Below are 56,649 nucleotides of genomic sequence, written 5' to 3' on the forward strand. Positions count from 1 at the left end.
CGGGAATGCCGAGCCGCTTGGCGTGGTAGGCAACGCCCTGCGCGTGGTTTCCGGCCGACATGGCGATGACGCCGCGCACGCGCTCTTCCGGCGTCAGCGCGGTGAGGCGGTTGAGCGCGCCGCGCTCCTTGAAGGACGAGGTGAACTGAAGGTTCTCGAATTTGAGCCAGATCTCGCAGCCGCAGATGCTGCTCAGCGTGCGGCTATAGCTGCAGGGCGTCTCGACGACCGCACCCCGGATGGTATCGGCGGCGGCGTGAATGTCGCCCGGCGCGACCGGAAAACCGCTTAGATCGGACGACGTGCTTTGGGACAACTCAGCCATGGGACAGCATAGAGCATCCGGCGGTTCGAGGCGATATGCCAGCCGCTATTTGGTAAATTCCCGGGAACGTGAAGCCCGCCACAGCGTCCAGAGCGTGCTCAGCCGCGACGTCGGCTGCGGCGCGAACGGATTGCGGCCGGGGTGCGACAGGCGCTTGAGGTCGGCCTTGACTTGGCTCAGCGGCAGAAACGCCGGACGCACCGCGACCGGCACTTGCGCCAGCAGCGACAAGGCCGTGGTCAAATGCTGCTGCGCCTCGCCCACGAGCTGCTCCAGCACGGCACGCAGGCTCGGCGTGTCCTTGCCGGCAAACACGTCCTCCATCTGGCAGCCATGGCTCGCCAGCACCTGCTGCGGCAGGAACAGTTGCCGGTGCGATGCATCGCGCGGCAGGTTCGTAATGACCTGCACGATGCCCTGCGCCAACCCCGCATGACGGGCGAGATGCTGGGCCGCCTCCGATGGCGGGCCCAGAACCTGCGCCACCAAACCAAACAACGCCGAACAGGTCGCGTCGAGATAGCCCTCCAGCGCCGTCAGCGTCGGCATCGGGTCGTTGTAGAGGTCGAACTGGTGCTCGTCGACGAGCAGTGACAGCGGCTCGACTGGCAGGTCGAAATCACGGATCGCACGCAGCAGCTCGGCTGCGACCGGATTACCTTCGGCGCTGCCGTGGACCAGGCCCGAAAACAGGTCGGTCCACCACTGAAAGCGGATCTCGCCGGGCAAGGGCTGGCTCACCTGGTCGCGGACGCGGACGATCTCGACGTTGAAGGCGTAGAGCGCCAGCAGCGCGCGGCGCTCGGCGGCGGGCGCGAACAGCGTCGCGGCGTAGCGCGGAAAGTCATGGCTGCGCACGAGATCGGCGCAGAAGGCGACGGAATCGGGCGGCCGAGCGGCGCTGCTCATGTGCTGTTCATGGCACCGCGATCAGCGCAGCGGCGACCCGCCGCCGCTCGCCGATCATGATGTTGTAGGTGCGCACGGCAGGACCGGTCTGCATCGTGTCCAGCACCACCCTCACCGCTTTGAGCGCCTGGCGCAGCTCCGGCGGCGGCAGCCAGACCCCGGTTCCAGTGCCGACCAGGAGTGTGTCGATGCTGTTGGCGGCCGTGAACACCCGGTCCAGCGAATAGCGGTCGATCTTCTGGGGGTCGGTCACGTCCCAGGCCCAGATCGCGTCCGGCAGGCACAGCAGCGACCCCCGATGCGACATGCCGGCGAAGGCGAAGCCGCCCTTGCCATAGGCCTCGATCGGCGCCGAGCGCGGGAAATGGGGAGCGTTGGGATCGCCGGCCATGAGCTGGGTCCGAATGAGCTTACTGCCCTCGCCAACTCGTGCGAGGGCATGCGGTTCGGATCATGCCTTGCTTTTCTTCGCGGGCGGTGCCGTATCGGGCGCATCTTCGCGATGCTCGCCGACGCCGAGATAGATCAGGATCGGCGCCGCGATGAAGATCGACGTATAGGTGCCGACCAGCACCACGCCGAACATCATCACCGCGGTGAAGCTGTGGATCGCGTGACCGCCGAACAACAGCAGCGCGAGCAGCGCCAGTGTCACGGTGAAGTGGGTGATGATCGAGCGCGACAGCGTCGAATTGATGGACTCGTTGAGAAGCTGCGGCATCGGCATCTTCTTGTAGCGGCGCAGCATTTCACGGATGCGGTCGTAGATGACGACGGTGTCGTTGAGCGAATAGCCGAGAATCGTCAGCAGCGCGGCGATGCTGGTCAGGTCGAAATCGACCTGGCTGATCGACATGAAGCCGATCGTCAGCACGATGTCGTGCACGTTGGCGATCATGGCGCCCAGCGCGAACTGCCATTCGAACCGGAACCAGAGATAGATCAGGATCGAGACGATCGCGAGCATCAGGCCGAGCATGCCGTAGGCGAGCAGCTCGCCGGAAACGCGCGGGCCGACCACTTCGACGCGGCGATACTCGACGGAATCACCGAGGGCGGAGCGAACCTTCTGCACCGCAGCCTGCTGCGCGGCGTCGCCGCCCGGCTGCTCGGCTACCCGGATCAGGACGTTCGCGGCGTCGCCGAATTGCTGCAACTGCACTTCGCCGAGACGCAAGGAATCCAGCGTCGTGCGCATCGCGGCGATGTCCGCAGCGCCCGACTTCGCCCTGACTTCCAGCAGCGTACCGCCGCGGAAGTCGATGCCGAAATTCAAGCCATGGGTGAAGAACAGCGTGATGGCGACGATCGACAGCGCCGCCGAGATCGGGAAGCTGATGCGGCGGAAGCGCGTGAAATCGAAGTGCGTATCGTCCGGGACGATACGCAGCGACGGCAGCAGGCCGAGGGCTGCGACCACGGTGAGGACGGCAATCAAGATGCCAAGCCCGATGAGAACGTAATGCGTCACGGTCTTAGCTCCTAGATCGGCACGCTCTGCGGCCGCTTCCACCGCACCCACCAGGCGACGATCAGCCGGGTCATGGTGAAGGCGGTGAACACCGTGGTGATGATGCCGATGCCGAGCGTCACGGCAAAGCCGCGCACCGGGCCGGTGCCGATGTAGAACAGCACCGCAGCGGCAATGAAGGTGGTGATGTTGGAATCGAGAATGGTCGCCAGCGCCCGCTTGAAGCCGGCGTCGATCGCCGAAATCGCGTTGCGGCCGCCACGCAGCTCCTCACGGATGCGCTCGTAGATCAGCACGTTGGAGTCGACCGCGATGCCGACAGTGAGCACGATGCCGGCGATGCCGGGCAGCGTCAGCGTGGCATTGAGCAGCGACAGCAGGCCGAAGATCATGGCGACGTTGATGGCCACCGCGATATTGGCGAACACCCCGAACAGCCGGTACGTCAGCAGCATGAAGACGATGACGAGGATCGAGCCGACGTAAGCCGCCAGCTCGCCCTTCTCGATCGAGTCCTGGCCGAGGCCCGGACCCACGGTGCGCTCCTCGACCACGGTCAGCGGCGCCGGCAGCGCGCCGGCGCGCAAGAGGATCGCCAGATCGTTGGCCGATTGCACGGTGAAGCTGCCGGAGATCTGGCCTTGGCCGCCGGTGATGGGCTCGCGGATGACCGGCGCCGAGATCACCTTGTTGTCCAGAACGATCGCGAAGGGCAGCCCGACGTTCTCCTGCGTCGCCTGCGAGAACTTGCGCGCGCCCGAGGTGTTGAACTTGAAGCTGACGACCGGTTCGCCCGTGCGCTGGTCGAAGCTCGCCTGGGCGTCGGTCAGGTCGCCGCCGGCGACCAGCACCTGCTTCTTAACCACATAGGGTGTGGGCGGCGGCGAGGCACTCATCAGCAGCTCGGATTCCGGCGGCAACCTGCCCGCTTGCGCCTGATCCGGCGGTACGGAGGTGTCGACCATGCGGAATTCCATCTTGGCGGTCTTGCCCAGCAATTCCTTCAGGCGGGTCGGGTCCTGAAGGCCGGGGACCTGCACCAGGATACGGTCATTGCCCTGGCGCTGGATCACGGGCTCGACGGTGCCGAGCTCGTTGACGCGGCGCTCGACGATCTGGATCGACTGCTCGATGGTCTTGCGCAGGCGATCGAGCATTGCAGCCTGCGGGACGCTCAGGCGGATCACGCCGCCGCCGGCATCGGCCACCTCGAGGTCACGCTGACCGCTGGATCCCATCAGGCCGCCCAACGGCTGGGACAAGTCGCGGAGCTTGGCGAGCGCCGCCTGAACGTCGGATTCCTTGGTGATGCGCACCTCGGCCGCGTCGTTGCGCACGGTGACACCGCCGGTGAAGCCGATCTTGGCATCACGCAGCGTGCGGCGAACGTCGTCGCGAATCTGGTCGAGCCGCTCCTTCTTCACGTAGTTGGAATCGACCTCGAGCAGCAGATAGGAGCCGCCCTGCAAGTCGAGACCCAACACCAGTCGGCGCTGCGCCCAGGCGGGCCAGGTCTTGACCTGGGCCTCGGGGAAGAAGTTCGGGACCGCGCAGAGGCACACGATCAGCGCCGTCAGGATAATCCCGAGCGCCTTCCACCGCGTGAAATACAACATCGACTGGACCTGTCAGATCAGGAGACTTGAGATGCTCGCGGACGCGCTCACTTCGACGCAGCGTCGTCCTTGGCGGCTTCCTTCGCGCTTTCCTTGGCCGGCTCGCCCTTGGCGCGCACGCCGGAGATCATCTGGCGCATCTGCCGCACCCGCACGCCGTCGGAAATCTCGAACTCGATCTGGTCGTCGTCGACGACCTTGGTGACCTTGCCGACGAGGCCGCCCGAGGTCACGACGGTGTCGCCGCGGCGGATGTTCTTCACGAGGTCGGCGTGGTCGCGGACCTTCTTCTGCTGCGGGCGCAGAATCAGGAAGTACATGATCACGAAGATCAGGGCGAACGGCAGCAGCGACATCAACATGCTGTTGGTGTCGCCGGCGCCCGCGGCCTGGGCATACGCAGGAGTAATCAGCATTCGGACGATCCTCGTGAGAACGGGGGAAAGCCGGTCAGGCCCTCAAGGGCGACCGGTTCGGTCAAATTCGCGCGGACTATAGCGGCCATTGCCCCAATTGCAACGCTGCCAGACCGCCCTTTTGGCCACCTTGCGGCGCGCCCTCAGGCCCGATAAAGGCTGCGTTCTCAGGAACTTCGGACATGCCCAAAAAACCAAACAAAAGCCCGGCCGGCCAAGGCCCCCGCACACCTGCCAGGAAGCCTGCCCGCGTCGCGGCAAAACGCCCCACGACGGCCTCCAGGGCCCCTTCTCAGCCGGTCCGGGACCTCGCCCAGGAGCGCATCGTCCGCGCGCTCGAAACCATTGCGGCGCACCTTTCCGCCCAGGGCAAGCCGGCCGTCTCCGCCGAGTCGTTCGAACGGGTGGATGCCTATGTCTGGCACCCCGACGGCCGCCTTTCGGCGGTGCCGCGGGTCAGCCGCGTCGAGCTGTTCCTGCTGAAGGGCGTCGACCGGATGCGCGACATCCTGATGGAGAACACCGAGCGGTTCGCGGGCGGCCTGCCCGCCAACAACGCCCTGCTCTGGGGCGCACGCGGCATGGGCAAATCATCGCTGGTAAAGGCCGCTCATGCCAGCATCAACGCGGAGCGCAAACCGGCCGAGAAGCTGAAGCTGATCGAGATCCATCGCGAGGACATCGAAACGCTGCCGATGCTGATGGAGAAGCTTCGCGACGCCAGCTTCCGCTTCATCGTGTTCATCGACGACCTCTCCTTCGACGGCAATGACGCATCCTACAAATCGCTCAAGGCGGTGCTCGAAGGCGGCATCGAGGGCCGGCCCGACAACGTCATCCTCTACGCGACCTCGAACCGCCGCCATCTGCTGGCGCGCGAGATGATCGAGAACGAGCGCTCGACCGCGATCAATCCCGGCGAAGCGGTCGAGGAGAAGGTCTCGCTGTCGGATCGTTTCGGGCTCTGGCTCGGCTTCCACCGCTGCAGCCAGGACGAATATCTCGCCATGGTGCGCGGCTATTGCGGCCATTTCGGCATTGAGGTCGACGATGAAGCGCTGGAGCGCGAGGCGCTGGAATGGTCGACCACCCGCGGCTCGCGCTCGGGCCGCGTCGCCTGGCAGTTCGTGCAGGAACTGGCGGGCCGGCTGGGCGTGAAGCTGACGGCGACGTAGCGGAAGCGGTCAGCCAAAAACCAGATCGCCCGCTCCAGTGCGCAATGGCGCAGGGCGGGCGATCAATGCGTTCTTGTGAGGGCGACAGCCTGACGGCGCCTCACGCCCCGTTCAAAAATTGAAGCGGATCAACCGGGCTTGATCCCTTGCGGATCTCGAAGTGGAGCTGCGGCGACGCCACCTCCCCGGATTGACCCGACTTGGCAATGACCTGGCCGCGCTTGATGGGATCGCCGCGCTTCACCAACAGCTCACTCGCATGGGCATATGCGGTGACGTAGCCGTTGGAGTGCCGAACCAGGACAAGATTGCCGTAACCCTTCAGCTCGTTGCCGGAATAGGCGACGACACCGTCTTCGGCCGCCTTGACCGGGGTCCCCTCGGGCACCGCGAGATTGATGCCGTCATTGGACTTGCCGTTGGTTTTGGCGCCGTAGCTCGTGACCACCTTGCCGCGCACCGGCCAGCGGAAGGTCGGCAGCGCGCTGGTGGTCTCCGCGGCCTTCGCCGGGGTCTCGGCGGGCTTCTCTTCGACATTGGTCGTCGCCTGGGCCAGGCGTGCGCTCTGCACGGGCGCCGTCGCGGCCATCTTGGTGGCGGGCGCCGGAGCAGCCGCAACGGGCTGCAGCGTCCCCGCAACCGGAGCGGCCCCGACCGGCGCCGCAGCAACCGGAGCTGCAACGGCGGCGGTCTTGGCGCCGGGCACGGTCAGCTTGGTGCCGAGCTTGAGTTTGGCAGAGGGATCGAGACCGTTGGCACGGGCCAGTTCGGCGGACGAGATATGGTTCTTGCGGGCAATGCTGGCGAGCGTGTCGCCATGATTGACGAAGTGAGTGCTCGACGGCGCAGCCATGGCCGCAACCGGCTTCGCAGCGGGAGCTGCCGCAACCGGAGCCAGTGCAGGCGCGGGTGCAGCGGCCGTGGCCGGATGCGGGATGATGATCTGCTGGCCGGGCGAGAGTGCGCGCGGGCCCTTGTAGCCATTGGCGGCAAGGATCGCCTGCGGCGTGACGCGATAACGCTTGGCGAGCACATCGAGCGTGTCGCTGGTGCCGACGATGATCTTGGTCCCGCCAGCCGGCTGAGCCGCGGCAACGGAGCGCGGCGGCACGGTGGCCGTGGTCTCCAGATGCGGCTGCGCCGGGGGCGCGTAGGAGCCGACGCCGCGCCCGCCTCCGGACACCCCGCCGCCTGCCGCAACGGATTGCGGCGCGGACACTGCCGGCGGCGGCAAGGGCTGCGACTGATAATAACCGGGCTGGGTCTGCGGCCGCGAATATTGCGGCAGCTCACGCTGCGGCGGCGGTGCCTGCTGCACCGAACCGGTCTGGTCTGAGGCAAAGGGATTGGAGAAGTTTGACTGGGACAGCCGCGACGACATGTCGGCGCTGCATCCTGCGAAACTGAAGGAGATCAGCGCCAGCACCGCGACCTGCGGTACGCGGCGCGAGTAAAGCAACTCGGCGACGACGGACATGGTTACTCACTCGTACGCAACAGAACTGGTGTTTTAAGTAAACACGCGCCGAGTAAATAACGGCTTAACCCTCCCAATAAGATGTTGGCGGCACAGCCGCTACGGAAATCTACAGCTCCCGCGCCACTCCGGGCAGTGCCGGCACGAAGCGGACCTCGACGAGTTCCTTGCGCTCGATCCCGGCTTCGCTGCGGGTCAGGCGGATCAATGTCTGCACGCCCTGATGCGGGCCGACCGGCGCGATCAGGATGCCGCCAACCTCGAGCCGCTCGAGCAAATTCTCCGGAATCTGCTCCATCGCGGCGGTGACGATGATGCGATCGAACGGGCCGATATTGGGCGGCAGGTTGAGGCCGTCGCCAAGCATCACCTCGACATTGTGACAGCCGAGCTTTTCGAGCCTGGCGCGTGCGGTGTCAGCGAGCTTGCGATAGCGTTCGACCGTCAGGACCTGGCCGGCGAGCCGCGACAGCACGGCCGCCTGATAGCCGGAACCTGCCCCGATCTCAAGCACGCGGTGCTGCTTCCGGAGCTGGAGCTGCTCGGTCATATAGGCCACGACGAAGGGCTGGCTGATGGTCTGCCCACAGGCGATCGGCAGCGCGCTGTCGCGGTAGGCGCCGTCGCGATCGGCCTCGTCGACGAAAAGCTCGCGCGGCACCTCCTCCATGGTTCGCAGCACCGCCTGATCGCTGATGCCCCGACGCCTCAGCGTGAGCTGAAACATCATCTTTTCCGTCGGGTGCTGATTGGAGGTCATTGCCTGATTACGCTGTCTTGCCGGGGCCAATGGGCGTTAAGCCCGAACGCGAGAACTGTGTTCCTGCCCAGGAACTCATGATACGCTTCGACTGAAGCATTGACCACAAATTGGCTTGCCACGGACGAGCCGCGATCACCATTTTCAGGCATCCACTGGGCGAAACGCGCATTGCGTCAAATCGTGTTATCTGCGAACGTTTTTGGCAATGGGCAAGGACTCAACCATGACCGCGACAGGGCTTTCGGGCCGCTCTGTATTCCTCGTCGAGGACGAGGTGATGATCAGGATGATGGTTGCGGACATGCTTGAAGAGCTCGGCTACAAGGTGGCCGCCGAGGCGGGCGACATCACCGAGGCCATGCGGCTCGCCCAGGCGACCGAGTTCGACATTGCCATCCTCGACGTCAACGTCAACGGCAAGGTCATCTCGCCGGTCGCCGACGTGATCAAGGCCAAGGGCTGCCCGTTCATCTTTGCCACCGGCTACGGCTCCTCCGGCCTGCCCGAGCAGTACCGCGACCGGCCGGCGCTTCAAAAGCCGTTTCAGCTCGACGCACTCGGCAAGACCATCGAAGCCGCGCTCCGCGGCGGTTAGCTGCTATTTCAGCGTCGCGCTGAGCTCTTCCGAAAACGCTTCGTTGGTGCGGTCGAGCCTGAGCGGCGTGACCGAGACATAGCGCTCGCGAAGCGCCGCGAGATCGGTGCCGTCGGCCGGCGTGTCCATCATCGCCGTGCGCTCGAAGCCGATCCAGAAATAGGGATTGCCCCGACCGTCCTTGCGCTCGTCGATCCGCAAGAAGCCGAGATTGCGCTTGCCCTGGCGCGTGACGCGGACGCCCAGCACATCCTCCGGAGCGCAGGACGGGAAGTTGACGTTGATGACGGTGTCCTTCGGGATGCCCGCGGCGATCACCTTGCGCAGGATGTCTGGCCCGAACTTGCGCGCGGTGTCCCACGGCGGACGCTCGCGGGTCTCGACGCTGAACTCCTGCGACAACGCGAACGACGGCAACCCCAGGATGGTGCCCTCGAGCGCGCCGGCGATGGTGCCGGAATAGACCACGTCCTCGGCAACGTTACGGCCCTTGTTGACCCCGGACAGCACGATGTCGGGCAGCTTGGGCCCAAGGATATGGCGCGCGCCCATGATGACGCAGTCGGTCGGTGTGCCGCGCACGGCAAAGTGCCGTGGCCCGACCTCGCGCAGGCGCAAGGGATCGTTCAGCGACAGCGAATGCGATACGCCGGATTGGTCGAGCTCGGGTGCGACCACCCAGACATCGTCGGACAGAGCGCGTGCGATCTCCTCCACGACCTTGAGGCCGGGGGCGTGAATGCCGTCGTCATTGGTGCAGAGAATGCGCATGCGAAGGGTCGATTCCAGTAAGGGGGGTCTGAGCCGTCTTATCCGGCTCCGGCCGATCAGGCAAACCGGACGCTCGGGTCCCAGGTTCCGGCTCAATCCTGTTACCGGCGGATGCGCCATTGCGGCAGGAAGCGCGCGAGCCGGCCCTCCGCACGGAGCTGCATCGCCGGCACGAGCGGGCTCACCACGGGAGCTTCGATCACGCCGAGCGCTTTCAATTGCACAACGAACGGGTTCATCTCCGGCGCCTGCGGAAAGCGTTCGCGCGCCACCGCCAGCGCCTTGTCGAAGTCTGCGGCATTCACACCGGGCTTGGCCCGCCGGCTCTGCACGAGATCGTCGTCCCAGAGCCGCGCGATCTCGATGTCGAGCACGCCGCGCAGGCGCTGGTCCACCGCCTGGATGCCGGCGGCCGTCACCGCCCATTGTCTGCCGACCCAGAAGATGTCGCGGTGCAAGGCCATGAACATTGGGGTTCGCGTTAACGGCGCCGGCAGGATAGCCGGCCGCCCGATCTTCGCAACCCTACTCGCGCGCAATCACCTTCAGCCCACCCATATAGGGCTGCAGCACGTCGGGGACCGCGATCGAGCCGTCTTCCTGCTGATAAGTCTCCATCACGGCGATCAGCGCGCGGCCAAGAGCCGTGCCCGAGCCATTCAGCGTATGCACGAAGCGCGGCTTGCCGTCGGGGCCGCGCGAACGCGCATCCATGCGGCGCGCCTGAAAGTCGCCGCAGACCGAGCAGCTCGAGATCTCGCGGAATGCACCGCCCTCGCCCTGCCCGGGCATCCAGACCTCGATGTCATAGGTTTTTTGCGACGAGAAACCCATATCTCCGGTGCAGAGCGTCATCACGCGGTAATGCAGGTCGAGCTGACGCAGCACTTCCTCGGCGCAGGCGAGCATGCGCTCGTGCTCGTCCTTGCTGGTCTCGGGCGTCGTGATCGAGACCAGCTCGACCTTGGTGAACTGGTGCTGGCGGATCATGCCGCGAGTATCCCGCCCTGCAGCTCCGGCTTCGGCGCGGAAGCACGGCGTCAGCGCGGTGAGGCGCATGGGCAGCTGCTTCTCGTCGAGGATGGATTCGCGCGCGAGATTGGTAAGCGACACTTCGGCGGTCGGGATGAGGCCGAGACGCTCGGTCTTCAGCAGCTCATGGTCGGGCGCGGCGAGCAGCTCGCCCTTGATCGCCCAGAACTGGTCGTCCTCGAATTTCGGCAATTGCCCGGTGCCGAACATAATCTCGTTGCGCACCAGCAGCGGTGGATTGATCTCGGTATAGCCGTGCTCATCGACGTGCAGATTCAGCATGAACTGGCCAAGCGCGCGTTCGAGCCGCGCCAGTCCTTTCTTGAGCACAACGAAACGCGCGCCGGAGAGTTTTGCCGCCGCCTCGAAGTCCATGTCACCGAGCGCGGTGCCGAGATCGTCATGCAGCTTCGGAGCAAAGCTGTAGTTGCGCTTGTTGCCGAACACGTGGTGCTGCACATTGCCGTGCTCGTCGACACCGTCGGGCACTTCGTCGAACGGAATGTTCGGGATCGCGGACAGCTCTTTCGTCAACTCCTCGTCGGCCGCTTTCGCGGCCGCCTCGAGCTCCGGCATCGTGGTCTTGAGCTCGGCAACCTCGGCCATCAGCTTGGCGGCGCGCGCTTCATCCTTCGCCTTCTTGGCGTCGCCGATTTCCTTGGAGGCCGCGTTGCGCCGCGCCTGCGCCTGCTCGGAAGCCAGGATCGCGGAGCGCCGCTTCTCGTCGATCGCGAGCAGCGCGGCCGACAACGGCTTCAGGCCCCGCCGTGCGAGGCCGGCGTCGAAGGCTTGCGGATTGTCGCGGATCGATTTGATGTCGTGCATGGCTGTCTTCCCGTCATGGCCGGGTTTATCCCGGCCATCCACGTGTCTGTCGCCTTAGATCAAGTCGTGGATGCCCGGGTCAAGCCCGGGCATGACGAATCATGGGCTGTAGCCGCTATGATAAAGCGAAAGCGCCCTACTCCGCCGGTTTGGCCGGCGTCGAGACGTCGGTGCCGGTGGCGGCCTGGGAAGCTGCCGCCTTCTTCTCCACCATCCCGACCGCGATGATCGAGCCCTCGTAGAGCGCCAGCAAGGGGATCGCGAGCGAGCACTGGCTGAGCACGTCGGGCGGCGTCAGCACGGCCGCGATCACGAAGGCGATGACGATGAAATAGCGGCGCTTCTCACGCAGCATCTTCGAGCTGACGATGCCGATCCGGCCGAGCAGCGTCAGGATCACCGGAAGCTGGAAGGCTATGCCGAAGGCGAAGATCAGCGACATCATCAGCGACAAATATTCGCCGACCTTGGGCAAGAGCTGGATCTGCGCGGTCTCGTCGCCGCCGGCCTGCTGCATGCCGAGCGAGAAGCGGACCAGCATCGGCAACACGACGAAATAGACCAGCGCGGCGCCCAGCACGAAGAAGAACGGGGTCGCGACCAGATACGGCAGGAAGGCCTGCTTCTCGTGCTTGTACAGCCCCGGCGCGACGAATTTGTAGATCTGCGTCGCCACGATCGGGAACGAGATGAAGCCGGCGCCGAACAGCGCGAGCTTGAGCTGGGTGATGAAATATTCCAGCAGCGCCGTGTAGATGAATTTCGAATTCTCGGGGCCAGCGATCCACACGAACGGCCAGACCAGCACGTTGTAGATCTGCTTGGCGAAGAAGAAGCAGAAGATGAAGGCAATGCCGAAGCCGAGCAGCGCCTTGATCAGCCGCGAACGCAGCTCGATCAGATGGTCCATCAGCGGGGCTTTGCTGGCCTCGATATCGGCGTCGGTCATGACGCTTTGGCGTCCTTGATCGCTTCGGAGGGCGCGGTGTCCTGCGCAACCTTTGCCTGCTCGACCTCACGGGTGATCGCAAGCGGCTCGTTCGCGGCCGCATGCGCCTCGGCTTCCATGAAGGTCGCGGGCGTCGGGGCTTCCGGCGTGGTGGGTGTCGTCGGGGGTTCAGTTGAAGTCGTCGGCGGTTCAACGGCAGTCGTCGTGGACGTCTCGGCCGGCTTGTCGAGCACATCGACGCGCAGCGCGTCGCTGACGTCCTTCTGCAGCGAGGTCAGCGGATTGAAGCCGGTGGCGGCCTCCTTGACCTCGTCAAAACTCTTCTTGAGGTCGGCCATTTCGGCCTCGCGCATCGCTTCCTGGAACTGGCCCTGGAATTCGGCGGCCATCTTGCGCGCTTTGCCCATCCACTGTCCGACCATGCGCAGCACGCCCGGCAGCTCTTTCGGGCCGATGGCGATCAGGGCCACGACCCCGATGAGGACCAGTTCACTCCACCCGATGTCGAACATGAGGTCTTCCGTTCACACGAAGCCGCAGCCGGCCCAACCCTCGCGCGCAGGATCGGGGCGCTGGCCGCATCTCGCGTGCTTCTTTCGGCTCAGACGGCCTTGCTGCCGACGTCGGACCGTGCCGCGGTCGGCGCGGCATTGTTGTGCTCGATGGACTTGGCCGGCTCGGGCTTGTCACCGGACTTGTCGTCGTCCTGCATGCCCTTCTTGAAGGCCTTGATGCCCTGCGCCACGTCGCCCATCAGATCCGAAATCTTGCCGCGGCCGAACAGCAGCAGGACCACTGCGATCACCAGGATCCAGTGCCAAATGCTGAGTGAACCCATCCTGCAACCCTCCAAACACGCATGGCCGGGGACCCGGCCGATCTTCACCGGAACGTAGGCTTGGCAGGGCTCAAAAACAAGGACCAAGGTAGTGCCAATTCGCTGTCGGCACTACGTAATCTTGCTAGTGTTAACTGGTCGCAGGAGCCCGCAAACAGCCGGGGTGTCACTCCTCGGTGCCACCCTCGCCGCCGCCCCCTTTGCCGCCGTCCGGCGTCTCTTCCGGCGTTTCGGGCTCGACCGCAGGCGCCAGCGCCAGATCGAGTTCGTCGCCCGGTTCCAGCGGATCCTCGTCCTCGCGGAGCTGCGGGTCGTCCGACGGTGTCGGCACGCTGAATCCGGTCGGCAGGCGCGAATCCAACAGGCCCGTGCCTTTCAGCTCTTCCAGACCCGGCAGATCGCCGAGCTGTTCGAGGGTGAACTGCGACAAGAAGTCCTCAGTGGTTCCGAACGTCAGCGGACGGCCCGGCGTCTTGCGCCGGCCACGCGGCTTGATCCAGCCGGTCTCCAGCAGCACGTCGAGCGTGCCCTTCGAGGTGACGACGCCGCGGATCTCCTCGATCTCGGCGCGCGTCACCGGCTGGTGATAGGCAATGATCGCCAGCACCTCGATCGCCGCGCGCGACAGGCGGCGGGTCTCGGTGCTCTCCCGCGTCATCAGCCAGGCGAGATCGCCGGCGGTGCGGAAGGTCCATTTGTTAGCGACGCGCACGAGATTGACCCCACGCAAGGAATAGTCGGCCTGGAGCTGCTCGAGCGCGGCCTTGACGTCGACGCCCTCAGGCATGCGCTTGGCCAGCGTCGCGGTATCCAGCGGTTCACTCGAAGCGAACAGCAGCGCTTCCAGCAGCCGCAGTTCCTCGGGACGTGCCTGGGTTTCGTTCTCCATCGGCTCGGCCTCTTCTACCCGCACTTCAGCCAGGCTTGCCATGGCAGCTTCTCCTTCTTGCACTTAACCGACCGGCGCATCGGGCGCAGGAACTGCGTCCGGCACCGGCTTCGGGCGCCCCTTCCGGAAATAGATCGGCGCAAACGCCTCTTTCTGGTTCAGTTCCAGCTGACCTTCGCGCACCAGTTCGAGCGCGGCGGCAAAGCTGGAGGCGAACACCGTCGCGCGCTGCGTCGGATCGGCGACGTGGCGGATCAGGAAGTCGTCGAGCACGCCCCAGTCATCCTGCTCGCTGATGCTGCCGACCAGCCGCTCCAGCGTGGCGCGCGCCTCGGCGAGCGACCACACCGTGCGCTTGGCCAGATGCACGCTCGCCAGCACGCGCGACTGGCGCTGCGAGGCATAGGCGGTGAGCAAATCGTACAGCGTCGCCGTGTACTTCGGATGCTTGATCTCCGCGATCCGCTCGGGCTCGCCGCGCGGGAAGATGTCGCGCTGCAATTGCGGCCTGTTCATCAGCCGGTTTGCGGCTTCGCGAATGGCCTCCAGCCGGCGCAGGCGGTTGGCGAGCGCCGTCGCCATCTGCTCGGCGCTCGGGCCTTCCGCGCTCGGCGGCTCCGGCAGCAACAGGCGCGACTTCAGGAAGGCGAGCCAGGCCGCCATGACGAGGTAGTCGGCCGCAAGCTCCAGCCGGATTTTTCGCGCGGCTTCGATGAAGTGGAGATATTGGTCGGCCAGCGCCAGGATCGAGATCTTGGCGAGATCGACCTTCTGTTGCCGCGCCAGCGCGAGCAGCAGGTCCAGCGGGCCCTCATAGCCCTCGACGTCCACCACCAACGCCGGCTCACCCTCGGCAAGCTCTGCGGGCCGCCCGGTTTCGAAGGATAGAATTTCTGCGGTCATGCGGATGCCGTATTTGCCCGTGCGATCAATGCGTCCAGTTCCGCTCGTGCAGCCGCCCGGTCGAATGGCTGCGGCGGCCTGCGTGCGGCGAGCGCGGCGTTCGCCCGCTCCAGTGCCCTGCCGGACAGTTCGGGTGTCTGTCCCGCGACCTCGCGCATCTCCTCGATGTTGCCGTTGCAATGCAGGGCCACGTCGCAGCCGGCCGCGAAGATGGCGCGGGTCCGCTCGGCGATATTCCCCGACAGCGCGTTCATCGACACGTCATCACTCATTAACAAACCCTGGAACCCGATTGCGCCGCGAATCACGTCAGCAATCATTGTCGCAGATGTCGTCGCCGGATGGGCGGGGTCGACCGCGCTAAACACAACATGTGCAGTCATGGCCATCGGCAGATCCGCCAGCGGCTTGAACGCGGCGAAGTCGGTCCGTTCCAGCTCATCCCTCGGCGTATCGACCGTCGGCAGCTTGAAATGGGTGTCCGCGGTGGCCCGGCCATGGCCGGGAATGTGTTTGAGCACCGGCAGCACGCCGCCCTGTTCCAGCCCCTCCGTGACCGCGCGCGCGATCGCCGCGACCTTGGCCGGCTCGGTGCCGTAGGCCCGGTTCCCAATGACGGCATCGGCGCCCTGCACCGGCACGTCGGCCAGCGGCAGGCAATCCACGGTAATGCCGAGATCGGCGAGATCGGCGGCGATCAGGCGGGCGGACAGGCGCGCCGCGGTGAGCCCGAGCGCCGAATCAGTGTCGTACAGGCCGGCGAAAACGGCGCCCGGCGGATAGACCGGCCAATGCGGCGGCCCCAGCCGCTGCACCCGTCCGCCTTCCTGGTCGATCAGGATGGGGGCATCAGGCGCGCTTGCAGCCGTCCGCAATTCTGCAACCAGTGCAGCGACTTGAGCCGGCGTTGCGACATTGCGCTTGAAGAGGATGAAGCCCCATGGGCGCTGGTCGCGGATAAACTCCCGCTCGACGGCGGTCAGTTCGGTTCCGGATACACCGGTAATGAAGGCCCGCGTGCTCATAACGGCCGATTAACCCTGACCCGCGAGAGGGTCAAGGAAACGGCCGTTAATTCCTCTGGACGAAGCAGGCGGACAAGCCGGCAGACTTCAGGTTGTTGCAGGCGTGCGTCGCCTCCTCCGCCGAACCATAGGGCCCAGCGAAGGCGCGGTAGACAACTCCCTTGCCCTTGTCGGTGAGGTCGACACGCTTGATCACCGGCGAACGCGAGCCAAGCACGCTGCCATATTTGCTCTGAAGCACGCGGTACGACGCGGCGGCGCTATCCTCGGTCTGCTGCGAGGAGACCTGCACGATGTAGCCGCCACCGCCGTTGCTGGCAGGTGCGATCTGCGTCGGGGTGGTCGCAGCCATCCGCTGCGGCGGCTCGGCCGCCGGTGCTGATTGCGGTGTCAGCGACATCGGCTGATTGTCGCTGGCATTGGCCGAGGTCGGCGGATTGCGCGGCGCGGCGGGTGCAACGGGCGCCGCAACGGGCTTCGGTGCGGCCGTCGTGGGCTTGGCGGCAGCGGCCGACTGCGGCGTGGCGCTATCGGTCTGATCGCCCTTCACGGCGACAGTCCGGATCGCGCGCGGCGAATTGTTCGGCAGCGTGCCGTTGCTCGCGGCCGCTCCCGCGCCCGGCGGCGGCACCGCGGACGGCGAGACGCTCGCGACCGACGGCGGGTTCGCATTCTGGTTCAGCGGCGGGAACACCACGCGGGGACCGCCCGCCTTGGCGTTGACGTCGACGGGAGCCTCTTCGCGCGGCACGATCTTCTCGGTGCCATCGCCGCTCACCATGCGATCCGGCACCTTGGCCGCGGAATCCGCCGGCGCGGGCACAATCTTGGTCGGGGTGTTGTCGGCCTTGATGATCGGCGGCTCACCGCTGCGGGGCGAGCCGACATAGGTCTTGTAGGCGAAGGCCGCGCCGGTGCCGACCACGGCGAGCGCCAGGATCGCCGCGACCGTCATCATGCCGCCGCGCTGTTTCTTCGGCTCCTCGACTTCGGCCTCGGGATAATCGCTCTGGTAGGCGTAGGGATCGTCCGGGTAGGCCGGCTCACGCTGGTAGTCCTGCTCGCCTGCCTCGAGCCGACCATAGAGCGCATCGTCGTAACGCGACGGATCGGGCCGCTGATGCGGCTCCTGATAGGCTTGCGGCTGGTAGGCGTGATCCTGCTGCTGGTAAGCCTGCCCCTGATAGGCGTGATCCTGATAGGCCTGCGGCTGATGATGATCAGGCTCGGGCGCGGCGGGCTGGGCTGAATAGCGATGCAGCGGATGGACCGGGTTCACGGAGACGGGATAGTCGGGCTCCTGAGCAGGCTGCGGCTGCACATTGGCGCGTCGCATCCACGAGGGCGGCCCGGGCGGTGTCGGCTCGGCATCGTCCTGCTGATAATCGTTCTGCCGGTCGTCGTCCTGATAGCTCTGTGCAGGCGGTGCTGCCGGCGAACGCGCGCCTTGCCGCGACTGCGCGGCGAAAGGATCGGTCTGTCCGATCAGGCGGGCGAGTTCAGCCAAGGGATCGCTTTCCGTCTTCCCATGCTGATCGCCACCGCGACCATAGTCATCGGAAGGAAACGGTCTGTCCTGATATCGTTCGGCCATCGTGATGATGCGTCCCTTCGGGAAAGCCGCGCGCCCCTCGACCAAGGCACGGCTTTCGACCCACAAGGCTTTCAACCAAGTCTAAGCGATCCGGCTTCTGCCGGTTACCCCCGAATTCCCCTTAAGTAGTTCGCCCCAAACTACCGCATCTCGTTCGGTGCATGGACGCCGAGGATGGCGAGGCCCGATGCCAGAACCGAGACGACGCCCTGGACCATTGCCAGCCGCGCCTTTGTTAGATCTGCATCATTATTGATAATGAAGCGTAAATAGGGCAAATCGCGCCCCTTCGTCCAAAGTGCATGAAATTCGCTGGCTAAATCATAGAGATAAAAGGCAATTCGGTGCGGCTCATGGGCCGCGGCGGCGGCTTCGAGCATACGCGGATATATTGCGAGGCGCTTGAGAAGTTCAAGCTCGACCGGGTCTGACAACCGTTCCACCGCCGACTCACTGAGCCAGGCGATCCGCTGGTCGGCGTCCTCCGGCAGTTCCGGGAACACCTCAGCCCTTGCGTTGCGGAAGATCGAGTGGCCGCGGGCGTGGCCGTACTGGACGTAAAACACCGGGTTGTCGCGCGACTGTTCCATGACCTTGGCGAGGTCGAAGTCTAGCACCGCGTCGTTCTTGCGGTAGAGCATCATGAAGCGGACGGCGTCCTGGCCGACCTCATCCACCACCTCACGCAAGGTGACGAAGTCCCCGCTCCGCTTGGACATTTTCACCGGCTCGCCATTGCGGAGCAACTTCACGAGCTGGACGATCTTGACGTCGAGCGCGCCCTTGCCCGATGTCGTGGCCTTCACCGCCGCCTGCATGCGCTTGATGTAGCCGCCATGGTCGGCGCCCCAGACGTCGATCATCTCGGCGAAACCGCGGTCGAACTTGTTCTTGTGGTAGGCGATGTCGGAGGCGAAGTAGGTGTAGGAATTGTCCGACTTGATCAGCGGACGATCGACGTCGTCGCCGTAGGCGGTCGCCCTGAACAGCAGTTGCTCGCGGTCTTCCCAATCCTCAACCGGCGCGCCTTTCGGCGGCGGCAGGCGGCCTTCATAGATGTCGCCCTTGGCCTTCAGGAAATCGATCGTCTCGGCAACCTTGTTGTTGCCGGTCTCGATCAGCGAGCGCTCCGAGAAGAACACATCGTGGCGGATGTTGAGGGCGGCGAGATCGTCCTTGATCTCGTCCATCATCATCGCGATCGCCTTGGCGCGCACCGTCGGCAGCCATCCGGCCTCGCTCATGGCGAGGAGCTTGTCGCCGTGCTCTTTCGCCAGCGCCGCGCCGACTGGCTTGAGGTAGTCGCCGGGATAGAGCCCTTCCGGGATGGCACCAATATCCTCGCCGAGGGCCTCGCGATACCTAAGGAAGGCGGAGCGGGCGAGCACGTCGACCTGGGCGCCGGCGTCATTGATGTAATATTCGCGGGTGACCTCGTGGCCGGCGAATTGGAGCAGGCTCGACAGCGCATCGCCGAACACGGCGCCGCGACAATGGCCGACATGCATCGGCCCGGTCGGATTGGCCGAGACGTACTCGACATTGACCCTGGAGCCGCCGCGGACGCGGCCGTAATCGGCGCCCTCGCGCAGCACGGTGCGCAGCGCCTCGGCCCAGGCGGCGGGCTTCAGCGTCAGATTGATGAAGCCGGGACCGGCGACATCGACCTTGGCGATCAGCGCGTCCGCGCGCAGCCGCTCGGCGATCTGCTCGGCGAGATCGCGCGGCTTTGCCTTTGCCTCTTTCGCCAGCACCATCGCGGCGTTGGTCGCCATGTCGCCATGGGTGGCGTCGCGCGGTGGCTCGACCACCACGCGGGAGAAATCGATGCCCTCGGGCCAGTTGGCTTCCGCCGCAAGCGTGCGGCAGGCGGCGTGCACGCGTGCGAGCACGTCGGCGAACAAATGCAGTGCTGAGGATGTGTCGGGCATGGCCGCCGCCTAACGCAAATCCGGGGTCGAGTCAAAAAGCCGTTGGTGCTCGGTCAGGGCGAAACGGTCGGTCATTCCGGCAATGAAATTGCCGATCCGGCGCGCCCGGTCGCCCTCATTGTCCGCCTCCGCCCCGAGCAGCCATTCCGGCGGCAGCTCGCCAGGGGATTGCAGGTATTTCGCGAACAGGTCGAACAGGATCTGCTCCGCCTCCCCCATCACCCGCATCACCCGCTTGTGGCGGTACATGTGCTGGTACAGGAAGCGCTTGATCGCGGCCTCTTCCTCCGCGACCTCGGCCGGGAACGCGATCAGCGCCCTGCTCTGCTGCCGGACGTCCCGGGCCGATTGCGGCTTGACGGCGGCGAGGTTCGTCTGCGCCTCCGCGAACACCGCGCCGATCAGATGCGAGATCAGCTCGCGCACCAGCTCGGCACCGCGCCTGAGCTCTTCGAGATCAGGATAATGCGCCGAGGTCTCGGCGATGATCTCGGCTGTGAGCGGCATCACCTTGAGATCGTCGAGATGGAACAGGCCGGCGCGCAGGCCATCGTCGATATCGTGGGCGTCATAGGCGATGTCGTCGGCGATGGCGGCGACCTGCGCCTCCAGTGAAGCGAAGCTCCACAATTCGAGGTCGTAGGTCTTGATGTAGTCGGCAATCCCGATGGGAATGCCGTGCTCACGATAGCGCCCGACCGGCGCGCCACTGCGGTCGGTCAGCGGACCGTTGTGCTTGACGATGCCCTCCAGCGACTCCCAGGTCAGGTTCAGCCCGTCGAATTCAGGGTAGCGGTGCTCGAGCGAAGCGACGACGCGCAGCGTCTGGGCATTGTGGTCGAAGCCGCCAAACGCCTTGAGGCAGGCGTCCAGCGCCCGCTCACCAGCATGACCGAACGGGGGATGACCAAGATCGTGGGCCAGTGCCAGCGTTTCGGTGAGGTCCTCGTCGAGGCCAAGCTGCCGGGCCAGCGCGCGGGCGATTTGGGCCACCTCCAGCGAATGGGTCAGCCTTGTGCGGTAGTGATCCCCCTCGTGGAACACGAATACCTGGGTCTTGTACTTCAGGCGGCGGAACGCGGTGGAATGGATCACCCGGTCGCAATCCCGGCGGAACGGGCTGCGGGTCCGGCTCGGCGGCTCGGCGACCAGCCGGCCGCGGCTGCGATCGGGGTCGCAGGCATAGGGCGCGCGGGGGGCTGCCATTCCGACGGACACGGCGAATTTAGTCCCTATCCATTTGATTCTGCGTATGGTGGCACTTAACTATGTCGGGCGCGGGATACCAAATGAAATGGGTATGACGCACTGGACGATCGGAGACCAACGATGACGACTGCCGTGACCATCAGTGACCGGGCCGCACGCCGGATTGGAGAGATCCTCAAGGGCGAAGGCTCTGGCGCGATGCTGCGCATCTCGGTCGAGGGCGGCGGCTGCTCGGGTTTCCAATACAAGTTCGACATCGACCGCGCGCGAACCGACGACGATCTCGTCATCGAGCAGGACAATGCGGTGGTGCTGGTCGATTCCGCCTCGCAGCCGTTTCTGGAGGGGTCCCAGGTCGATTTCGTCGACGATCTGATCGGCGCCTCGTTCCGCGTCAACAATCCCAATGCCACCGCGTCCTGCGGCTGCGGGACCAGCTTTTCGGTCTAACCGCTCAAGCCCCGGTCGCCTGCCTTTCCTCGTCCGTCCACTCCATCTCGACCGGCATCGGTTCCGGCTGGAGTGGCGCGTCCTCGGACATCACGTGGCCGTCAAGCGCACGCAGCAACGCCGCGACCAGCGCCGGCTTGCGCAGCGGCTTGGCGAGGAAGTCCGACATGCCGGCCTCGCGGCAGATCCTGACGTCTTCCTGGAAGGCATTGGCCGTCAGCGCGATGATCGGCAAGGCCTCGAAGCGCCCGCCTTGCGCGCGGATCGCGCGGGTGGCGGCAAGCCCGTCCATGTCAGGCATGCGCACATCCATCAGCACGACATCGTAATGGCCCTCGGAGGTTGCCGCGACGGCTTCAGTGCCATCGGTGACGATCTGCAGCTCGACGTCGAAGGCCCCCAGCATCTTGCTCACGACCATGCGGTTGACCGCATCGTCCTCCGCGGCCAGCACCTTCAGCGGCCGATCGAGGCCGGCGATGCGGGTCTTGAGCTCGTCAGCCTCGTCGCTGCCGGGCGCCTGGTCGGAGGCCTGCGCCTGGCTCCAGGGCAGCACCAGCGTGAAACGGAAGGTCGAGCCCTGCCCCGGCGTCGAGGTGACGCCGATGGTGCCGCCCATCTGCTCGATGATGCGCCTGCTGATCGCAAGGCCGAGGCCGGTGCCGCCGAAGCGGCGGCTGATCGAGGCATCGGCCTGGGCGAAGTCGCTGAAGAGTTGGCCGAGCTTTTCGGAAGCAATGCCGATGCCGCTGTCGGCCACCGTCCATTCGACGGTCGCCAGCAGGTCGCGCCGCGCCTGGCAGGTGGCTGAGATCGTCACTTCGCCTTGGTCGGTGAACTTCACCGCGTTGGACGCGAGGTTGAGCAGCACCTGACGGATGCGCGCGACGTCGCCGCGCAGCGTCGGCGGCAGGTTCGGATCGAGCTCGACCTTGACCGCCAGCCCCTTGCTCTTGGCGCTTGCGCGCGCGACATTTGCGACGGTCTCGACCAGCGTCTGCGGGGTGAAGTCGATCGCCTCGAACGCGAAGCGGCCGGCCTCGAGCTTGGACAGGTCGAGGATGTCGTTGAGGATGCGCTGGAGATTGTCGCCGGACTCGCGGATCGTGGTGACGGCCTCGCGCTGCTCCAGATCGAGCTTTGTCTCCAGCAGCATGCTGGCGAGCCCGAGCACGCCGTTCATCGGCGTGCGGATCTCGTGGCTCATCACCGCGAGGAAGTCCGACTTGGCGCGGCTCTCGGCCTCGGCCTTTTCCGCGCGCCAGCGCTCGGTGACGTCGCGCCCGAAGCCGCGATAGCCGAGGAAGTGGCCCTCGCCGTCATAGGCCGGCTTCGCCGTCAGCGACCACAGCCGCGCCTCGCCGCCTGCGACGACCTTGAGGTTCATCTCGTGCAGTGGCTCGTTCTGCTCCATCAAGCCGACGACGTTGTAGGCGGCGCTCTTATCCTCGGGGCACAACATGTCGAGCAAATCGGCGAAATGCGATCCCTTCAGCAGCGGCAGCGGCAGTTGCGCGACATCGGCAAAGCGCTGGGGCACGTCGACCAGATGCCCCTCGGCATCGGTCTGCCACAGCCAGTCGCTGGCGTTCTCCTGAAAATCCTTCAGCAGCAGCGAGATGATCTCGGTCTGGCGTTCGAGCTCGAGCTGGGCCTTGAGATTGCCGAGGAAGAGATTGCCCTGCGAGACGATGTTGCGCGCCATGAAAAATGCGAACAACAGCAGGAACACCGCCGTCATCAGATAAGGCCCGGCGCCGCACAGCAGCAGCGCGCCGGCGCAGGCGATTGTCATGGTGGCGAGATAGACGAGGCCGGCACGCGGGAACGTCGAGAGCGTAAAGGCGCCGCCCGACATCATGCCGACCATCAGGCACGCCAGCAGCAGCTGGCTGGTCGGCTCGATGCGGCTGAACAAAGCGAGCGGCAGCGCGCCCCAGATCGCGGCGACGAAGACTGCCTGCCGCAGCATCTGCCGCGCGGCGCGGGGCGAGGCCTCCTGCGGCGGGTTCTGACGTGAACGGCGCCATGCACGGACCGCGAGCGAGGCGGTGGTGGCCAGCGTCAGGCCCCAGATCGCGAGGAAGTCGTTCCAGCCCCGGCCCCAGAACAGGATCAGCACGATGGCGACGTTCAGCATCGTCACCGCCATCGTCACCGGGATCAGCTGCGTCACCGCGTCGATCTGCTTGGCGCGGATGCGGCGGATCTCGCGCTCGCTGAGACCGGCGGTGAGGCCATCCTCGATCTCGAAGCCGCCGAGCCAATACAGGAACGCGCCGATCAGGCCGTCACGCGGCTCAGTTCGCTTCATCGACTTGTCCGGCCATCCCATCCGAGGAACCTTTTAACGATCAATGGCCTGCCGCCTGCTTAAGCCGGGTTAATTTTGTGGGAGATTTTGCGGCGTCCTTGACGGGCGCGTTTGCAGTTTGTTCTAACCATGGCCCCTGCCCGGAGCCCGCCGACATGACCATCAGAGTTGCTACCTGGAACGTGAACTCGGTCCGGCAGCGGATCGACCTTCTGCTGACCTGGCTGAGGGAATGCCAGCCGGACATCGTCTGCCTCCAGGAGATCAAATGCGTCGACGACGCCTTCCCGCGGCTGGAGATCGAGGCGCTCGGCTACAACGTGGTCACGCACGGACAGAAAACCTTCAACGGCGTCGCCCTGCTCTCCAAGCTCCGGTTCGACGAGACCAAGTCGGGCCTCGCCGGCGACGACGAGGACGCCCATGCCCGCTTCATCGAAGGCGTGGTGACGCTCAAGCGCGGGGTGCTGCGCATCGCCTGCCTTTACCTGCCCAACGGCAACCCGGTCGGGACCGAGAAATATCCCTACAAGCTCAAATGGATGTCGCGGCTTCTTGACTATTCGAAGGAGCGTCTCAAGACCGAGGAGCCGCTGATCCTCGCTGGCGATTTCAACGTCATCCCCCACGCCCGCGACGTGCACAATCCCGCCGCCTGGACCGAGGACGCGCTGTTCAAGACCGAGACGCGGGAGAGCTTTCAATCCCTGCTCGGCCTTGGCCTCACCGACGCCTTGCGGGCCGTCACCGACGAGCCGGGCCTGTATACCTTCTGGGACTACCAGGCCGGGGCCTGGCAGAAGAACCAGGGCCTGCGGATCGACCATCTGCTGCTGTCGCCGCAGGCCAGCGACAAGCTCGCCAATGTCGGCATCGACAGCTATGTGCGCAGCTGGGAGAAGCCGTCGGACCACGTGCCGGTGTGGGCGGATCTGGATCTGGAGGCGGCGTAACCGTCGATCGGACTGTGGGCACGCTTCGCTTTGCCCGCCCTACGGGATCCCGCCTACTCCCGGCGGCCCTGCACCCACTGCTCCAGCATTTGCAGGGCCATGGCACGATCGTCGTCGGAGGCCTTGGCGAAGGCGCGGTTGTAGCTTTCCTTGATCCAGCTCTCTTCGGCACCGGCGCTGTCACGCGCCAGGGTCAGCCACATCAGGCCGCGCGCGGCCTGCCGCGGCAGGCGGTCGCCGTTAAACAGCATCTGGCCGAGCAGCGCCTGGGCCTCGTGCTGGCCCTTCTGGGCGGCGAGGCCGAGCCAGCGCGCGCCATAGCGGAAATCCTCGCGCGAGGCGTCCGGCGTCTTCAGGTAAAGCCGGGCCAGATCGTATTGCGCGTCGGCATTGCCGAAATAGGACGCCGCATAGGAGAACATCTCCCGCGCCCGCTCGGGGTCCGACTTGATCTTCGAGTTCGGGATGCCGCTGAGATAGTAGCGGCCGAGCGCGACGAAGGCATTGGCCACGATCTGCGCCTGCGGCGCCGACGGGCTGTCCTCGGCATGCGCGTTGGCGATCCGGCTGAAATATTCGAAGGCGCGCAGGTCGTCCTGGGCGACGCCGTCGCCATTGGCGTACATGCGGCCGAGCTTCCACTGCGCGATGGGGTGACCGCCCTCGGCCGCATATTGCAGCGCACTGAGCGAGGTCTCCTGGGGCACAGCCGCCGGCGCGACCTTGCCGCGCACGGCCGTGGCGGTCCCCGGCAAGGTGGTCACGACCGGGATGGTCGCGTCCTTCGGGTTGACCGGAGCGCCGTCGAAGGCGAGCGCCGGCGCGGCCAGCGCGATGGCCCCCAACACAAACGCAACTGTGGCACGCCTAGATGTCCGCATAGCACTGTTTCTCGTGCGCGCCGCCCGGATGGGTCACTGCCCCCCCGACCGCTGGTCCAACCTGCTGAGCATATTTCCAGAGCGCACCCGACGTGTGGTTAGTCGCGCGAGCGCTCCATTTGGTTTTGCGCTGGGCGAGCTCGGCGTCGCTCAATTTTACGTCAAGGGTACCGGCGACCGCGTCGATCTCGATGATGTCGCCGTCCTCGAGCAGCCCGATCGGCCCGCCGATGGCGGCCTCGGGGCCGACATGGCCGATGCAGAAGCCGCGGGTGGCGCCGGAGAAGCGGCCGTCGGTGATGAGCGCGATCTTGCCGCCCATGCCCTGGCCGGTCAGCGCCGCGGTGGTCTGGAGCATTTCCCGCATGCCGGGGCCGCCCTTCGGCCCCTCGTAGCGGATCACGATGACTTCGCCTTCGCGATAGGTGCGCTTCTGGACCGCCTCGAAAGCATCCTCCTCACGGTCGAAGCACCTGGCCGGACCGGTAAACCTGAGGTTGGACATTCCCGCGACTTTCACGATCGCACCTTCTGGCGCCAAATTGCCCTTCAGGCCGACCACACCGCCTGTCACGGTGATGGGCTTGTCTGCCGGGTGCACCACGTCCTGGTGCGGATTCCACTTCACGCTCTTGAGGTTTTCGGCGATCGTGCGGCCCGTGACGGTAAGGCAATCACCGTGCAGGAAGCCGTTGTCGAGCAGCGTCTTCATCAGAAGCGGTATGCCACCTACTTCAAACATGTCTTTGGCGACATAACGGCCGCCTGGCTTCAAATCCGCGACATATGGTGTCTTTTTGAAGATTTCGGCGACGTCGAACAAGTCGAACTTGATGCCGCATTCATGCGCGATCGCCGGCAGGTGCAGCGCAGCATTGGTTGAGCCGCCGGACGCCGCGACCACGGCCGCCGCGTTCTCCAGCGCCCTGCGAGTGACGATGTCGCGCGGCCGGATGTTGGACGCGATCAAGTCCATGACCTTCTCGCCCGCGGTCATGCAGAAGGCGTCGCGGATTTCATACGGTGCCGGCGCACCGGCCGAGTAAGGCAGTGCGAGGCCAATCGCCTCGGAGACGGTCGCCATGGTGTTGGCGGTGAACTGCGCGCCGCAGGCGCCCGCCGAGGGGCACGCCACGCGCTCGATCTCGTCGAGGTCCTCGTCCGACATGGCGCCGACCGAGTGCTTGCCGACCGCCTCGAACATGTCCTGCACGGTGACCTGCTGCCCGCGGAAATTGCCGGGCAGGATCGAGCCGCCATAGATGAAGATCGAGGGCACGTTGAGGCGGACCATCGCCATCATCATGCCCGGCAGCGACTTGTCGCAACCGGCGAGCCCGACGAGGGCGTCGTAGGCATGGCCGCGGACGGTCAGCTCGACCGAATCGGCGATGCATTCGCGCGACGGCAACGATGAGCGCATGCCGTCATGGCCCATGGCGATGCCGTCGGTCACGGTGATGGTGCAGAATTCGCGCGGGGTGCCGCCGGCCGACGCCACGCCCTTCTTCACCGCCTGGGCCTGGCGCATCAGCGCGATGTTGCAGGGAGCGGCTTCATTCCAGCACGAGGCCACGCCGACGAAGGGCTGGTGGATCTGATCGGTGGTCAGACCCATGGCGTAGAAATAGGACCGATGCGGCGCGCGCGCAGGGCCTTCCGTCACGTGACGGCTCGGCAGCCTCTGCTTGTCAATCTTCGCGCTCATCGCAAACCAGTTTCCCCGGTCAACCCTTTCAGACCCGAAAAATCAGAGCCAAGATTTGAATCGACCTTGGGATTTCTCGTCGCCCTTGAGGCTGCCCGCTGCCCTTAAAACATTAGAGCGATTTTATTCATGTTTGGGTGTGGCCAAAAAGCGGCGGTGATGCGAACCGCCGGTGATGAGGGTTAAATCCGGAATGAGTGTTGCGAGGATAGCACAATCGTTACCGGGAAGACACGGGTTTGCGTACAGTGATACCCTCGCGAAAAGGACCGCTCACAACCTCAGATTTTTGCGATGAAGGACGCACGCTCGCTGACGAGGTGCACACAAGTGAGTCGGCCATCCACGCACTCTCATGTCCCGGACAAGCCGCAACGCGAGAAGCGTTGCGGCGCAGAGCCGAGACCCAGAGGCGACACGGTAGCGCGCAGAGAGGTGGGCCCCGGCTCAGCAGCGCACCGTCGAAGGGACGCTGCGCTGCGTCCGGGGCACGAGACTGGAGTGGGACGCACCGCTCTCTCCACGCCGTCATTGCGAGCGCAGCGAAGCAATCCAGAGCGTTTCCGCGGAGGGACTCTGGATTGCTTCGTCGCAAGGGCTCCTCGCAATGACGGTGTATGAGGCGATAGCTAGTTCTCCAAGTAACGCTGTCATTCCCCGCCTTGTGCGCAATTGCGCACTGGAGCGGGGAATCCAGTACGCCGCGGCTTCTCGGTTCAATCGCTGGCGTCTCTGGAATACTGGATCGCCCGGTTGAACCGGGCGATGACACCGCGTGTGTAGTTGCAGGCATACCTTCCCGTTCTCGCGGCTTGATTCACCCGAGCTTTGCTTGATCGCTCCACCCTCAAATCCAAGAGGGCGCAGGGAAGGCCGGGTGCTGACCTCGCACCCGCGGTCCGCTGCGCGAAATGCACACGCAGAAAGAACCGCACAGCAGCATACAGGTGGTGCCGATCACTCGGCCTTCCCTGCGCAGTGGTTGGACGGCTTATGCCGTGATCTCCCGGGAGCCGAACTTTCCTTCTGGCCTCCCTCGCCGTTCGAATTGACGATGCCGTCCACCCGGTTGGGCTCGCGCGCATCTTCGAAAGGCTTGACCGTGGCAACGACGGCCAGGACCACACGGTTTTGCCGTACGCACGGCCGCCATTTCACCCGCAGTCTTTCCAGCCCTGTCGACGGAGCCGAAAACTTACAGGCGAGACGAACCTGACAGCGCCGCTCGTCTGCACGAAGCCTCGGGCTCACAGGGACTACCCGCCCTGCCCGCGCCTCTCGTGCCGACGCTGCCGCGTCCACCGCAAGCCCGGCTCGCGATCAAGACGACCTCGAGATCGCCCCTCTTGGTGAGCCGGGATGGGCGACACATACGACAAAACCGAATTTCGGTAAAGCGGAATATTTTTGACAGGATGGGTTGACTCCGACCGGCGCGGAAATGGTCAGGTGTTTCGCCCGTCGGGCAGAGAAGCCGACATCGCGCCCTTCCGACAGGCCGGACGACCGGTGGCTGTTGTCACCGCCGCTCAGGTCCGCCCTCGCAAACGCTGGGCCTGGGCCCAGGCAGCCGCGACATCGCGTGGCGGAACATCGACGCGCTTGATCGGGGTCAATTCGCCGGAGGCCGAGACGATCGCGGTTTCCTCGCGGCGGCAGCGCGTGCAGACAAAGCGGACCTCGTGCGGGGACGCCCACCAGCTCGACCGCTTCACATTGGCCGCCATCGGCCAGGCATCGCAATGCGAGCACGACACCAGAAATCGACCGGGATCGAGCATACCCATTCCATCGGACTCCGCGTCCTGCCGCCTCCTTCAATGATTAATCCAAGTGAATCGTTCCGGTGCCCTAGCACCGCTGGTTTTGCCCCGGCGATCCCGGGCTCATCGTTCCCGGCGTCCGCAGGGATGAGGATCTCAGTGCGCGCCCTTGAGGGTGCAGGATGTCGTGCAGGTCACCGTGTTGCCGCGGTCGCACGATTTGCAGGCGGCAACGCACTGGTTCATGTCACGGGGATTGTACGAGCTATAGTTCCGCATTGCGCAGACCGAGGTCGAGCCGGTGATGTCCTGCTCCTGGTTGCAGGCGGCCGTCATGAGCGCGAATAGGATCACGGCAACGAGGCGCATGTGATTGCCCTGTCAAGCAATGGCAAATGACACTCGCGAGATACGCTGCATTGCAGCGAACCCCGGCCTTCCCAAGCACGAGCACTCGCTCGCGTGTTTCAAGGATGCGCGCCAAACCTTAAGAACGGATTGCAGCCGCCTTCAGGCCGCGGCCTGGGTCGCGATCGCCTGCCGCATGTCGACCGCCAACTGACGATACTGCTCGGAAAGCTTCAGATAGAACTCGCGCTTGGTGCTGTCGGTGGCGAGCTTGGCAATCAGCTCGCATTCGGCAGTGAGCGTCTCGAACCGTTCCAGCCTGTCCTGAAGTTCTGTCATCGGCGTGTCCCCGTCAAACGCCTCAAGGACATCCAACCTAGGCCCGGGAAATAGGTCACGGCGAACATCGTTATCGAGTAGAATCAATTTTTCCGGTGCGGCAGCCTATTTGCTGTCGAGCCGCCAGGCGCCGTCCCAGCCGGCGTCCGGGGGGCTCGCCTCGAACTGCGCGATGCGGCCGAGCATCGTGCGCGAGGGACCGTCACCGGGGACGGCTTCGAGCGCCGCGTTGAAGGCCGCGCGCGCCTCATCGAACCGACTGGCGCGATAGGCGGCGAGCGCTTCGGCATAGTGCGTGCGCAAACTCGCTTGCGCGCCGGTGAGTGCGCCTGCCCTCGCCATCACCTCGAAGATCGCCTGCGGCGCGCTCTGGCCCGCGACGGCCAAACGATCGATCTCGCGCAGCTCTAACCGCGAGCCGATCGCGTCCGCCGTTGCCAGAGAGATCAGGATGCGGGTGCCGTAGGCCTTGTTGACGGCCTCCAGCCGCGAGGCGAGGTTCACGGCATCGCCCATCACCGTAAAGCTCATCATCAATTCGGAGCCGATGCTACCGGTCAGGACCTCGCCGGTGGCGATGCCGATCCGCAAATCGCACGGCGCCGGCATGGCACGGATGCCGAGCAGGTCGGGCAACTGCTTCTGGAGCGCCGGCACCTGGTCGGTCATCTCGATGGCGGCAAGTCCCGCGAGCAGCGCCTGCTCGTCCTCCTCGATGAAGGGCGGGCCCCAATAGGACATGATGGCATCGCCGATATATTTGTCGATGATGCCGCGATTGCCTCTGATGGGTGCGGACATCACCGTGAAATAGTGGTTCATCACCCTGACGAGGCCACGCGGGGTCATGCCCTCGCTCATCGCAGTGAAGCCGCTCATGTCGCAGAACATGATGGTCATGACCCGGCGCTCGCCGTCGATCGCGACCTCCGGCCGGTCGATCAGCCCCTGCACCACCTTGGGATCGATGTAGCGGCCGAAGGTCTCGCGGATGCGCTCGTTGTGCCTGAGCTGCTCGGTCATGCGGTTGAAGGCCGCGGCGAGCTCGCCGATCTCGTCCTGCGTGGAGACGGTGATGGTCTTGTCGAAGCGGCCCGCCTCGACCTCGCGGGTGCCGGCGAGCAGCAGCCGCACCGGTCGTGTGATGCCGCTGGACACAAGCAGCGCAAAGGCAAATCCGACGATCGCCGCCAGCAATGTCACGACGCCCGAAACGACGATCGCCTGATGCTGGCGGCTGATCACCTGCGACGTCGAGAAGAAGACCTGCGTCAGCATGTCGGCGCGGATCGCATCGATCTTGCGGTTGAACTGATCGCGCAGCACGTCGATGTGCTCCAGCGTGCCGCGGGCCTCCGCCATCTGCTTGCCATCGACCTGCTTGAGCAGCCTCGCATGGTCCTCGTTGAGGTCGCGCCGCAGCTCGCTGACCGCAGTCTCGATGCGGATCTCGATCCGCGCCAGCGCGGCATTGTCGGAATACGTCCTGGGGTCTTCGATGATCGCGTTGATGAGCGTACGCGCGGCCTCGGCCTCCTCCTCGATCTTGCGGTCCGATTGCTCGAAGTCGCGAAGGCGCGCCGCGTAGGCCGCCTCATCCGACGGCGCCTCCATCCTGGTCATGACCATCCGCCGCAGCGCCAGCCCCCGCTCCAGCGAGCGGATGTTGGCGCGGGCCAGATGGCTATAGGCCGGGATGTAGCGGTTGGTCAGCTCGTCGAGCAGGACGCCGACCTGGCTCGACATCACCATCGACAGGATCGAGGTGACCAGCATCAGGACGATCAATCCGAGGGCGATGCCGACGATCTTGCGCCGGATCGACTGGTTGAAAATCGGCATTGGTCCGGGGCAAAGGCTAAAAAGGACGAAGCGAGGGAACTCCATACACCGATCCGGCTGCGGGAACACGCGCAATCTGGTTCCTCCTGACGCCCTAGACCGGGCCGCGCCGTCGCGCAGGCCCGAGATCGTCAACAAAAGGTTAAGGACTTTCCCTTTGCTTCCCAGCGCGGAAAGTTCCCGCGTCACATCCGTATTTTGCCGCATTGTTGCGACAGCGTGAGGATGCGACACGATGCTGATGCATCGTGTCGGTGCTTTGATTCTCAAGCCGCATGTCGTCGCGGACCTTGGTTTGTAGTGGTTTCGCAGGGGGGACCATCGAATGAACCAGTGCCTACGCTCGCTCGCGTGTGTCGTTGCCGTGGCCGCAATGGCCCTCCTTCCCACCGAGCTCGCGGCCAAGAGCAATCACAAATCGTCCGCGCCGAAGAAGACGCATGAGGCGAAAGCCGGCAAGCAGCGTCATGCCGCGGCAAAATCGCGCCACGGCAAGCATGCCGAGGCCCGGCGCAAGTCGAAGAAGGGCGACGACGCCCCGTCTGACAAGCCCGCAACCCCGCCGCTGACCAGTGACCTCGCCGCGCTGAAGGACGCGATCGATCTCGCGCGCAAGGGCAAGACCGAGGACGCGAACGCGGCGCGCGACCGCATTGCCGATCCCGCCGGGCAGAAGCTTGCCGACTGGTTCATGCTGCGCCACTCCGATAGCACCGCGAATTTCAGGCGTTACGCCGCCTTCCTCGCCGCCAATCCGGATTGGCCGAGCAGCGCGCTGCTGCGCCGGCGCGCCGAGGCGCGGCTGTGGCAGGAGAAGAGCGAGCCGGCCATTGTGCACAAATTCACCATGGACCGGCCGACCAGCGCCAAGGGCAAGTTCGCGCTCGCCCGCGTACTGCTCGGCGAAGGCGACAATGACAGGGCCGCGCGGCTGGTCCGCGAGGCCTGGCGCACCGACGAATTGTCCGAGCGCAGCGAGGAGGATTCCTACGAGGCGTTCCGCGATCTCCTCACCGCGGACGATCATCGCGCCCGCATGGACAAGCGGCTCGGCGCCAAGGACTATGCGGGTGCGCGGCGCGCCGCAAAACGGCTCGGCGAGGATGCGCTCGCGATCGTCAAAGCCTGCGCCGCCGTCACCGGCAAGGCCAGCAAGGCCAAGGATTATCTCGAGGACGTGCCAAGCGACGCGCGCCGCGATCTTGGCTATGTGCTGTGCCGCGCGCAATGGCACCTGCAGAAGGACCGCATCGACGACGCGGCCGAGGTGATCCTGGCCGCCGCGCCCGACACCATGGCCGCCCAGGACACCGATGCCTGGTGGCGCGAGCGCCGCCTGCTCGCGCGCAAGCTGCTCGACCAGGGCAAGTCCAGAACGGCGTATGACGTGGTGCGCACCGCGGCGGTGCCCGAGAAGGAAGTCTACCGCGTCGACTACCATTTCATGTGCGGCTGGATCGCGCTGCGCTTCCTCGACGATCCCAAGGCGGCGATGGTGCATTTCGCCGCCATCGACGAAGGTTCAGCCAATCCGATCGCGCTGTCGCGCGCCCATTATTGGCGCGGCCGTGCCGCCGAGGCGATGGGTGCTGTGGCCGATGCCCGCATGAGCTATCGGGCGGCCTCGCGCTATCCCACCGCCTATTACGGCCAGCTGGCCCGTGCAAAGCTCGGCCTCGACCGCATCGAGCTGCGAGCGCCCTCGCTCGTGCTGGCCGCCGCCGACACACCGCCCGCGGACGAGCGCGTGCGTGCTGCCGAGATGCTCTACGGCATCGGCGAGCGCGACGTGGTGTTTTACTACGCCGAGGATTTCGCCAAGGAGAGCACCGATGTCGCCGCGCTCGAAGCGCTCGGCGAGCTCGCCGGGCGGCGCAACGATGCGCGCGTGATGCTGGAGGTGGGCAAGACGGCGCTGGCGCGCGGGCTCGCGCTCGACCATTACGCCTTCCCCACCATCGGCATCCCCGAGCACCAGCAGGTCGCGCCCGCGATCGAGACCAGCGTGATCTATTCGGTGGCACGCACCGAGAGCTCGTTCGACCAGCGCGACAAGTCGCCCGCCAATGCGGTCGGGCTGATGCAGGTGACACCTGAAGCCGGCCGCGATACCGCAAAGCGCTTCGGCCTGACTTACGACTGGGACAAGATGGTCTCCGATCCCGTCTACAACACGCAGATGGGCGCGGCCGAGCTCAGCGCGCTGCTGTCGGAATATCGCGGCAACCAGATCATGACCTTCGCCGGCTACAACGCCGGCCGCGGCCGCGTGCGCGAATGGGTGCAGGCGCGCGGCGACCCCAGGGACCCCAACGTTGATCCGGTCGACTGGGTCGAGCGCATCCCGCTGTCGGAGACGCGCAATTACGTCCAGCGCGTGATGGAGAACGTGCTGGTCTACCGCGCGCGGCTCGAGGACAGCAGCATGATCGCCGGCAAGAGCGACGCACGCGTGGTGACGAAGGACGCCAGCGCAACGGCGCCCGTGGCGGCCGCAGCACCCGCTCCCTAGTCGGCGCCGCTGGGGACTGGATCCGGCGCCTGCAAGATTACGTTGCTGCGGCTTCCACGCGAGTGCAGTCGCGCAGCTAGGTGTCACCTCCTTCCATCGTGATCAGATCGCGACCGTCCAAATATGCGCCGGTCAAGGCTCTTGCGAAGGTCCAGGCGTGTATCGTCCAGCTCCAGCACGCGACGGCACTGAAGACCGCCATCATCTCGATCATGTTGCCAGCGGCGAGCTCGACGTTCGGAATGGCCGGTCCTAGACGCCCAGGCGTCGACCATTGCATCAACAGCGTCACGAATTCGCCACGCCGGTAGCAATCGTGGTCACAGTAGCGGCGCTGTGTCCGCACATGCCGGACATAGCCGAAGCGGAGTGACCGCGAGCATGTGCTGCACGTGGCGGCGTGCGATGGGGGCTCGTGATTGACCACCACGAACTTCATGAAGCCGCCCTCACGCGATCTTCCGCGAGCGCCTCGCAGAACAGCGCGTAGCACTGATAGTCACAGTAAGGCAGACGGGTGGCGATCTCGCGGAGATAGCTGCCGCCGATCGGCTCGCAGCACTGCAGGCACCAGGTCTGCCGGAACGGGGTCCGGTCGTTCACCAGCACGAACGCGAATCTCATGTGGCACCTCCCAAAGCGAAGCAGTAAACGCTGTCCAACGGAGATAGTGCGGGTGGTGGAGCGCAAAGATGGTTTCGGCCGTCGGGATTATCCCTGTTTCGCTCCACTTTTTGCGGTGGGATCAGAATGTATCTCCCGTCCTCCCTGCGCCGTGCATAGATCTGGCCATCGATGTACTTGATGTCGGTCGGATAGCAGTCAGCGCTGTTGCAGCAGCTGAGGCTCGGATTGTCCGGCATGTGCCAGGTCGAATAGAATCTTTCGTGCAGCCCCTGGTCCTGGGGTGGGTGCTGGCGATGAACGGCACCATGTCCAGTCTCCTGCGCCTGGACGGTCGCAGCGGAGCCGAGGAGAACCATCGAGCAGAAGAGCTTGCATGAGCGGTTCAACACAATAGGCTCCGGGATCAGACCTACCGAACGATGTCAGCTCTCCAATTCAGCCTCATGCGGCCCGAGCCTGGAACAACCAGCTTCGGTCGCGTTCGCGGCGTGTGCGGAAGCGATCGACGCACTTCTTGGAGCAGAGCGCAGTGCGCCACGAATAATAGCGGATCAGACCAAACTTGCCGCTACACACCGCACAACCGTTGTTTGAAGCGCAGCGTTCGGACTCGGGTAGGCGACGCTCAGGAAGTTCCGATGTATCACACATTGCTGTCTCCCTCTGTTGCTTGCGCGTTTGCCAGTTCGTTCCCTCCGACCTCATACGGGTCGTAAATTGCCGTGATCGCGGCTGCGAGCCTGTCGTCGTGCGCTTGCTGATTGAGTTGGGCCGACGCTCCGGTTGACCATGAGGTTAGTTCGCCGGGCACGAAGCGACCAATTGTACGGAGGTAAATGGCCGACATGACTAGGATTGGAGGAGCCATACTTAGGTTTGTCCCGTACTCGCCCGGGGGCGTTCGTGCCGCCCCACGTTCAACGAGACGGCGCACGACGCTTCGGTTGCACGGTCACCGTGAAAACCTTGCCGGCTCTCTTGCCGGCCTGGGGCGCTTGATGCGCCGCAATGGACAGGGCGAGCCGCCAATAAGGCGACGTCTGACCACCCATCCGACTTTGGCCGGAATTGCTCCTCTGGCGTCAACGTGCTCTACTTGTCTTCACGCAGAGAGCGCCGGGAGCGTCTGCGATGAAGCCTGTCCGGGCCGTCACGTTCGGGAAGTCAGCCGCGCAATACCTCGCCGGCTGGATCGGGCAAGCTGTTACCGCCAAGCAGCGCGTTCGGCCCGGTGACGCCGATTTGCTGGAAGCGGTCAAGCAGTGGCAGCAAGTCTTCGAGCACAATCCGGTCATGTACTTCATGGTCGATCCGGCCGGAACCGTGATCAACGTGAACACGTTCGGCGCCGCGCAACTGGGCTATACGGCCGCGGAGTTGATCGGCCGATCGGTGCTCGATGTCTTCTTCGAGGAGGATCGCGACTTCGTCCGCGCGTGTGTCGCGCTGTGCCTTGAGACCGTCGATCAGTCCCACACCTGGGAGATCCGGAAGGTGCGAAAGGACGGCTCGGTGCTATGGGTACGCGAGAATGCCAAGACCATGCTGCGGGCCGATGGCGGGCCGATCGTGCTGGTCGCCTGCGAGAACATCACCGAGCGCAAGGAAGCAGAGAATGCGCTGCGAGCGAGCGAGGCTTATCTCGCCCAGGCGCAGGAATTGAGCCACACTGGTAGTTTCGGCTGGAAGGCGGCAACCGGCGAGATCACCTGGTCCAAGGAGACTTATCGCATCTTCCAATGCGAGGAGGGAACGAAGCCAGAGATCCGGTTCATGCTCCAGCGGATCCATCCGGAGGACCGCCTCGCGGTGCAGAAGACGACGGGCCGGGCAGCCCGAGAGGGAAAAGATTACGATCACGAGTACCGACTCGTGATGCCCGACGGCTCGATCAAGTACGTCCGAGCGGTGGCCCGGGCGATGCGAGATTCCAGCGGTCACGTCGAGTTCGTCGGATCGGTGACCGACATCACGGCGACGAAAGAGGCAGAGCGCAGGCTGCGTGAGAGCGAGCAGCGCTTTCGGGACTACGCCGAAACCGCGTCTGACTGGTTCTGGGAAACGGGGCCAGACCATCGCGTGACCCTGGTCTCGCAACACTCCGATACCACGACCGCCCCCGCGGGCCTGATCGGACTCACGCGTTGGGACATCGCTCCGGACGCCGATCTCGAGCCTGAGAAGTGGCGAGAGCATCGCGCGGCGCTCGACGCCCACATCCCGTTCCGCGACCTGGTGTATCGCAGCAAAGACCGCAATGGGCAGCAGATCTATGTTCGGACCAGCGGCAAGCCGTTCTTCGGCGCCGACGGCGTCTTTCTGGGCTATCGTGGCGTTTGCACCGACGTAACTGCGGCTATCAGGGCCGATCAGGCCGAAAACGCGCTGCGCAAGGCCCAAGCCGAGCTCGCCCATGTGACGCGCGTCACGACGCTGGGCGAGTTGACGGCTTCAATCGCCCACGAGATCAACCAGCCCCTCGCCGCCGTGATCGCAAATGCCGACGCCTGCATCGCCTGGCTCCAGCGCAATCCGCCAGATCTCAAGGCGGCCCGCCGCTCCGTGGAGTGGATCATCGAGGATGGCAAGCGTGCCAGCGACGTGATCCGTCACGTTCGGGCACTCGCCAAGCGGTCCGACATCGAAATGGTTCCGCTCGACCCCAACATGGTCGTGCGCGAGGCGGTCGCGCTCGTTCAGCGCGAGATGGCCAGCCACGCCGTGTCGGTACGGATGGAGCTGTCGTCGGGAGTGCCCAGGATCTTTGGCGATCGTATCCAATTGCAACAGGTCCTGATCAACCTGGTCATGAACGGGATCGAGGCCATGGAAGGCGTCCGTGATCGCCCTCGCGAGCTGGCGATCCGTTCAGCAGCGAGCGGCGATGGCGCGGTGCTGGTGAGCGTTTCCGACTGCGGCGTCGGCATCTGTGAACAGGCGATGGACCGCCTGTTCATGCCCTTCTTTACCACAAAGGCTTCCGGCATGGGCATGGGGCTGTCGATCTGCCGCTCCATCATCGAGGCCCATGGCGGACGACTGTCCGCCGCACCGAACCAGCATCACGGCGCAACTTTTCAGATCACCCTGCCCCTCCATCAAGAGGAAACATCGTGAGCGAGCGTGCGACGCCTTTGCCGCCGCAGGAGGACGGCGATCAGCCAATCGTCTTCATCGTCGATGACGACGCGTCCATGCGCCGTGCGCTCACCAATCTGTTCGAGTCGGTCGGCCTCAAGGTCGAAGCATTCGGCTCGGCACCGCAACTGCTCCAGACCAAGCCGCCGGAAGTCCCCAGTTGCCTGGTGCTCGACATTCGCTTGCCCGGAGGGAGCGGCCTCGACCTGCAGACCGACCTCGCCAAGGCAAATATCCACACGCCGATCATCTTTATTACCGGTCATGGCGATATTCCCATGACCGTTCGGGCCATGAAGAGTGGCGCGATCGACTTCCTCACAAAGCCGGTCCGCGACCAGGACATCCTGGACGCAGTCCAGGCCGCCATCGAGCGGGACCGCAAGCGCCGCGACCTGAACAGGACGGTCTCGTCCGTCAAATCACGGTTCGACACTCTGTCCTCGCGGGAGCGAGACGTATTGTCGCTGGTGACGTCCGGCCTGATGAACAAGCAAGTGGCCGCCAAGCTCGGATTGGCGGAAATCACCGTCAAAATCTATCGCGGCCAGATCATGCGGAAAATGGGCGCGAAGTCGCTGGCCGATCTGGTGAGAATGAGCGAGGCGCTCGGGATTGGGCCGAGCAAGTCCGACATGCAAACCTAAGTATGAGTTTCCAATGATGACTGGCAGGTCCACCTTGCGTGTTTAGGTTTGGCCGTAGCGACGGCAAGCTCAATCCGGGGCGAGGAGCGGACGTCTTGTCAGTGGCTTCGGTCATTTCCGTGCTCGACGATGACCCTTTCGTGCGGGCCGCGGTCAACAATCTCTTGGAATCGCGCGGATACATCGTCCACACATTCGCCTCCGCCGAGGAGTTTTTGAGGTCGACCGATTCGAACAACAGCTCGTGCGTGATCGCCGACGTCCAGATGCCGATGATGACAGGAATCGATCTGCTGACGCAGATGCGCGCACACGGTTCGGCAACGCCGTTCATCTTCATCACAGCTTTCCCGGAGGAGAGCGTGCGTGTGCGTGCGCTCAAAGCCGGGGCGACCTGTTTCCTCGGTAAGCCGTTTGCCGCCTCGGATTTGATGCAATGCCTGGACCGGGCGCTGGCAGAAGGTGACGAAGCCACGGAGTGATTGCACGGCGGCCAGCAACCGCGACGGTGACGTCGCCTGGCGGCATACCGCCGCAGCACGCGGCGTCCGCCTCAATCCACCTTGATGTTCGCCGCCTTGATCATCGGCCACCATTTTTCGATCTCGGCCTTCTGACGGGTGCCGAGCGCTTCGGGCGTGAGCTGGTCCTTCGGTGTCATCTCCAGCCCCTGGTTTTCGAGCTGCTTCTTCACCGCAGGATCGTTCAGCGCCTCCACCGCCGCGGCGTTGAGTTTTATCACGATCTCTTTCGGCGTACCCTTCGGCACCCACAGGCCTGACCACAGCGTCATGTTGAAGCCCTTCAGGCCCGCCTCCTCCGCGGTCGGGATCTCAGGCGCCGAGGACAGGCGCTTGCTGTCAGTGATGGCGTAGGCGCGGATGGTGCCGGCGCGGACCTGGCCGATCGAGTTGGAGGTCTGGTCGACGATGAGGTCGATCTGACTGGCGATGAGATCATTCAATGCGGGCGCGGTGCCGCGATACGGCACATATTGCAGCTTGATGCCGCTGACGCTTTCGAAATAGACGCCGGCGATGTGGCTGCCCGAGCCGGCGCCGGCGGTGCCCGCCGTCGGCGGCGAGGGGCGCGACTTCAACCATTCGATCAGGTCTTTCAGCGAGGTCGCGGGCACCGCATTCTTGCTGACGATGATCATCGGGTTGCTCGGCAGCAGCACCACGGGCTCGAGGTCGGTGACGAGGTCGTATTTGAGCTTGTAGACCGCGCCGTTGGCAACGTGGGTGCCGAGATGGCCGAAGGAGATGGTGTAACCGTCCGGCGGCGATTGCACGGCGCGGCCAACGCCGATCGAACCGCCCGCGCCGGTGACGTTCTCGACCACGACGGCCTGGCCAAGCGAGGTGCGCATCCGCTCGGCGAGCACGCGCGCCATGGCGTCCGAGGGCCCGCCAGCCGCGAAGGGTACGATGATGGTGATGGGATGGGAGGGATAGTCATCGGCGCGCGCGGCGCCTGAAACAGCGAGAATAGCAAACAGCGCAGCCCAGACGGCCTTCGTCATTGTCTTCTCCCCAGCGGTGTCGCGTATTATTTTTGCTCTTCCCGCGTACGGGAAGAGGGTCATTCGTGGCGCGTAATGCCGCGCTAGAACTGCGAATAGTCGATCGGCTTGTGGCGGTCGAGCGTGCGGGTGACCGGCGGCAGCGGGTATTTCAGGCCGGTGGCGCAGTTGAACAGCATCACGCGGTCACCCTTCGAAACGCGGCCATCGGCGAGGCTGTCCTTGTAGGCGGCATAGGTGGCGGCGCCCTCGGGGCACAGCAAGAGCCCCTCCTCGCGCGCGACTTCGCTGAGCGCCGCCGAGATCTTGTCGTCGTCGACCGCAATCGCAAAGCCCTTGCTCTCACGCACCGCGCGCAGGATCAGGAAATCGCCGATCGCCTGAGGGACGCGGATGCCGGAGGCAATGGTGTGGGCATCCTCCCATCGCGTCGCATGCTCGGTGCCGGCATCATAGGCCCGCACCATCGGCGCGCAGCCGGAGGCCTGCACCGCGACCATGCGCGGGCGCTTACTTCCGATGAAGCCGATCTTCTCGAGCTCGTCGAACGCCTTCCACATGCCGATCAGGCCGGTGCCACCACCGGTCGGATAGAAGATCACGTCGGGCACGTCCCAGCCGAGCTGCTCGGCGAGCTCGAGGCCCATCGTCTTCTTACCTTCGATACGGTAGGGCTCCTTCAAGGTCGAGGTGTCGAACCAGCCGACTTTTGCTTTTCCCTCGCCGACGATCTTGCCGCAATCGTCGATATAGCCGTTGACGCGGTAAACGGTCGCGCCCTGCAGCTCGATCTCGCTCACGTTAACCTCAGGCGTATCGGCCGGGCAGAAGATCGTGGTCTTGATGCCGCAGCTCGTGGCGTAGGCCGCCAGCGCCGCGCCGGCATTGCCGTTGGTCGGCATCGCCATGTGCTTGATGCCGAGCGCCTTGCCCATCGACACCGCCATCACCAGGCCGCGCGCCTTGAACGAGCCGGTCGGCAGCCGTCCCTCGTCCTTGACGATGATCTCGCCGCCGCCAAGCTTCTTGCCGAGCTTCGGCAGCCGGATCAGCGGTGTCGTGACTTCGCCGAGCGAGACGATGTCCTGGCATTTGCGCACCGGCAGCAGCTCGCGGTAGCGCCACATGTCGCCGGGACGCTGGCTAAGTGCATCCTTGGTCAGCGCCTTCTTCACGCCGGCGAGGTCGTAGCGGACGAGCAGCGGCTTGCCGGCCTTGGAGAGGTTATGGACCTGGTCCGCCGCGTAATGGTCGCCCTCCATCGCGCATTCGAGATGGGTGACGAAGGTCGGGCGCTCGATGGTGAGATTGTCGTTGTCGTGCATGGTGCTGCTTTCTTCTTGCTTATTGAAACCGCTCTTTCCACGCGTCATTGCGAGGAGCTCTTGCGACGAAGCAATCCAGACTATTTCCGCAAAGACATTCTGGATTGCTTCGCTTCGCTCGCAATGACGGCGGCGGACGCCGCCGTCCGCCTCCGATCAAATATTCAACACGCGCCCATACGCATCCAGCACCGCTTCCTTCATCATCTCCGACAGGGTCGGATGCGGGAACACCGTGTGCATCAGCTCTTCTTCCGTGGTCTCTAGATTCATGGCGACGACGTAGCCCTGGATCAGCTCGGTCACTTCGGCGCCGACCATATGGGCGCCGAGGAGCTGGCCGGTCTTCTTGTCGAAGATGACCTTGACCAGGCCCTGGTCCTCGCCGAGCGCGATGGCCTTGCCGTTGCCGACGAAGGGGAATCGGCCGACGCGGATCTCGCGGCCGCTCTCCTTGGCTTTGGCTTCCGTGAGGCCGACGGATGCGACCTGCGGCTGACAATAGGTGCAGCCCGGGATCATGTTCTTGTCCATGGGGTGCGGATGCAGCCCCTTGATGGCCTCGACGCAGATCACGCCCTCATGCTCGGCCTTGTGCGCCAGCATGGGCGGGCCGGCGACGTCGCCGATGGCGTAGATGCCGGGGACGTTGGTCTTGCCGTAACCGTCGACGACGATGATGCCGCGGTCGGTCTTCACGCCGGCCTTTTCCAGGCCGAGATTCTCGATGTTGCCGACGACGCCGACCGCCGAGATCACGCGCTCGAACTCTGATGTGACCGGCTTGCCCTTGCCGTCATCGATGGTGGCGAGGACGCTGTCGGCCTTCTTCTCCAGCTTGGTGACCTTGGTCGAGGACATGATCTTGATGCCCTGCTTCTCCAGGCGCTTGCGCGCAAGGCCGGCGATCTCGGCGTCCTCGACGGGGAGGATCTGCGGCAACACCTCGACCACGGTAACGTCACTTCCCATGGTGTGGAAGAACGAGGCGAACTCGATGCCGATCGCGCCGGAGCCGACCACCAGCAGCGACTTCGGCATTCGCTCCGGCACCATCGCCTCGAAATAGGTCCAGATCAGCTTCTTGTCGGGCTCAAGCCCCGGCAGCACGCGCGGCCGCGCGCCGGTCGCGATGATGATGTGCTTGGCCTGATAGCTCCCCTCGCCCAGCGCTCCCTTCGGCGCCTCGACGTCGGACTTCTTCACGGTGACCTTGCCGGGCGCGTCGATCGAGGCGGCGCCCCAGATCACGCTCACCTTGTTCTTCTTCATCAGGAAGCCGACGCCGTCATTCAGCCGCTTGGAGACGCCGCGCGAGCGCTGCACCACGGCCTTCGGATCGAACGAGACCTTCTCCGCCGACAGGCCGTAATCCTTGGCGTGCTGCATGTAGTGATAGATCTCGGCCGAGCGCAGCAGCGCCTTGGTCGGGATACAGCCCCAGTTCAGACAGATGCCGCCGAGATAGGATTTTTCCACGATCGCGACCTTGAAGCCGAGCTGGGCGGCGCGAATGGCGGTGACGTAGCCGCCGGGGCCGGAGCCGATGATGATGACGTCGAAGGATGTATCGGCCATGGCGGCTCCCGTTCAACTCAAGCGATCGTTGCGCCGCGAGCGCGGCGCTTGACCAGAAAAGACCTCACCAGCCATTCGAGCAACACCACCAGGACTATGACGGCCAGCGCGGTGAGCACGAGAGGCTGAGCGATGTTCCGTGCCAATTGCTCACCGGCAAAGAACGCAGAGTGAAGAAAATCGAGCCCAACCGGGTTGAGCACGCCGACGGCGCCGAGCAGCAGCGATATCCATGGCCAGCGGGTATGGACATGCAAAGTTGCCCCCTCTGCCGCCGCCTCAGACCATCATCATCACAGGATTTTCGATCAGCTGCTTGAAGGCGCCGATCAGTTCGGCGCCGAGCGCGCCGTCGATCGCGCGGTGATCGCAGGACAGGGTCACGCTCATCATGTTCGCGATCTCGATCTTGCCGCCGCGCACGACGGGACGCTCCTCGCTGGTGCCGACCGCAAGAATGGTCGCATGCGGCGGGTTGATCACGGCAGTGAAGTGGCTGATGCCGAACATGCCGAGGTTGGAGACCGCGGTGGTGCCGCCCTGGTATTCCTCGGGCTTCAATTTGCGGGAACGCGCGCGCGCGGCAAAATCCTTCATCTCGTTGGAGATGGTCGAGAGCGTCTTGGTCTCGGCCTTGCGGATGATCGGCGTGATCAGGCCGCCCGGCATCGCCACGGCAACGCCGACGTCGGAATGGTGGTGCTTGACCATGCCGCTTTCGGTCCAGCTCACGTTGCAGTTCGGGATCTTCTGCAGCGCGACCGCCATCGCCTTGATGACGAAGTCGTTGACCGAGATCTTGTAGAGCGGCTTCTTCTCCTTGTCCTTGGGAGCTGCGGCATTGATCTCCTCGCGGGCCGCGAGCAGCTTGCCGATGTCGCAGTCGATGGTCAGATAGAAGTGCGGGACGTTCTGGATCGAGGCGGTCAAACGCTGCGCGATAGTGCGGCGCATGCCGTCATGCGGGACGATGTCGTAGGAACCCGGCTCGAACAGCGACAGGATCTGCTTGTCCGACATGGTCGGCGCGATCGCAGGCGCGCCGGATGGCGCCGCCGCGGGTGCCTTGAGGCCCTTGCCGGATTTGGCCTGCTCGACGTCGCGCGCGACCACCCGGCCGTGCGGGCCGGTGCCGTTGACCATGCCAACGTCGATGCCGGCTTCCTTGGCAAGACGCCGTGCCAGCGGAGACGAGAAGACGCGACCACCATGGCCATTGGCCTGCGCAGCCGGAGCTGCGGCCTGCGGCGCGGCTGCCGCGGCAGGCGGTGGTGCAGCCTTCGGCGCTGCAGGCGCGGGAGCCGCTGCAGCAGCCGGCGCTTCAGCGGGCTTCTCGGCCTTGGGCGGAGCAGCCGACGCGCTGGGCTTGGCAGCGCCCGCGGCCTTCACGTCCTCGCCTTCGCCAGCGAGCACCGCGATCACGTCGTTGACCGGGACGTCCTGCGTGCCCTCGGGCACCAGGATCTTGGCGATCGTGCCCTCGTCGATGGCCTCGACCTCCATGGTGGCCTTGTCGGTCTCGATCTCGGCGATGACGTCGCCGGATTTGACCTTGTCGCCTTCCTTCTTCAGCCACTTGGCGAGGTTGCCCTTCTCCATCGTCGGCGAAAGAGCGGGCATCAGGATGTTGATGGGCATGCTGACCTCAAGAAGAACTTTGCAAAACATCGTCTCCGACGGCCGAAGACGAACAGACCAGGTTTAGTTGCCGATGTCGCCCTGCCAAAGGCGCTCATTGGCAGGGATGGAACGCCAATTCTTCATCATGGTGATGGAGCGGTCGTCGGCAAGGTCGATCCAGGGGATGCCGAACTTGTCGAGGATGTCCTTGGATCCCTCGAAGGTGACGGACTCTCCGATCACCACTAGCTTCACCTTGAACAGCCCCAGCGCGCCCGCGCACATCGAGCATGGCGACAGCGTCGTGTACATGACGGTATCGTGGAACGAGATCGCGCCGGCTTCGCGCAGGCAGCTCATCTCGCCATGCAGGATCGGGTTGTTCTCCTGCACGCGGTTGTTGTGTCCGCGGGCGATGATCTTGTTCTCGCGCGTCAGCACGGCGCCGATCGGCAGGCCGCCCTGCGCGATCGAAGCCTCCGCCTCGCGGATCGCCTCCAGCATGAAATCGAAATGGTGCGCTTCGACTGCCAAGGTCAGTGTCCCTTGCCGCGCGGCGTCGTGGTGCCGGTATCCGTAGGGCGCTCGATCTCGGCCTGGAACATCTCCAGGATCCGGTTCAGGGCGTCCTCTTCGGTGTATTCGCTCTCGCGCGCATAAGCGCGCGCGGCGTGGCGGGCGAGATCGACGAGCAAGAGGCCCCACATGTCGGGCTCCTCGAAGGCGCGCTGGAACGCCATCGACAGCCCGCCGTCCAGCACGAACACGCGCAGGATCTCGACCGCGTCGTCGCGGGTCATGACGTCGGGCGGCAGTGGCTGCTCCTTCGGACCCGCCATGATCTACCTGTAGCAGACGGCTTTGGCGGCCTCGACGACTTCAGCCGCCGAGGGCAGCGCGAGCTTCTCCAGATTGGCGGCATAGGGCATCGGCACGTCCTTGCCGGAGACGCGAGCGACCGGCGCGTCCAGATAATCGAAGGCGTTCTCCATGATGCGCGCGGCGATCTCGGCGCCGACGCCGCTCTGGGCCCAGCCCTCTTCCACCGTGACGGCGCGCCCCGTCTTCTTGACCGAGTTGATGATGGTCTCGGTATCCATCGGGCGCAGCGTGCGCAGGTCGATCACCTCGGCCTCGATGCCGTCCTTGGCGAGCTCATCGGCCGCCTTCAGGGCATAGGTCATGCCGTTCGACCAGGAGATGATGGTGACGTGGCTGCCCGAACGCACGATGCGGGCCTTGCCGATCGGGATCACGAAATCGTCGAGCTTGGGCACTTCGCCGGTGTGACCGTAGAGCACCTCGTTCTCGAGGAAGATCACCGGATTGGGGTCGCGGATCGCGGCCTTGAGCAGGCCCTTGTAATCAGCGGCCGAGAACGGCGCGACCACCTTGAGGCCCGGGACGTTCGAATACCAGGCCGAATAGTCCTGGCTGTGCTGGGCGGCGACGCGGGCAGCGGCGCCATTGGGGCCGCGGAATACGATCGAGCAGCCCATCTGGCCGCCGGACATATAAAGCGTCTTGGCCGCGGAGTTGATGATCTGGTCGATCGCCTGCATGGCGAAGTTGAAGGTCATGAACTCGACGATCGGCTTGAGGCCCGTCATCGCGGCGCCGACGCCGACACCGGCAAAGCCGTGCTCGGTGATCGGGGTATCGATGACGCGCCTGGCGCCGAACTCCTGGAGCAACCCTTGCGTGACCTTGTAGGCGCCCTGATATTCGGCGACCTCCTCACCCATCACGAAGACATCGGGATCGCGGCGCATTTCCTCGGCCATGGCATCGCGCAAGGCTTCGCGGATGGTCTGCGTCACCATCTCGGTGCCTTCAGGCACTTCCGGATCGGGCTCGGCGACGGCCTGCGGTGCGCGAGCAGCCTTCGGTGCCGGCGCTTCGGCCTTCGCAGCGGCTGGGGCTGCGGACTCCGCGGCCTTCTCCTGCTTCGCCGGCGCCGGCGCCTTGGCAAGATCGGCGGCGCTCTCGCCGTCGGCGAGGATGGTCGCGATCGGCGTGTTCACCGCAACGTCAGCGGTGCCCTCAGGGATCAGGATCTTGCCGAGCGTGCCCTCGTCGGTCGCCTCGACCTCCATGGTCGCCTTATCGGTCTCGATCTCGGCGATGACGTCGCCGGACTTGATCGTCTCGCCCTCTTTCTTCAGCCATTTGGCGAGGTTGCCCTTTTCCATCGTGGGCGACAACGCGGGCATCAGCACTTGAATTGGCATATCGGCTCCAAAAGAAAGCTTGCGCGCGTTCAGCGGTAAACGTCGGTCCAGAGCTCGGCGGCATCCGGCTCGGGATCATGCTGGGCGAAATCAGCGGACGCGTTGACGATGTCGCGCACCTCGGCGTCGATCGCCTTCAGATCCTGTTCGCTGACCTTGGCTGCGAGCAGGCGGTTACGCACCTGCTCGATCGGGTCCTGGTCGTGGCGGACCTTCTCGACCTCCTCGCGCGTGCGATATTTTGCAGGATCGGACATCGAGTGACCGCGGTAGCGGTAGGTCTGCATCTCCAGGATGTAGGGGCCCTTGCCGGCGCGGCACCAAGCCGCCGCCTCTTCGCCTGCAGCCTTCACGGCGCGGACGTCCATGCCGTCGACCTGCTTGCCGGGAATGTTGAAGGACGCGCCGCGCTTGGAGAAATCCTGCTGCGCCGAGGCGCGCGAGACCGAGGTGCCCATGGCGTAGCGGTTGTTCTCGATGACGAAGATCACCGGCAGCTTCCAGAGTTCCGCCATGTTGAAGCTCTCATAGACCTGACCCTGGTTGGCCGCACCGTCGCCGAAATAGGTGACGCTGACATTGTCGTTGCCGCGATAGTGGTTGGCGAAGGCAAGCCCGGTGCCGAGCGAGACCTGGGCGCCGACGATGCCGTGGCCGCCGTAAAAGTGCTTCTCCTTGCTGAACATGTGCATGGAGCCGCCCTTGCCCTTGGAATAGCCGCCGCGACGGCCCGTGAGCTCGGCCATGACGCCATTGGCGTCCATGCCGGTGGCGAGCATGTGGCCGTGATCGCGATAGCCGGTGATGACCTGATCGCCCAGCTTCAGGGCCATCTGCATGCCGACCACCACGGCCTCCTGGCCGATATAGAGGTGGCAGAAGCCGCCGATCGCGCCCATGCCGTAGAGCTGGCCGGCCTTTTCCTCGAAGCGCCGGATCAGGAGCATGTCGCGGAGCGCCCTGAGCTCCTGCTCCCTGGTGAATTCCGGGGGCGAACCGCCGTCGGGCTTGTCCTGTGCAGTGCTTGCGGCGGCTTTCTTGGGTGCGGCCATAGGAATTCCGGGTCAGAGAAAACTTTCGCCCTCTCTAGCCCAAGTCAAACGCCCTTGGAAAGCACCGCGGCGACATGGCACGACTTTCATTATGCCGCAGTGCAACGTTGTCGAAATATTGCAAAATCTTTGGCGCCGATCGGGCAACAAATCGATGCACCTCATGCGCGCGCGCAGATTCGTGACCGGATCAAGAACTATAGGCCACGCCAATCCCGCGGACGGCGCCGAAATGGCGCCGCCCTCTCCGCACCGCCGATCAGAAGAAGCCGAGCTTCTTCGGGCTGTAGCTGACCAGGAGGTTCTTGGTCTGCTGGTAGTGATCGAGCATCATCTTGTGGGTCTCGCGACCGACGCCCGACTGCTTGTAGCCGCCGAACGCCGCATGCGCGGGATAGGCATGGTAGCAGTTGGTCCAGACCCGGCCGGCCTGGATCTCGCGGCCGAAGCGGTAGCAGCGGTTGGCGTCGCGGCTCCAGACGCCGGCCCCGAGGCCATAGAGCGTGTCGTTGGCGATCTCGAGCGCTTCCTCGTCGGTCTTGAAGGTCGTGACCGAGACCACGGGACCGAAGATCTCCTCCTGGAAGATTCGCATCTTGTTGTGGCCCTCGAACACGGTCGGCTTGACGTAGAAGCCGCCTGAGAGATCGCCGGCGAGCTCGGCACGGCCGCCGCCGGCGAGCACCTTGGCGCCCTCCTGCTTGCCGATGTCGATGTAGGACAGGATTTTCGCCAGTTGCTCGCTAGATGCCTGCGCGCCGATCATGGTGGTGGCATCACGCGGGTCGCCCTGCTTGATCGCCGCGACGCGCTTGAGCGCCCGCTCCATGAAGCGGTCATAGATGTCGGCATGAACCAGCGCGCGGCTCGGACAGGTGCAGACTTCACCCTGGTTCAGCGCGAACATGACGAAGCCTTCGATCGCCTTGTCGAAGAAATCATCGTCCTCGGCGGTGACGTCGTTGAAGAAGATGTTGGGCGACTTGCCGCCCAGCTCCAGCGTGACGGGAATAAGGTTCTGGCTGGCATACTGCATGATCAGCCGGCCCGTCGTGGTCTCGCCGGTGAAGGCGATCTTGGCGATGCGCGGGCTGGAGGCCAGCGGCTTGCCGGCTTCCAGACCAAAGCCGTTGACGATGTTGAGGACGCCGGGCGGCAGGATGTCGGCGATGATCTCGGCCCAGACCATGATCGAGGCCGGGGTCTGCTCGGCGGGCTTGAGCACGACGCAGTTGCCGGCGGCGAGCGCAGGCGCGAGCTTCCAGCAGGCCATCAGCAGCGGGAAGTTCCAGGGAATGATCTGGCCGACCACGCCGAGCGGCTCGTGGAAATGATAGGCGATGGTGTCGTGGTCGATCTCGCCGATTGAGCCTTCCTGGGCGCGGACGACGCCTGCGAAATAACGGAAGTGATCGATGGCGAGCGGGATGTCGGCAGCGCGGGTCTCACGGATCGGCTTGCCGTTGTCCCAGGTCTCGGCGATGGCGAGACGCTCCAGATTGTCTTCCATGCGATCGGCGATCCGGTTCAGGATCGCAGCGCGCTCGGCGACGCTGGTGCGGCCCCAGGCGCCCTTGGCGGCATGCGCCGCATCGAGGGCTGCCTCGATGTCCTGCGCGTCGGACCGCGCGATCTTGCAGACGATCTGGCCGTTCACAGGCGAGGCGTTGTCGAAATATTTGCCTGACATCGGCGCGACGAATTTACCGCCGATGAAATTGTCGTAGCGCTCGGCGAAGGGAACCTTGGTGACGCTGAGGAATTCCACCTTGTTCATTGATCACTCCCGATGTTTGCTGTTTGCGCAATTCGTCGCGTGCTCGCGACTTGCGCGGACGATGATGCGGGAGGTGTTTTCTGTCAGCCCAGGCGAGAGCGATGGTGGAGCGGACCTGTCGCAGTTCTGCGACACTGATGGGGCGAGGCCATCACCATCGTGTCCCGGACGCGCAGCAGCGCAACACGTCGCAAGAGCGACGCGCTGCGCTGCGTCCGGTGCACGAGATCGGAGTTTGAGGAAAGCAGCCTGGCTCAGTGGTTCAGCTCGAACCGCTTCAGCTTCCTGTGCAGCGTGGCACGGCTGACGCCGAGGGCCTTGGCGGCCGCCGAGACGTTGCCGCCGGCGCGGAGCAGCGCCCGCTGCACGACGGCGCGTTGACCGCCGGCAAGATGATCGCGCGCAGTATCGCCGCCGAGCAGATCGGCCGCCGGCACCGGCTGCAAGGCCCGGCCGGGGGCAATTCCGAGCGCCGCCCGGGCAGAGCGGGTCGCGCCGATCACGAGATCGTCCGCATCGACCGCGACGAGGCCTCCGCATTGGCCGTCCGCAGCTTGCACCAGCACGATGCGGGCATGGGCGAAGGCCCGGCGAAACAGATCGGCCTCGATGCGCTTGGCCGCCTCGCCTGCCGCAAGCGCGATCAGACCGGAAAACGCATCGGTCCGGTCGGCGCGGCAGGAGGACACGTCGAGCACGCCTGCGAGCGCCGCCTCATGGTCGTAGATCGGAACGGCGGTGCAGCTCAGAAGCGTGTTGCGAGTGAAGAAATGCTGGTCGCGATCGATCGTCAGCGGACGCTGCTCGACGAGGCAGGTGCCGATGCCGTTGGTGCCTTCGTGCTCCTCGCTCCAGAGCGCACCGGTCCACAGGCCCCAGGATTGAAACGTCGCATCGTCCGCCGCCGTGCCGCGGCGATCGACTGGCACGCCTTCACCGTCGGCAAGCAGGACGCAGCAGCCCGCGGCGCCCACGGCCTGATAGAGGCGGTCCATCGCGCCTTGCGCGGCGGCCAGAAGCGGCGCGATGCGCTCGCGCGCCTGGTGCAGCTCGGCCTCGGTCAGCCGCATCGGCGAGCTGTGGCCACCGGGATCGAGATGATGCAGTCTGGACGAACGGCGCCACGAGGCCACGAGCGCGGATCGTGCCGCCTGGCCTGACGCGATAGCGGCCTCGACACGGGCCGCGTGATGCCGGGGCATTGACCCATTCATCACTGTTTCCTCCGGATGACAGACTAGAACGTGCCGGCGCCACCCGTTTGATCTGCGTCAACTCTAGCGAGCGCCACAGAAGCCATGAACCGGCTGCGGCGCTGCCGTCAAGGCGCGCGCCCGGTCCCGGACTTACGACCTTCGCAGGAGGGAAAAAGCACGGTGGTCGGATTTCGGCAGCGGCTTTCGGGGCCGGTTTCGAAGCTTGCAGAAAACGCTACTTCGCCGGGATCATCCGAACGAGATCGCGCGGATTGACGTAGTCAAGCTGGAACCGCGCCCGCTCGTCCAGCATGTCGGGGTCGATCCTCTCCGACCGCAGCAGCGACACCCGCTGCTCGCTCCTGGTGCGCTCGCGCTTGAGCTGGGCCAGTTCGCTGGTCAGGGCGATGATTTCCTGGTCGAGTTCCTGGCGGGCGTTGAGGCCATATTTGCCAGTATAGGCGTTGACGCCGAAATAGCCGACGATGGCCGCCGCCATCGCGTAGAGGGCAAGGCCGGTCAGGATCGATTTCAGGCGCGCGCGGGAGACCATCCTGGGAAGATGGGACAGGTTGGTTAAGGGAGTGCTAACCAACCGCACAACCCGTCGTCATGCCCGGGTTTGTCCCGCCTGCGCGGCCGAAGCCGCTTCGGCGCGGCGAAGGCCCGGGCATCCACGTTCTTCGGTGCCGTGGGTACAGACGTGGATGGCCGGGACATAGGCGAGCAGAAGCGACGCCGTCCTGCGGACGGCTATGCCCGGCCATGACGGAGAGAGTGAGTGCTCAGCCCTGGTGCTTGGCTACGTGCGCGGCGAAGGCGTCGATGTATTGCTGCAGCACCGTCTTCAGGGAGTCCTTGGTCAGGTTGCCGTCCGCGTCAAACGCATCGCCGACGGCGTTGAGATAGATTTCAGGCTGCTGGAGCAGCGAACCGGAAATGCCCGGCAGGATGTTCTGCAGATGCTTGGCTGCGCTGACGCCGCCGAGCGGGCCCGGCGAGTTCGAGATGATGCCGACCGGCTTGCCGAGCAGTGAGCTCTTGCCATAGGGGCGCGAGGCCACATCGATGGCGTTCTTGAGAACGCCCGGGATCGAGCGGTTGTATTCGGGGGTGACGAACAGGACGCCGTTCGATTTCTGAAGCTTGTCGCGGAAGGCCAGCCAGTCCGCGGGCGGCGCGCCTTCGAGGTCCTGGTTGAAGAACGAGAGCCCCGCAGGCGTGATCACCTCGAGCTTGAGCGAGCTTGGCGCAAGCTTGGCGAGCGCATTGGCGATCTTGAGCGAGAAGCCGTCCTTGCGCAGGCTGCCGGCGATCGTGACGATGTTGTAGGCCATGGGTTGTCCTTGAAACCTTGAGGGAAGTGCCGGCGGCACTTAAGCGGTCCCGGCCAATGGATGCAAGTGCATGAATTGGGCTGATTTGGAAACCCTGTGTTTCGCGAAAGCAGACGGTTGCCCCAAAACAATCGGGCCGCCAACGGGCGGCCCGATCTTTCGCACCAATCCGTCGTCCAGATCAGATCGTCGGATTCCACGCCGACGGGATCAGGCGATATTTCGCACCGTCCTTCACGACATGACCGACCGACGGGAACGTGAAGTGGAAGCCGACCACCGTCGCCTTCTCCGCCGCCGCCATGTCGTAGAACTTGTGGCGCGTCGCCTGCGCTATCGCGGCGTCCATGTCGAAAATCACGTGCCAGTCGGGATTGCGCAGGAAGAATTCCGGGATGTTGGTGACGTCGGACTGGATCAGCACCTTGGCATCGCCTGAGGCGACCGCGAACGAGGTGTGGCCGGGCGTGTGGCCCGGGGTTGCGATCGAGGTGATGCCCGGCGCGACCTCCTTGCCCCATTCGTACTTGGTGACCTTGGACTCGAGGCCAGCAAAGATCTTCTTCACGTTGGCGAAATTGTTCTTCAGCCCCTGATTGGACTCGGCCTTGGCTGCGTTCTCCTCACTGGTCCAGAACTCCCACTCCTTGCCGGGCACCATGATCTCCGCATTCGGAAAGGCCAACGCGCCGTCGGCCAGGCGAACGCCGTTGATGTGGTCGCCATGCATATGCGACAGCAGCACAACGTCGACGTTCTTGGGGTCGACGCCGGCAGCCTGGAGGTTCTGCAATGTGCGGCCGACAGCGCCTTTGCTCGCCTCGAGATTGGCGATGCCGTTGCCGGTGTCGATCAGCACCAGCTTCGAGCCGGTATTGATGAGCTGCGGGTTGAACGGAATCGTGACCATGCCCTTCGGCATGTAGGCCGCCTCACCCGCCGCCAGCGCCTCGTCCTTCGGGATGTTGGCGACGAACTTGTCCGGCATCGGGAAGGTGCGCGCACCATCGTTGATCGAGGTGCACTCGAAAGCGCCGACCTTGTAGCGATAGAAGCCCGGCGCCTGCGTCCCCGTCTGCGGCACTGCAGCCTTGGCGGTGGTCGGTCCAAGCCCGGTTGCGGCCGCCGCACCGAGAGCGGCTGCGCCTGCGAGCAGATGACGACGATTGAGATCGGTCATGGAGAGGTCCCCTTCTGAGCCCTTGCGGTTTTCCGCATTCAATGGCGGCGGAATAATCTCCCGCCGCGCTCAGAAGGCAAGACCTTCCTGCGGTGACCTGCCGTCGCAGATCACGATTATTTATTTGGGTTGATGAGGAATTTTTCGCCGGTAGCGCGTTTGGCGTACACCGCGATGTTGGCGGGATCGAGCACCTCGGTCAGCGACACCACCTTGGTGTAGTGGCTGGCGAAGGTGGTCTTGAGCTCCGACGCGACGCGCTGGCGCAGGCGACCGATCTCGGCCGGACCGATGTTCTGGAGGAACGGCGTCAGCAGCCAGCCGCCGACGCCCCAGGTCAGGCCGAACGACCGGCTCAATTCGGTCGGACGGTTGTCCAGGCTGCCGTAGATATAGACCTGCTTGTACACGTTGGAGCCGTAACGGCTGTATTCCTTGGCGGTCTTGTTGGCCGCAACTTCCATGGCGGTCAGGATCTGGCTCGCCAGCTTGCCGCCGCCGATGGCATCGAAGGCGATGGTGGCGCCGGTCTCGACCAGCGCATTGGTGAGATCGTCGGTGAAATCAGGTGCGCTGGAATCCACGACGTGCTTGGCGCCTATCTTGTGCAGGATATCGGCCTGCTCCTTGCTCCTGACGATGTTGACGAGGCCGATACCGTCCTTGATGCAGATCTTGTTGAGCATCTGGCCGAGATTGGACGCAGCCGCAGTGTGCACGAGCGCCTTGTGGTTCTCCCGCCGCATCGTCTCGGTCATGCCGAGCGCGGTCAGCGGATTCACGAACCAGGACGCACCGTCCGCAGCCGTGGTGCCCGCCGGCAGCTCCATGACGTCGCGGACCTTCAGCACGCGGTACTGCGTGTACATCGCGCCGCCGATCATCGACACCGTCTTGCCCATCAGGGCTTTCGCAGCGTCCGACGATCCGGCCCCGACCACCGTGCCGGCGCCCTCGTTGCCGACTGGCAGCGACTGATCGAGCCGGGCTCCCATCATCCGCATCGCAGCCTCAGGCATGGTCGCGGTGATGACCGGCCTCTCCTTGGTGCCGGAGGCCTTGGCGGCCGACATGTCGGCCGGCCCGATCAGGAGGCCGAGGTCGGACGGGTTGATCGGGGTCGCCTCGACGCGCACCACGACCTCGTCGTCGGCCGGCTCCGGCGTCGGGACATCCACGAGGGACAATTCCAGCTCGCCGCTCTTCTTCAGTAGCGAACGCAGTTGCAGTCCGGTCTTGCCGTCGCTCATGTCGATCCTCCCCTGTCTTTTTCGCTATCCGAAGCGCTGGTTTATGCCAGCGCCTTCAGTGCCGCCTTGCCGCCGTACAGCGCCTGCTTGCCGAGCTGCTGCTCGATGCGCAGGAGCTGGTTGTATTTGGCGGTGCGGTCGGACCGCGCAAGGGAGCCGGTCTTGATCTGACCGCAATTGGTGGCAACCGCGAGGTCGGCGATGGTGGAATCCTCGGTCTCGCCCGAGCGGTGCGACATCACCGAGGTGTAGCCGGCCTTGTGCGCCATCTCGACGGCGGCGAGCGTCTCGGTCAGCGTGCCGATCTGGTTGACCTTGATCAGGATCGAGTTGGCGCGGCCGGCCTTGATGCCGTCGGCGAGGCGCTTGACGTTGGTGACGAAGAGGTCGTCGCCGACAAGCTGGCACTTCTTGCCGACGAGGTCGGTGAGCTCCTTCCAGCCGTCCATGTCGTCTTCCGACATGCCGTCCTCGATGGTGACGATCGGATAGCGCGAGACGAGGTCGGCAAGGTATTTGGCCTGCTCGGAGATCGAGCGAGACTTGCCCTCGCCTTCATAGACGTATTTGCCGTCCTTGAAGAATTCGGTCGAGGCGCAGTCGAGGCCGAGCACAATGTCGCTTCCCGCCTTGAAGCCGGCCTTGCCGATCGCGTTCATGACGAAGTCGAGCGCGGCGTCGGCCGACGGCAGGTTCGGGGCGAAGCCGCCCTCGTCGCCGACATTGGTGTTGTGGCCGGCCTTCTTCAGCTCGGACTTCAGCGTGTGGAAGACTTCCGCACCAAAGCGCAGCCCCTCGGCAAAGGACGAGGCGCCGACGGGGAGGATCATGAATTCCTGGAAGTCGATCGGGTTGTCGGCATGCACGCCGCCATTGATGATGTTCATCATCGGCACCGGCAGGAGCCGCGCCGAGGTGCCGCCGACGTAACGGTAGAGCGGCATGTCGAGCGAGTTCGCGGCTGCCTTGGCGCAGGCGAGCGAGACGCCGAGGATGGCGTTGGCCCCTAACCGGCTCTTGTTCGCCGTGCCGTCGAGGTCGATCATGATCTGGTCGATCTGAGCCTGCTGCTCGACATCGAGGCCGCTGAGGGCTTCGAAGATCTCGCCGTTGACGGCGCCGACGGCCTTGGTGACGCCCTTGCCGAGATAACGGGCCTTGTCGCCGTCGCGCAGTTCCACCGCCTCGTGGGCGCCCGTAGACGCGCCGGAGGGCACGGCAGCGCGACCGAGCGCGCCATCCTCCAGCACGACATCGACCTCGACGGTGGGATTGCCCCGGCTATCGAGGATTTCGCGGCCGATGATGTCAATGATCGCGGTCATGATGTGCACTTCCGTTCGTTAGGTTTGATCGGTTCGCCGCGGGTCTTACACGGGCCGCAAGCAAATGTGAACGCTTGGACGGCGTGCTTCGACTGACGCGTGAAGCGGCCGGAGCTAAGCTTGAAATCGACTGATCTGCGCGTCCAACCTCAATCTGAACCAGCCGGGGTAACGCCATGAATCGCCGCCAGTTTCTCGCCTCGAGTACCGCCCTGTTCGTGGCCCGCCCAAGTTTTGCCCAGGAGGGCCCGTTCCGGACGAAATACTTCCGGATCAGTGCCGGCATCGGCCTGCACGATCTCGCGCCCGCCCCTGACGGTTCGGTCTGGTTCACGGCGCAGGGCAAGGGCCTGCTCGGCAGACTCGATCCCCGGGATGGCCGTTTCAAGACCGTCAACCTCGGTCAGGGCGCCGCTCCGCATGGCGTGACCATCGGCCCCGACGGCGCGCCCTGGATCACCGAGGGCGGCCAGAATGCGATCGCGCGGGTCGATCCCGGCGATCTCAAGGTGACCCTGTTCCGCCTGCCGGAAAAGTTCGCCTCCGCCAATCTCAACACCGGTGTGTTCGACAAGGACGGCACTTATTGGTTCACCGGCCAGTCCGGCTATTACGGCCGCCTCGCGCCGAACTCCGGCGACATGAACGTGTTCAGGGCGCCGAAGGGCGTCGGTCCCTACGGCATCACTGTCACCCCCAAGGGCGATGTCTGGTACGCCTCGCTCGCCGGCAGCTACATCGCGAAGATTGATCGCGCGACGGGGGATGCCGCAATGGTCGATCCGCCGACGCCCGGCGCGGGCTCGCGGCGGGTCTGGTCGGATTCGAAGAGCCGGATCTGGGTCAGCGAATGGAATAGCGGCCACGTCTCGGTGCACGATCCCGCCGATGGCTCGTGGAAGACCTGGAAGCTGCCGGGCGAACGCCCGCGCGCCTATGCGGTCTTCGTCGACGACAAGGACAAGGTCTGGCTGACCGACTTCTCCGCCAATGCCATCGTGCGCTTCGACCCCGCCAC

Annotated in this window: 54 protein-coding genes (2 of these 54 only partly in view); 9 read left to right on the forward strand and 45 right to left on the reverse strand. The window is 64.8% G+C overall.

Annotated features, from left to right (window positions below; all coding sequences use genetic code 11):
* The 6 genes in view from IVA79_RS25565 to yajC are tightly spaced (at most 60 nt apart) and all read right to left on the reverse strand, a layout consistent with a single transcriptional unit that may run on beyond the window.
* Positions 1–325 carry the start of a threonine ammonia-lyase gene (locus IVA79_RS25565; protein WP_247558118.1) on the reverse strand. It extends 920 nt beyond the left edge of the window, so the window shows 325 of its 1,245 coding nt (coding positions 1–325); it begins with the start codon at positions 323–325; the stop codon falls past the left edge of the window.
* Between the two features lie 45 nt (positions 326–370).
* Entirely contained in the window at positions 371–1,234 is an 864-nt protein-coding gene (locus IVA79_RS25570; protein WP_247558120.1) for a phytoene/squalene synthase family protein, read from the reverse strand.
* A 7-nt stretch (positions 1,235–1,241) separates the two neighbouring features.
* Entirely contained in the window at positions 1,242–1,625 is a 384-nt protein-coding gene (locus IVA79_RS25575) for an Mth938-like domain-containing protein (RefSeq protein ID WP_247558123.1), read from the reverse strand.
* A 60-nt stretch (positions 1,626–1,685) separates the two neighbouring features.
* Positions 1,686–2,705, reverse strand: a complete 1,020-nt coding sequence (gene secF / locus IVA79_RS25580; RefSeq protein WP_247558125.1) for a protein translocase subunit SecF — start codon at positions 2,703–2,705, stop codon at positions 1,686–1,688.
* Positions 2,706–2,716: 11 nt separating this feature from the next.
* The gene (secD, locus tag IVA79_RS25585; RefSeq protein WP_247558128.1) at positions 2,717–4,321 is read right to left on the reverse strand and encodes a protein translocase subunit SecD; all 1,605 of its coding nucleotides are present in this window, start codon (positions 4,319–4,321) and stop codon (positions 2,717–2,719) included.
* 47 nt (positions 4,322–4,368) lie between these two features.
* Positions 4,369–4,737, reverse strand: coding sequence for a preprotein translocase subunit YajC (gene yajC / locus IVA79_RS25590; protein ID WP_246929167.1), 369 nt, complete (start codon positions 4,735–4,737; stop codon positions 4,369–4,371).
* 182 nt (positions 4,738–4,919) lie between these two features.
* Between yajC and IVA79_RS25595 the strand changes: the two genes are divergently transcribed.
* Positions 4,920–5,912 (forward strand): ATP-binding protein, encoded by a 993-nt coding sequence (locus IVA79_RS25595; RefSeq protein ID WP_247558130.1) that lies wholly within the window; start codon positions 4,920–4,922, stop codon positions 5,910–5,912.
* 100 nt (positions 5,913–6,012) lie between these two features.
* Here the strand turns inward: IVA79_RS25595 and IVA79_RS25600 are convergent, their stop codons facing one another.
* A complete protein-coding gene (locus IVA79_RS25600; RefSeq protein WP_247558133.1) occupies positions 6,013–7,389 on the reverse strand; it encodes a LysM peptidoglycan-binding domain-containing M23 family metallopeptidase in 1,377 nt (458 codons plus the stop codon).
* Between the two features lie 109 nt (positions 7,390–7,498).
* On the reverse strand, positions 7,499–8,149 hold the full coding sequence (locus IVA79_RS25605; protein ID WP_247558135.1) for a protein-L-isoaspartate(D-aspartate) O-methyltransferase: 651 nt from the start codon (positions 8,147–8,149) through the stop codon (positions 7,499–7,501).
* A gap of 226 nt (positions 8,150–8,375) precedes the next feature.
* Here IVA79_RS25605 and IVA79_RS25610 point away from each other — a divergent pair, with 226 nt between their 5' ends.
* The gene (locus IVA79_RS25610) at positions 8,376–8,747 is read left to right on the forward strand and encodes a response regulator (RefSeq protein ID WP_008547195.1); all 372 of its coding nucleotides are present in this window, start codon (positions 8,376–8,378) and stop codon (positions 8,745–8,747) included.
* A gap of 3 nt (positions 8,748–8,750) precedes the next feature.
* Here IVA79_RS25610 and surE read toward each other — a convergent pair whose 3' ends face one another.
* The 12 genes from surE to IVA79_RS25670 all read right to left on the reverse strand — a co-directional run bounded on the left by surE (position 8,751) and on the right by IVA79_RS25670 (position 20,722).
* Positions 8,751–9,518 (reverse strand): 5'/3'-nucleotidase SurE, encoded by a 768-nt coding sequence (gene surE, locus IVA79_RS25615; protein WP_247558137.1) that lies wholly within the window; start codon positions 9,516–9,518, stop codon positions 8,751–8,753.
* A 101-nt stretch (positions 9,519–9,619) separates the two neighbouring features.
* Entirely contained in the window at positions 9,620–9,982 is a 363-nt protein-coding gene (locus IVA79_RS25620) for a hypothetical protein (RefSeq protein ID WP_247558299.1), read from the reverse strand.
* Between the two features lie 61 nt (positions 9,983–10,043).
* Entirely contained in the window at positions 10,044–11,375 is a 1,332-nt protein-coding gene (gene serS / locus IVA79_RS25625; protein WP_247558139.1) for a serine--tRNA ligase, read from the reverse strand.
* Between the two features lie 136 nt (positions 11,376–11,511).
* Positions 11,512–12,324, reverse strand: coding sequence for a twin-arginine translocase subunit TatC (gene tatC, locus IVA79_RS25630; RefSeq protein WP_247558141.1), 813 nt, complete (start codon positions 12,322–12,324; stop codon positions 11,512–11,514).
* Positions 12,321–12,836 (reverse strand): Sec-independent protein translocase protein TatB, encoded by a 516-nt coding sequence (gene tatB / locus IVA79_RS25635; RefSeq protein ID WP_247558144.1) that lies wholly within the window; start codon positions 12,834–12,836, stop codon positions 12,321–12,323. Before tatB ends, tatC begins: the two co-directional genes overlap by 4 nt.
* An 89-nt stretch (positions 12,837–12,925) precedes the next feature.
* Positions 12,926–13,162 (reverse strand): twin-arginine translocase TatA/TatE family subunit, encoded by a 237-nt coding sequence (locus tag IVA79_RS25640; RefSeq protein ID WP_212084662.1) that lies wholly within the window; start codon positions 13,160–13,162, stop codon positions 12,926–12,928.
* Positions 13,163–13,328: 166 nt separating this feature from the next.
* Positions 13,329–14,093 carry an SMC-Scp complex subunit ScpB gene (gene scpB, locus IVA79_RS25645; RefSeq protein WP_247558146.1) on the reverse strand — a complete coding sequence of 255 codons (765 nt, stop codon included), beginning with the start codon at positions 14,091–14,093 and terminating at the stop codon, positions 13,329–13,331.
* A gap of 21 nt (positions 14,094–14,114) precedes the next feature.
* Positions 14,115–14,954 carry a ScpA family protein gene (locus tag IVA79_RS25650; RefSeq protein WP_247558148.1) on the reverse strand — a complete coding sequence of 280 codons (840 nt, stop codon included), beginning with the start codon at positions 14,952–14,954 and terminating at the stop codon, positions 14,115–14,117.
* Positions 14,951–15,979 (reverse strand): beta-N-acetylhexosaminidase, encoded by a 1,029-nt coding sequence (nagZ, locus tag IVA79_RS25655; RefSeq protein ID WP_247558150.1) that lies wholly within the window; start codon positions 15,977–15,979, stop codon positions 14,951–14,953. Before nagZ ends, IVA79_RS25650 begins: the two co-directional genes overlap by 4 nt.
* 46 nt (positions 15,980–16,025) lie before the next feature.
* A complete protein-coding gene (locus IVA79_RS25660; protein ID WP_247558152.1) occupies positions 16,026–17,573 on the reverse strand; it encodes an SPOR domain-containing protein in 1,548 nt (515 codons plus the stop codon).
* Positions 17,574–17,713: 140 nt separating this feature from the next.
* Positions 17,714–19,504 (reverse strand): arginine--tRNA ligase, encoded by a 1,791-nt coding sequence (argS, locus tag IVA79_RS25665; RefSeq protein WP_247558154.1) that lies wholly within the window; start codon positions 19,502–19,504, stop codon positions 17,714–17,716.
* Positions 19,505–19,513: 9 nt separating this feature from the next.
* A complete protein-coding gene (locus tag IVA79_RS25670) occupies positions 19,514–20,722 on the reverse strand; it encodes a deoxyguanosinetriphosphate triphosphohydrolase (protein WP_247558156.1) in 1,209 nt (402 codons plus the stop codon).
* Between the two features lie 111 nt (positions 20,723–20,833).
* On the opposite strand from IVA79_RS25670, the gene erpA reads away from it, so the two are divergent.
* A complete protein-coding gene (gene erpA / locus IVA79_RS25675; RefSeq protein WP_063194651.1) occupies positions 20,834–21,163 on the forward strand; it encodes an iron-sulfur cluster insertion protein ErpA in 330 nt (109 codons plus the stop codon).
* Between the two features lie 4 nt (positions 21,164–21,167).
* Here erpA and IVA79_RS25680 read toward each other — a convergent pair whose 3' ends face one another.
* A complete protein-coding gene (locus IVA79_RS25680) occupies positions 21,168–23,498 on the reverse strand; it encodes an ATP-binding protein (protein ID WP_247558158.1) in 2,331 nt (776 codons plus the stop codon).
* 134 nt (positions 23,499–23,632) lie between these two features.
* Between IVA79_RS25680 and xth the strand changes: the two genes are divergently transcribed.
* The gene (gene xth, locus IVA79_RS25685; RefSeq protein WP_247558161.1) at positions 23,633–24,430 is read left to right on the forward strand and encodes an exodeoxyribonuclease III; all 798 of its coding nucleotides are present in this window, start codon (positions 23,633–23,635) and stop codon (positions 24,428–24,430) included.
* Between the two features lie 53 nt (positions 24,431–24,483).
* Here xth and IVA79_RS25690 read toward each other — a convergent pair whose 3' ends face one another.
* The 6 genes from IVA79_RS25690 to IVA79_RS25715 all read right to left on the reverse strand — a co-directional run bounded on the left by IVA79_RS25690 (position 24,484) and on the right by IVA79_RS25715 (position 31,311).
* A complete protein-coding gene (locus IVA79_RS25690) occupies positions 24,484–25,311 on the reverse strand; it encodes a tetratricopeptide repeat protein (RefSeq protein ID WP_247558163.1) in 828 nt (275 codons plus the stop codon).
* The gene (gene ilvD / locus IVA79_RS25695; RefSeq protein ID WP_247558165.1) at positions 25,298–27,019 is read right to left on the reverse strand and encodes a dihydroxy-acid dehydratase; all 1,722 of its coding nucleotides are present in this window, start codon (positions 27,017–27,019) and stop codon (positions 25,298–25,300) included. The genes IVA79_RS25690 and ilvD overlap by 14 nt, the downstream gene beginning before the upstream one ends.
* 1,529 nt (positions 27,020–28,548) lie before the next feature.
* A complete protein-coding gene (locus IVA79_RS25700) occupies positions 28,549–28,806 on the reverse strand; it encodes a hypothetical protein (RefSeq protein ID WP_247558167.1) in 258 nt (85 codons plus the stop codon).
* Between the two features lie 132 nt (positions 28,807–28,938).
* Entirely contained in the window at positions 28,939–29,151 is a 213-nt protein-coding gene (locus tag IVA79_RS25705) for a hypothetical protein (protein ID WP_247558169.1), read from the reverse strand.
* 141 nt (positions 29,152–29,292) lie between these two features.
* Positions 29,293–29,469, reverse strand: coding sequence for a hypothetical protein (locus IVA79_RS25710; RefSeq protein WP_199581227.1), 177 nt, complete (start codon positions 29,467–29,469; stop codon positions 29,293–29,295).
* Positions 29,470–29,574: 105 nt separating this feature from the next.
* A complete protein-coding gene (locus tag IVA79_RS25715) occupies positions 29,575–31,311 on the reverse strand; it encodes an adenylate/guanylate cyclase domain-containing protein (RefSeq protein ID WP_247558171.1) in 1,737 nt (578 codons plus the stop codon).
* Between the two features lie 325 nt (positions 31,312–31,636).
* Between IVA79_RS25715 and IVA79_RS25720 the strand changes: the two genes are divergently transcribed.
* Positions 31,637–33,823: a lytic transglycosylase domain-containing protein gene (locus IVA79_RS25720; RefSeq protein WP_247558173.1), complete on the forward strand. Its 2,187-nt coding sequence runs from the start codon at positions 31,637–31,639 to the stop codon at positions 33,821–33,823.
* Positions 33,824–33,899: 76 nt separating this feature from the next.
* On the opposite strand, the gene IVA79_RS25725 is transcribed toward IVA79_RS25720, so the two are convergent.
* Together IVA79_RS25725 and IVA79_RS25730 are read right to left on the reverse strand one after the other, a co-directional pair.
* Complete coding sequence (locus tag IVA79_RS25725; protein WP_247558175.1) at positions 33,900–34,262, reverse strand: hypothetical protein; 363 nt, start codon at positions 34,260–34,262, stop codon at positions 33,900–33,902.
* On the reverse strand, positions 34,259–34,447 hold the full coding sequence (locus tag IVA79_RS25730; RefSeq protein WP_247558178.1) for a hypothetical protein: 189 nt from the start codon (positions 34,445–34,447) through the stop codon (positions 34,259–34,261). Before IVA79_RS25730 ends, IVA79_RS25725 begins: the two co-directional genes overlap by 4 nt.
* 1,134 nt (positions 34,448–35,581) lie before the next feature.
* Between IVA79_RS25730 and IVA79_RS25735 the strand changes: the two genes are divergently transcribed.
* The 3 genes from IVA79_RS25735 to IVA79_RS25745 all read left to right on the forward strand — a co-directional run bounded on the left by IVA79_RS25735 (position 35,582) and on the right by IVA79_RS25745 (position 38,717).
* Positions 35,582–37,567 carry a PAS domain S-box protein gene (locus IVA79_RS25735; protein WP_256465658.1) on the forward strand — a complete coding sequence of 662 codons (1,986 nt, stop codon included), beginning with the start codon at positions 35,582–35,584 and terminating at the stop codon, positions 37,565–37,567.
* Positions 37,564–38,235 carry a response regulator transcription factor gene (locus tag IVA79_RS25740; protein ID WP_247558180.1) on the forward strand — a complete coding sequence of 224 codons (672 nt, stop codon included), beginning with the start codon at positions 37,564–37,566 and terminating at the stop codon, positions 38,233–38,235. The genes IVA79_RS25735 and IVA79_RS25740 overlap by 4 nt, the downstream gene beginning before the upstream one ends.
* A 95-nt stretch (positions 38,236–38,330) precedes the next feature.
* Positions 38,331–38,717: a response regulator gene (locus IVA79_RS25745; RefSeq protein ID WP_247558184.1), complete on the forward strand. Its 387-nt coding sequence runs from the start codon at positions 38,331–38,333 to the stop codon at positions 38,715–38,717.
* 71 nt (positions 38,718–38,788) lie between these two features.
* On the opposite strand, the gene IVA79_RS25750 is transcribed toward IVA79_RS25745, so the two are convergent.
* The 16 genes from IVA79_RS25750 to eno all read right to left on the reverse strand — a co-directional run bounded on the left by IVA79_RS25750 (position 38,789) and on the right by eno (position 55,631).
* The gene (locus IVA79_RS25750) at positions 38,789–39,760 is read right to left on the reverse strand and encodes a tripartite tricarboxylate transporter substrate binding protein BugD (RefSeq protein WP_247558186.1); all 972 of its coding nucleotides are present in this window, start codon (positions 39,758–39,760) and stop codon (positions 38,789–38,791) included.
* A gap of 83 nt (positions 39,761–39,843) precedes the next feature.
* Positions 39,844–41,085 (reverse strand): threonine synthase, encoded by a 1,242-nt coding sequence (locus IVA79_RS25755; RefSeq protein ID WP_247558188.1) that lies wholly within the window; start codon positions 41,083–41,085, stop codon positions 39,844–39,846.
* A 156-nt stretch (positions 41,086–41,241) separates the two neighbouring features.
* Positions 41,242–42,663: a dihydrolipoyl dehydrogenase gene (gene lpdA, locus IVA79_RS25760; RefSeq protein WP_247558190.1), complete on the reverse strand. Its 1,422-nt coding sequence runs from the start codon at positions 42,661–42,663 to the stop codon at positions 41,242–41,244.
* A 17-nt stretch (positions 42,664–42,680) separates the two neighbouring features.
* A complete protein-coding gene (locus IVA79_RS25765; RefSeq protein WP_247558192.1) occupies positions 42,681–42,920 on the reverse strand; it encodes a hypothetical protein in 240 nt (79 codons plus the stop codon).
* A gap of 22 nt (positions 42,921–42,942) precedes the next feature.
* A complete protein-coding gene (locus IVA79_RS25770) occupies positions 42,943–44,301 on the reverse strand; it encodes a pyruvate dehydrogenase complex dihydrolipoamide acetyltransferase (protein ID WP_247558194.1) in 1,359 nt (452 codons plus the stop codon).
* A gap of 63 nt (positions 44,302–44,364) precedes the next feature.
* Positions 44,365–44,817, reverse strand: coding sequence for a nucleoside deaminase (locus tag IVA79_RS25775; RefSeq protein ID WP_247558196.1), 453 nt, complete (start codon positions 44,815–44,817; stop codon positions 44,365–44,367).
* A gap of 2 nt (positions 44,818–44,819) precedes the next feature.
* Complete coding sequence (locus IVA79_RS25780) at positions 44,820–45,122, reverse strand: DUF5076 domain-containing protein (RefSeq protein ID WP_018320291.1); 303 nt, start codon at positions 45,120–45,122, stop codon at positions 44,820–44,822.
* A 3-nt stretch (positions 45,123–45,125) separates the two neighbouring features.
* Positions 45,126–46,514 carry a pyruvate dehydrogenase complex E1 component subunit beta gene (locus tag IVA79_RS25785; RefSeq protein ID WP_247558199.1) on the reverse strand — a complete coding sequence of 463 codons (1,389 nt, stop codon included), beginning with the start codon at positions 46,512–46,514 and terminating at the stop codon, positions 45,126–45,128.
* Positions 46,515–46,543: 29 nt separating this feature from the next.
* The gene (gene pdhA, locus IVA79_RS25790; protein WP_247558201.1) at positions 46,544–47,566 is read right to left on the reverse strand and encodes a pyruvate dehydrogenase (acetyl-transferring) E1 component subunit alpha; all 1,023 of its coding nucleotides are present in this window, start codon (positions 47,564–47,566) and stop codon (positions 46,544–46,546) included.
* 259 nt (positions 47,567–47,825) lie between these two features.
* Positions 47,826–49,343 carry an aldehyde dehydrogenase gene (gene adh / locus IVA79_RS25795; protein WP_247558203.1) on the reverse strand — a complete coding sequence of 506 codons (1,518 nt, stop codon included), beginning with the start codon at positions 49,341–49,343 and terminating at the stop codon, positions 47,826–47,828.
* A 254-nt stretch (positions 49,344–49,597) separates the two neighbouring features.
* A complete protein-coding gene (locus IVA79_RS25800) occupies positions 49,598–50,557 on the reverse strand; it encodes a GAF domain-containing protein (RefSeq protein WP_247558205.1) in 960 nt (319 codons plus the stop codon).
* Positions 50,558–50,774: 217 nt separating this feature from the next.
* Positions 50,775–51,092, reverse strand: a complete 318-nt coding sequence (locus tag IVA79_RS25805) for a septum formation initiator family protein (RefSeq protein WP_247558303.1) — start codon at positions 51,090–51,092, stop codon at positions 50,775–50,777.
* A 232-nt stretch (positions 51,093–51,324) separates the two neighbouring features.
* Positions 51,325–51,876 (reverse strand): NAD(P)H-dependent oxidoreductase, encoded by a 552-nt coding sequence (locus tag IVA79_RS25810; protein WP_247558206.1) that lies wholly within the window; start codon positions 51,874–51,876, stop codon positions 51,325–51,327.
* 181 nt (positions 51,877–52,057) lie between these two features.
* Entirely contained in the window at positions 52,058–53,056 is a 999-nt protein-coding gene (locus IVA79_RS25815; RefSeq protein ID WP_247558208.1) for an MBL fold metallo-hydrolase, read from the reverse strand.
* A 116-nt stretch (positions 53,057–53,172) separates the two neighbouring features.
* Positions 53,173–54,306, reverse strand: coding sequence for a zinc-binding dehydrogenase (locus tag IVA79_RS25820; RefSeq protein ID WP_247558210.1), 1,134 nt, complete (start codon positions 54,304–54,306; stop codon positions 53,173–53,175).
* Positions 54,307–54,347: 41 nt separating this feature from the next.
* A complete protein-coding gene (gene eno / locus IVA79_RS25825) occupies positions 54,348–55,631 on the reverse strand; it encodes a phosphopyruvate hydratase (protein ID WP_247558212.1) in 1,284 nt (427 codons plus the stop codon).
* Positions 55,632–55,807: 176 nt separating this feature from the next.
* On the opposite strand from eno, the gene IVA79_RS25830 reads away from it, so the two are divergent.
* Positions 55,808–56,649: the 5' portion of a lyase gene (locus IVA79_RS25830; protein WP_247558214.1), read on the forward strand. It continues 136 nt past the right edge of the window; only the first 842 of its 978 coding nucleotides appear in the window; the start codon lies at positions 55,808–55,810; the stop codon falls past the right edge of the window.

The organism is Bradyrhizobium sp. 138 (assembly GCF_023074075.1).
In the GTDB taxonomy this organism is placed as follows: Bacteria; Pseudomonadota; Alphaproteobacteria; order Rhizobiales; family Xanthobacteraceae; genus Bradyrhizobium.

Coding starts and splice junctions, on each gene's coding strand:
- tatC (WP_247558141.1), bottom strand. CDS start 12,324: ATGACCGACGCCGATATCGAGGCCAGCAAAGCCCCGCTGATGGACCAT.
- surE (WP_247558137.1), bottom strand. CDS start 9,518: ATGCGCATTCTCTGCACCAATGACGACGGCATTCACGCCCCCGGCCTC.
- IVA79_RS25700 (WP_247558167.1), bottom strand. CDS start 28,806: ATGGGTATGCTCGATCCCGGTCGATTTCTGGTGTCGTGCTCGCATTGC.
- IVA79_RS25605 (WP_247558135.1), bottom strand. CDS start 8,149: ATGACCTCCAATCAGCACCCGACGGAAAAGATGATGTTTCAGCTCACG.
- IVA79_RS25810 (WP_247558206.1), bottom strand. CDS start 51,876: ATGGCCTACAACATCGTCACGATCGCCGGCAGCCTGCGCAAGGACGGC.
- secD (WP_247558128.1), bottom strand. CDS start 4,321: ATGTTGTATTTCACGCGGTGGAAGGCGCTCGGGATTATCCTGACGGCG.
- ilvD (WP_247558165.1), bottom strand. CDS start 27,019: ATGAGCGCGAAGATTGACAAGCAGAGGCTGCCGAGCCGTCACGTGACG.
- IVA79_RS25735 (WP_256465658.1), top strand. CDS start 35,582: ATGAAGCCTGTCCGGGCCGTCACGTTCGGGAAGTCAGCCGCGCAATAC.
- IVA79_RS25715 (WP_247558171.1), bottom strand. CDS start 31,311: ATGCCGATTTTCAACCAGTCGATCCGGCGCAAGATCGTCGGCATCGCC.
- IVA79_RS25575 (WP_247558123.1), bottom strand. CDS start 1,625: ATGGCCGGCGATCCCAACGCTCCCCATTTCCCGCGCTCGGCGCCGATC.
- IVA79_RS25720 (WP_247558173.1), top strand. CDS start 31,637: ATGAACCAGTGCCTACGCTCGCTCGCGTGTGTCGTTGCCGTGGCCGCA.
- IVA79_RS25705 (WP_247558169.1), bottom strand. CDS start 29,151: ATGCGCCTCGTTGCCGTGATCCTATTCGCGCTCATGACGGCCGCCTGC.
- IVA79_RS25750 (WP_247558186.1), bottom strand. CDS start 39,760: ATGACGAAGGCCGTCTGGGCTGCGCTGTTTGCTATTCTCGCTGTTTCA.
- IVA79_RS25640 (WP_212084662.1), bottom strand. CDS start 13,162: ATGGGTTCACTCAGCATTTGGCACTGGATCCTGGTGATCGCAGTGGTC.
- IVA79_RS25595 (WP_247558130.1), top strand. CDS start 4,920: ATGCCCAAAAAACCAAACAAAAGCCCGGCCGGCCAAGGCCCCCGCACA.
- IVA79_RS25805 (WP_247558303.1), bottom strand. CDS start 51,092: ATGGTCTCCCGCGCGCGCCTGAAATCGATCCTGACCGGCCTTGCCCTC.
- lpdA (WP_247558190.1), bottom strand. CDS start 42,663: ATGGCCGATACATCCTTCGACGTCATCATCATCGGCTCCGGCCCCGGC.
- eno (WP_247558212.1), bottom strand. CDS start 55,631: ATGACCGCGATCATTGACATCATCGGCCGCGAAATCCTCGATAGCCGG.
- erpA (WP_063194651.1), top strand. CDS start 20,834: ATGACGACTGCCGTGACCATCAGTGACCGGGCCGCACGCCGGATTGGA.
- IVA79_RS25690 (WP_247558163.1), bottom strand. CDS start 25,311: ATGCGGACATCTAGGCGTGCCACAGTTGCGTTTGTGTTGGGGGCCATC.
- xth (WP_247558161.1), top strand. CDS start 23,633: ATGACCATCAGAGTTGCTACCTGGAACGTGAACTCGGTCCGGCAGCGG.
- IVA79_RS25780 (WP_018320291.1), bottom strand. CDS start 45,122: ATGGCGGGTCCGAAGGAGCAGCCACTGCCGCCCGACGTCATGACCCGC.
- IVA79_RS25650 (WP_247558148.1), bottom strand. CDS start 14,954: ATGACCGCAGAAATTCTATCCTTCGAAACCGGGCGGCCCGCAGAGCTT.
- IVA79_RS25755 (WP_247558188.1), bottom strand. CDS start 41,085: ATGCACGACAACGACAATCTCACCATCGAGCGCCCGACCTTCGTCACC.
- nagZ (WP_247558150.1), bottom strand. CDS start 15,979: ATGAGCACGCGGGCCTTCATTACCGGTGTATCCGGAACCGAACTGACC.
- IVA79_RS25610 (WP_008547195.1), top strand. CDS start 8,376: ATGACCGCGACAGGGCTTTCGGGCCGCTCTGTATTCCTCGTCGAGGAC.
- IVA79_RS25680 (WP_247558158.1), bottom strand. CDS start 23,498: ATGGGATGGCCGGACAAGTCGATGAAGCGAACTGAGCCGCGTGACGGC.
- IVA79_RS25570 (WP_247558120.1), bottom strand. CDS start 1,234: ATGAGCAGCGCCGCTCGGCCGCCCGATTCCGTCGCCTTCTGCGCCGAT.
- IVA79_RS25815 (WP_247558208.1), bottom strand. CDS start 53,056: ATGACCGATCTCAATCGTCGTCATCTGCTCGCAGGCGCAGCCGCTCTC.
- IVA79_RS25710 (WP_199581227.1), bottom strand. CDS start 29,469: ATGACAGAACTTCAGGACAGGCTGGAACGGTTCGAGACGCTCACTGCC.
- yajC (WP_246929167.1), bottom strand. CDS start 4,737: ATGCTGATTACTCCTGCGTATGCCCAGGCCGCGGGCGCCGGCGACACC.
- IVA79_RS25725 (WP_247558175.1), bottom strand. CDS start 34,262: ATGAAGTTCGTGGTGGTCAATCACGAGCCCCCATCGCACGCCGCCACG.
- IVA79_RS25730 (WP_247558178.1), bottom strand. CDS start 34,447: ATGAGATTCGCGTTCGTGCTGGTGAACGACCGGACCCCGTTCCGGCAG.
- IVA79_RS25820 (WP_247558210.1), bottom strand. CDS start 54,306: ATGAGCGACGGCAAGACCGGACTGCAACTGCGTTCGCTACTGAAGAAG.
- argS (WP_247558154.1), bottom strand. CDS start 19,504: ATGCCCGACACATCCTCAGCACTGCATTTGTTCGCCGACGTGCTCGCA.
- IVA79_RS25785 (WP_247558199.1), bottom strand. CDS start 46,514: ATGCCAATTCAAGTGCTGATGCCCGCGTTGTCGCCCACGATGGAAAAG.
- adh (WP_247558203.1), bottom strand. CDS start 49,343: ATGAACAAGGTGGAATTCCTCAGCGTCACCAAGGTTCCCTTCGCCGAG.
- IVA79_RS25660 (WP_247558152.1), bottom strand. CDS start 17,573: ATGGCCGAACGATATCAGGACAGACCGTTTCCTTCCGATGACTATGGT.
- tatB (WP_247558144.1), bottom strand. CDS start 12,836: ATGTTCGACATCGGGTGGAGTGAACTGGTCCTCATCGGGGTCGTGGCC.
- IVA79_RS25620 (WP_247558299.1), bottom strand. CDS start 9,982: ATGGCCTTGCACCGCGACATCTTCTGGGTCGGCAGACAATGGGCGGTG.
- scpB (WP_247558146.1), bottom strand. CDS start 14,093: ATGGCAAGCCTGGCTGAAGTGCGGGTAGAAGAGGCCGAGCCGATGGAG.
- pdhA (WP_247558201.1), bottom strand. CDS start 47,566: ATGGCCGCACCCAAGAAAGCCGCCGCAAGCACTGCACAGGACAAGCCC.
- IVA79_RS25600 (WP_247558133.1), bottom strand. CDS start 7,389: ATGTCCGTCGTCGCCGAGTTGCTTTACTCGCGCCGCGTACCGCAGGTC.
- serS (WP_247558139.1), bottom strand. CDS start 11,375: ATGCACGACATCAAATCGATCCGCGACAATCCGCAAGCCTTCGACGCC.
- IVA79_RS25800 (WP_247558205.1), bottom strand. CDS start 50,557: ATGAATGGGTCAATGCCCCGGCATCACGCGGCCCGTGTCGAGGCCGCT.
- IVA79_RS25770 (WP_247558194.1), bottom strand. CDS start 44,301: ATGCCCATCAACATCCTGATGCCCGCTCTTTCGCCGACGATGGAGAAG.